The organism is Leuconostoc sp. DB-1 (assembly GCF_013414845.1).
GTDB classification, from domain to species: Bacteria; Bacillota; Bacilli; order Lactobacillales; family Lactobacillaceae; genus Leuconostoc; species Leuconostoc mesenteroides.
Genome location: NZ_JABFNJ010000001.1, coordinates 57,672 through 115,342, shown reverse-complemented (window position 1 = coordinate 115,342; position 57,671 = coordinate 57,672). Strand labels below are relative to the sequence as shown.

The following is a 57,671-nucleotide window of genomic DNA, read 5'->3' as shown; positions in this document are numbered from 1 at the left end:
CTTTCATCAATAACAATCAAAAAATCATCTGGAAAAAAGTCAATCAATGTAAATGGTGGTTCACCCGCTTGACGACCATCCATCCAACGTGAGTAGTTTTCAATGCCGCCAACAAATCCCATTTCTTCGAGCATCGCCAAATCATACTCTGTACGTTGTTTAATACGCTGCGCCTCTAATAACTTACCTTCTTTTTTGAATAGCTCAACCTGAGTGTTCATTTCTTGACGGATACCGTCCAATGCCACTTGCATTTGGTCGTCATCGGTCATAAAATGTTTTGCTGGAAAAATAGCTACATGGTCACGTTCTGCTATTGTTTCTCCTGTCAAAGAATTAATTTCTCGGATACGATCAATTTCATCACCAAAAAATTCAATTCGCAAAGCCATTTCATCTTGGGAGGCAGGAAAAATTTCGATCACGTCACCACGAACACGAAACGTTCCACGATGAAAATCAATGTCATTACGAGTAAACTGCACATCAATCAAATCACGCATTAATTGATCACGCTCATATTCATATCCAACACGCAAACTGATAACATGATCCTTATATTGGTGCGGATCTCCTAAACCAAAAATAGAACTGACGGAAGCAACTACAATGACATCATTACGTTCAAGTAACGAACTAGTCGCGGAGTTTCGTAGTTTATCGATTTCATCATTCACAGCTGAATCTTTTTCAATAAACGTATCAGAACTTGGGACATAAGCTTCAGGCTGATAATAATCATAGTAAGAGACAAAATATTCTACTGCATTGTTAGGAAAAAATTCTTTTAGCTCACCATATAACTGCCCAGCTAAAGTCTTATTGTGACTTAAAACCAACGTTGGCTTTTTTACTTCCTTAATAACATTTGAAATGGTAAATGTTTTACCTGTTCCCGTAGCTCCGAGTAATATCTGTTCTTTAACATGATTGTTAATTCCACCAACTATTTTTTCAATGGCTTGTGGCTGGTCACCGGTTGGTTCATATTTAGACTTAATTTCAAATTCATGTTCTATCTGTCGCTCTATCATTGACGTTCTCTTTTCATAAATCTGCTCAGTATTATTTCACAATTAATACACTATCATCCCATTATAACAAAAAACGAACAAACGTTCTACATGAGCGTTTTGTTCGTTTTTTGTGACTACTTGTCATCGTCATCAGAATCTGTTTTTAATTCCGGTGCATCTGTGACATAGTCGCTAAGTGTTGATTTGCCTTTGTTCTTGGCTAATACACTCGAAGGATTAGACTTGAGTGCTTTTTTAAGCGAAGCCAGTCCCTCTGTTTTTTTATAATTATAATTCTTTTTGTTAATAAGATTAAAATCAGAATTTGAAGTATCAAAGCGCAATAAGTCGCCTGTAATAACTGCATCGGAGTAACCCAAAACTTTGGTTGCATAAGCGGACATTTGTTTTGCCACTTTTTGCAACTTTTTATCTGATTTGAGCGTAACTTGATCACCAGTTTTAGTATTAAAATACTGGTTATTGTATTTCGTATACGTTGGCGTTATCCAATCACCATCACGGAAAACTACTTTACCATCGTACTTCGAGGATAGCATATCTTGTCCAAACATTGTCATATTATTATCTGGGATGCCAAGCACATCCATTAAAGTTGGCAACATATCAATTTCACCACCATATGTATGGTCAATACCACCTTTTAGCCCTGTCGCATGAATCATGAATGGCACTTTTTGGAAAGTAGCTAAATCATTGTTAGTAATTTTATCTTTACCAAGTAGCTGTGCAATAGCATCCTGATGATTTTCAGAAATTCCATAGTGATCACCATACAGCACAAATACAGAATTGTCATACAACCCAGCTTTTTTGAGATAACTCATCAGCTCAGCGAATGCCTGATCCAAATAGTGAGCAGTTTGAACATAACCATCAACAGTTTTGTCTCCAGTTTTTGTTGCTGGGAAACTGATATTTTGTTTATCCAAATCATATGGATAATGATTTGTTACGGTTATTAACTTCGCATAAAATGGTTGTGGGAGCTGTTCAATATACTTCGCACTATCTCGCAGAAAAATTTTATCTTTCATCCCATAACCAATGTTATAGTTTGCTTTGTTTGCATTAGCATAATAAGCTTTAGAGAAAAAGTAATTATAGCCAAATGATTTATAGGTATTATCACGATTCCAAAAACTTGCAACATCCCCGTGAAAGGCAGCAGTTGTATAGCCTCTTTGTCCTAAGATAGCTGGTAATGACTCAAACGTATTACTCGTACCATACTTGACCATAGCAGAACCTGTAGCCAAACCATATAGTGAGTTTTCTTGCATCATCTCCGCATCAGATGTCTTCCCTTGACCAACTTGGTTATAGAAGTTATCGAAACTTAGTGTGTTTTGGTCATGATAGAACTGGTTCAGGTTGGGTGTGACTTCCTGCCCATCAACTTTATAATCTATTAAGAACTGCTGAAATGATTCCAAATGAATCATAAAGACATTCTTACCTTTTTGCGTACCATAATACTGAATATTGGCAGGCAGTTTTTGCGTAGCAACAAACTTTTTTACTTTAGCTAAATCGGATGGCTTTGCTCGCTTCCGGCTTTCAGTTTGATTATAAGTTTGTACAGCGTTAAATACAGCATATTCATTCAATCCTAAATATTTAACAATGTAATTATTATCAAACGAACGGGTCAACAAACCTGAACGATCCGTTGATGCGATGCCGTAATCTACTAACATCAAGATGACACCAAAAAGCGTCGTTAAAATAGCAAACTTTTTTTGAACGCCTTTATGATCAATCGTTAATTGCTTGAAAACCACTAGCAAGATTAAGATCACAATATCGATAAAGACAAGATAATCCGTCCAATGAATAATTGCCGCAATTGATTTACCAAGATTTGTTCCAGTTGAACTACCCGAACCCAAAATACCCATGGATAAGAAATCTGAAAATTCTCTGTAGTATAGCATATTCGCAAATAACCATATTGACTGAATCAAATTAAAAATAATTGCCAACCAATAACTGGTTACGCCACGAAAATACAAGGAAATACTTAAAAATATAATAGCCGTCGGGATGGGATTCAAAAATAGCAAAAATTGCTGCGTTGATCCTTCCACACCCAAATTAAAGTTCATGTGGTATTCAGCATACGTCTTCAACCACACAAGAACGACGTTTAATATGAAAAACCAAACTATTGGCGCCGATGTATCCATAGTTCGTTTAACTTGGTGCCAGAGGTTTCTGGGATTTGAGATTCGTTTTAATAAACTTATCATTTGTTATAAACGTGCCCGATAACATCCTAATAGCATGTGTTGGGCACCCTCCTAATAAATTAGTTTGAAATCATGTAAAACATCATAAATTTCAATTGCAACTAAATCAATATCATCAAACTGAAACTGTCGAATTTCACGATGTTCCTGAACTGTCCAGATCCTTGTCAATTGATCATACGTAACCTGTAAAGCTTCAATGCCAAAAGCATCAAATCGACGCGTTTGCACGCTGCCATCTGTTGAATCAATCATAGCACGTAACCGACTTAAAATTTGTTTCAAATCACTCGTATTGTATTTGTTGTCAAGCATTGTCACTCCTCCTATCATGGTGAGCAGGAATAAGGTAAGCAATTATCCCTGCAAAGATACCAAAATAATAAGTAATAAATCGCCAAAGTAAGATAACGAGAATCAATGTTGCTGGATTTTTAACAAAAGGTGAGAACAATAATTGAAAGCTAAGCTCTGCACCACCAACACCACCTGGGATTGGGAACAAGGAAATCACCATAACAATCATAATATTCATCGTTACAATCAGCCATGGATTGACAGACTGATAGCCGAAAGCACGTATGACAAAATAAGGTATCATATAGAACGTAATCAGTTGTAATGACGTAAAAAAAGTGGCGCCAACCAATGATTGCCAACTGCTAATTACGCGACGTGATTCGGTATGAAAATTATCAATCTTTTGCTTAACATTCGCAATTAATCGCTCAAAACGCTCGCGACGCATCATTTTTTTTACAACTATTGCCACTAAATCGACCAAGCGTAATGTTAACGATGGCCAAAACATAACCAATATAATACCAATAATTACTACAGCATGAATCGCTATTGCAAAGGGGATGAATGTTGCGAAAGTGGGATTAACCTGTTGATAAATAAAGTGTTCGGCAGAGACATAGCCTATTATAAAGAATACCACAACAACAATTTGATAGACTAAAAACTTCATGAGAATAACAGACATCGCCCGCCCAGTTTCTACTCCAGATCGCGATAAACCATATAGTTGTGCCGGCTGGCCTCCAGTAGCAAATGGCGTGACTCCTGTTCCCAATAAGTTTAGTAGCGGAACTCTTAATAAGGACAAAACCGAGGTATGGCGCCGATCTTCTTTGCTCAATAAGGCCCTTGTAGCAGCCGCCTCAAGGAAAATTGATATAATCATCGTGAACAGGCCAAACAGTAACCAATGCCAATCCAGATTTTCCAACGCCACGGACAGTTGGTGTCCTTTACCACTTAATTCTTTTGTTAAAAAATAAACGACAATAGCCGTCAGAACAACAACGATAATCATTGATACTCTATCACGTTTGAACATCGCGATTACTCACCCTTCTAACACCATTTTATATACCGCCTGTAATTGTTTTCCAATTTCAGGTAGGTCACGTGTTTGGGCTAATTTATAGCCTGATTCACTTAAATTTGGTGATTCCCCAGTTAAAATTTTTTGCATTTTGATTTCAAACTCATCTAAATCACGGGCTTTATAGCTATTTACCCCATCCTGTAACCATTTTTTATATACTGGAATGTCACGAACCAAAACCTTTTGCTTGGAAGCTAAAGCTTCTAGTACCACAATGCCTTCCGTTTCTTCGTAAGAAGGATACAAAAACAAATCTGCACCTTGAAAAGCACCACGAATGACATCCCCAGTAATATATCCAGGAAAAATTAAATTTCGTGGATGATTACCTTTTATCAAACGACTTATCTTATTAGGTACTAATCGTAAATCAGTGTAGCCAAACCAAATAAAAACATGCTCAGGATGCCTTTTTGCTAGTTCAACGAAGTCTAAAATACCTTTTCGCTCAAAGAAAAGCCCCACGCTCATAATCACTTTTTGATCATCTGCCAAGTCAAAGTATTCACGAAACTTTTTTATTTTATCATCATCATGCTGATATTTTTCTAGGGGAATACCATTAGAAATAGGAATAATCGGTTGATTTAAACGGTATCCACGTAGTAACTGCTTCGAATAAGGTGTTGGCGTAATAATCGCATCAGACTTACTATAAAGCGATACTAAGTATCGTTTAAATAACGGGGCAATGGTATTAGAACCAGTAAAGGAATTCCGAAAATCTTCATAAGTTGAATGACCGTGGTAAACAACTTTTTTACCCAATTTATGTGCCTTATTGACCATATGATGGCTATTCACACCGTATGTATTAATATGCAGTACATCGTAATCAAGGGACTTGGTATCAGTAGTTACTTCAACATCTGTGTAAGATAAGGCTTCTTTTTGTAACTTTAACGCACGTCCAATACCAGACTTAGCTATTAAATTTTGATTTTCAAAATAAAGTAAAACTTTCAATTAATTTCTCCTGAATGGATTACGTAAGATACGTTTCATATATCCCACCTCTTCATCATTGGGATACTCATCTTCCACGTCGCTAGCATGATAACTGGCCAAAATATCATCATAAAATGCTAAAACACGTGTTGCAAAGGTGTTTGCATCCACGTCTTTCATTTTTTTATGCCGATAGGCAATATCTTCTTCTGTATTTGGTCGTTTAAGATATTTTGTGATACCTGCTAGTAGTTCATCATAATCGCTCACCAACGTACCAATAGCTTCATTATCAACTAAATTATCTAAGTAAGGTGAATGTATAGCCACAAATGGTCTATCTGCTGCCATCGCCTCAATAAATGTTAATCCTTGAGTTTCAGTATCTGAAGAACTTACAAACACATTCGACATCTTATAATAATCAAAGATGTCATCATGATTGACCATCCCTGTGAATATTATTTTGTCTTCAAGCGCTAGTTCTTCGACCTGCTCTTCTAAAGATTTACGTGCTGGACCATCACCAGCAATTACTAAACGTGCTTCGGGTATTGTCTGTAATACTTCAGAAAATACGGAAATTGTCACACTAATATTCTTTTCAAACGCTAAGCGTCCCAGCGACAGAACAATAGGCTGCAATTCAGAAAAGTGATACTTTTCTCGTAAGTTAGTTTGTTTCGTACCATGCTCTGGTAAACAAACACCTGTCGGAATAACTCTCATAGGCACGGTCACACCGTAACGACGAAGCGTATCTTGAACGAGATTTGACGGCGCAATAACACCTGCCATACTAACCATATATCCCTTCATAATACGCCCCACACCATGCGGTCCAATCAACATCCCCTTAGCAAAATAATGGGTGTAGTCTTCATACATCGTATGATAGGTGTGGACAGCAGGAATTTTTAACTGTCGCGCCACAAATTTACCCATTAAACCTAAAGAGAATTCTGTTTGGGTATGTACAATGTCGAGTTGTACAGATTTGGCAATTTCAACAGCTTGAATCAAGCCACGAAATGCTAGTCGACGATCTTTAAATCCAAGATATGGGAGGCTTGAAAAACGATAAATATGCGATTCAAATTTATTTTTAGGTACCTTGGGGTCAGTAGATGTAAAAATATAAACTTCGTGCCCCTGACTTTCAAGTGCTTCTTTAAGTGTCTTAATCGAAGTCGCAACTCCACTGACTTGTGGAAAGTACGTGTCCGTAAACAAACCAATGTTCATTGTTTTCTCCAATGTTCAAAAATATACAAATTTTCTATAAAAGCAATACTGCTATTATAACATTTTACATAAAAATGGTCGAATACTGATGCAATTGTTCTTCACGAAAAAAAAACAACAAATCATTTTCCATCCTTTATAACACAGGACTTCAAACTATTTGTTGATTTTTACTATGTTAATCAAATACCATTTGATTATGGTACAATTCTGAATAAAATCCGCCTTCAGCAACTAATTCTTGATGCGAGCCCTTTTCAATAACTCGACCATCTTTAAGAACAACAATTTTATCAGCACCCAGTATTGTTTTCAATCGGTGCGCAATAACAAAACTCGTACGTCCAGCAATAACATTATCCATCGCCGCTTGGATTTTTGCCTCTGTCACCGTATCTACATTAGATGTTGCTTCATCTAATATTAAGAAATCCGGATTAGTCAAAATTGTGCGGGCGATTGATAATAATTGTTTTTGACCTGTTGAAAAGACCGAATTTTCGTCATCTACTTTGGTCTGATAACCTTCTGGAAGTGTCATAATAAAGTCATGGATGTTCGCCTGCTTGGCAGCATCAATCATTTCTTCTTCGGTAGCATCTGGCTCACCAAATTTAATATTATCTGCGACAGTACCACTAAATAATACTGATTCCTGTAACACAATGCCAACATGATCACGTAAAGACTTCAAGTCTAACTGACGAACGTCGGTGCCATCAAACTTTACGGATCCTTCAGTCACATCATAAAATCGATTCAATAAGTTCATGACCGTTGTCTTTCCTGAGCCGGTCGGACCAACAAGGGCTATCATTTCCCCTTTTTTAACGTCAATTGAAACGCCGTGAAGAATTTCTTTGTCATCATTGTATCCAAAGTGAATATTTTCTAGGGTAACACCCGACTTTAAATTAGTTAATTTCTGACCACTTTCGGGGTTAACTTCTTCAGCTTGTTCATGGACATCGCTCAAGCGTCTTGCACCAGTAACAGCTAACTGCAACATATTATAAATAGATGTAATTTGTGTGATTGGTTGGTAATACTGTTGTGAATAGTTAACAAACACCACGATTAATCCCAAACCAACCGACTTATCCATACCGTCATGAACAATTAACCATGACCCAAAGAAAATCACAATAGCTAAGTTCAACAATGACAAGCCTTGCATTAGAGGAAACAGCATACCAGAATACATCTGTCCTTTAAAAGTAGCTTGCTTCACTCGTTCATTATACGGACCAAAATTAGCGATTGATTCTTGTTGCAATCCTTGCGTAATAATAATCTTCTCACCATTGATTTGCTCATTAATATAACCATTCATGCGGCCAGTTTCATCTTGCTGCGTGTCAATATATTTTCTAGCACGACTGATCACAAACCAGGCGACAATAATAGCAACTGGTGTTGAAGCCATAGTTACCCATGCTAATTTGACGTTCTGCTGAAACATCATAATAATGATACCAACAAACAAAGCGAATTGTGATAAAAGTTGGAAAATGGCCTGGTTCATCGCGTTAAAAATATTATCTAAATCAGACGTAAACAAAGATAAAATTTCGCCATCTTGATGCGTGTCAAAATATTTAATCGTCATCCGTTGCAATTTAGCAAATAGACCAATTCTCATCCGGCCCGATGCCTCTGAACTAATACGACTAGATATAAAACTAGAAATGAACATTGTTACTGCAGTTAAAGTAAAGAAAATCATCATTGCTTCCAGCGCATGATAGAAAGGTGTTTTGCTAGCAACAGCATGCGTTTGAGGATTCAAGTATTGACCTAAATAAGTCGATAATTCTGTAATTGCCTTTCCCATATACACTGGTGCTTTAACTTGGAAATAAGTTGAGGCTATTGTCACAACAACTACGAAAGACAATGCTAACCAATAACGCTTAAGATACTTTGCAAAATATTTAATTGCGTGTTTAATATCTGTCATTATTCTGCCCCTTTCGCTTTTTGTGTTTGATAAATTTCAGCATAGACCGGTGAAGTTTCAAGCAACTCGTGATGTGCACCGATGCCTACTACCTTACCCTCATCCATTACTAAAATGCGGTTGGCGTGAATAACTGAACTGATTTTTTCAGCAATTACAATTGTTGTCGTTCCTTTTAATTCCTGGTCAAGTGCTTCTTGAACCAGCTTTTCGGATCGAGCATCTAAAGCCGATGTTGAATCATCTAAAATCAATATTTTAGGACTACCAACAACACCTCTTGCTATAGAAAGACGTTGTTTTTGACCACCGGAAAAATTGGCAGAACGCTCTTCAACAATGTGGTCAAAATTATCTTCATAACGATTAACAAACTCCGCAGCCTGTGCAATTTCAACAGCTTTTTGGAAATCCTTTTCATTAGCGTCTTTTTTACCTTGACGCAAATTTGCTGCAATCGTACCACTAAACAATATGGCCTTTTGTAGAACAAACGAAACCGCAGCTCGCAACGACTTTTCGTTTACTGCTTTGAGATCCACACCACCAACAGCTACCACACCTTCAGTAGGATCATACAATCTTGGGATTAATTGGGCAAGTGTTGTTTTACCTGATCCAGTTGCACCAACGATACCGATCATCTCACCTGCTTCGATATCAAACGATACGTTTTTCAAAGCTGGTTTAGTATCTCCAGGATAGGTGAAAGAAACATTTTTGAATGAAATATTTCCATTCAAATCACGATCAGGCGCATCTTGAGCGTACGTTAAGTCTGGAGTCGTATCTAAAATTTCTTTAATACGTCTTAGCGAGACAAAACCACGAGATGCAAAGGTAGCCATCATACCACCAATCATAATGGCAAAGAATATTTGCATTAAGTAAGAAGTAAAAGAAGCAATCGCAACTAAATCATTGGGATGTTTGACAACATCGCGACCTACGAACAAAATAGCTGTACCGATGGCAACATAAGATATTAACATGAACATCGGCATCATAGTCGAAAATAAGTAGCCAACAGTCGTGTTGACATGCGTCAACTCATTAGAATTATCCGTAAAACGGTTTGTTTCATTTTTTTCTTGGTTAAAAGACTTGACAACACGAACACCCTGAAGATTTTCCTTGGCCAACGTATTCGTCTTATCAATTAGTGTTTGAATTTTGGAGAAAAACTTCCCCATTTGTTTAAAAATCACTTGCGAAGATACAAAAATCAGTACAACCATTAAAATTACAATCCACCATAAACGTGGCAATGTAATCAATGCCAAAATAAAGGCTCCAACAAACAATATTGGAATGCGTGTCAAAGACTGTAAAATCATCATGATTAATTGCTGCACTTGATTGACATCATTTGTCATACGGACAACCAAGTTACCCGCTGAAAATTTTTCAATATTACCAAATGAAAATGATTGTATTTTTTTATACTCGTGTGCACGAATATCTGCAGCAATCGCCTGTGAAACTTTGGAGGCAAAAATTGTATTAATTACACCAGCAACCAATCCGATTAAAGCTAAAAATAACAGTTGAAATCCGTAAGCAACAACCTTATTTTGATCATCAGCGATAATTGCTTTCATAACTTGCTGAAGCAATCGTGGTTGCCACAATGATGCAACAGCCATGATCACCACCGCAATAATTGAAAACATAATATCACGAGCATAAGGCTTTGCATGTTCTTTTAAAATTTGCATTTCATTTCCTCTTTCAAGACATTAAAAACTAATATTACGCTATCGAATACTATTTTTCAACTATTTAACACGCAACTAGTATAGGAAAGATTACTTTGCCTGTCAATGTAAAATATACCAATTATTCACTATTTTTAAGTACATAAAAAACCAGTACTCTTCGTACTGATTTTTTAATCATTCATATATTTAAAATTACAATTGTTGCTTATCAGCTTCTGTGTTGGCTAATATTTCTTCACCATTTGCAGTGATTGTGAATGTCTTATCGGCAGCGTTGGCAACCAAGACTGCAACATTTTCACCAGACTTATCCTTACGAGTAATCTTGATAGTTGTATCAGATGGTGTTTCAACGTCAATTGATCCATCCAAATCAAATGCAGCAAAGTTGTTACGCCATGACAAAAGCTTCAACAACTTAGCAACAACTGGGCGCTTAACTTCTTCCTTAACTTCATCAACTGAGTAGTAATGACGGTTGATGTTACGACCTTCTTTTGAAGATTCAAGTAATTCAATATCATTTTCGCCGGCCAACAAACCAACATAGTAGATTTGTGGAATACCAGGAGCGAACACTTGGAAGATACGGCTTAGCAAGTACGCAGCATCATCATTTCCCAAAGCTGAGTAATATGTTGAGTTGATTTGGTAGATATCCAAGTTGTTGTATGAAGCAGAAGAGTAAGTCTTCTTCACGTTAGCACCAACTTTGTATAACTCTTCAGATGCATAATCAATTTCTTCATCAGTCAAGACGTCACGCGCATCAACAACACCTATACCGTCGTGCGTATCCAAAGTAGTAAATTGCTTCATTGGTGACATCTTCAACCATTTAGCCAATTGATTTGTTTTACCTGAATACAATGTATAAAGTGTCGTCATTGGCAAAGCAAAATCATATGTGAAGTAACCATGATCATTGATCTTCTTAGGAATTGAATAGTGTTCATGGATTTCTGGCAAAATTTCGGCCTTCAAAGGTGTCAAAATTTCACGAACCTCGTTCAATGTGTCCCAGATTTCAGGTTCAACGAAGAAGTCATTTGTATCAACTTTTTTAACAGCGTATGCAAAGGCATCCAAACGAATCAAGTTAGCTCCATGCTTCACCATGTCTTCAAGCGTTGTCTTGATAAATTCTTTAGCGATAGCTGAGTTTACATCGATATCAATTTGTTCATCACCAAATGTGTTCCACAAGTTTTCAGTTGTACCATCATCAAAAGTAATTTCTTGAGTTGGTGCCTTATCCTTACGCTTGTAAATCAAGTCAACATCGGCTTGTGTTGGACGGTTTTCACCAGCCTTGGCCCAGAACTTTTCCCAGCGAATGAAGAAATCCTTATATTTTGATTCATCATGATTCTTCTTGAAATCTTGATACATAACAGATTCACGTGAAATATGGTTAATCATGAAATCAAACATCAAGTAATATTCTTCACCTAATGCTTCTACATCACTCCAATCACCAAATGCTGAATCAACACGTGTGTAATCAGAAGGTGCAAAACCGCGGTCTCCCGTTGATGGGAAAAATGGCAACAAGTGAACACCACCAATTGCATCACCAATATCTTCTTTCAAGACTTTGCGAACATCCTTCAAGTTTTTACCCAATGAATCAGCGTATGTGATGAGCATTGCTTTATTTTGAATTTCCATAGTTATTTCTCCTGTTTTCTATTAGTTATAACTGTAATAATTGCGATAATAAGAAGTACCGAACCCAGATATGGAATAGTAGCATATGCTGAAGAAGCAGCGCTACCACCGCCATGACCAATCATCTTTGCAAAAGCTGCAACTACAATCGGTTCAATGAATACACCAACGTTAAATCCGATTAATATGATTGACGTTACCAATGACTGACGTGCAAGTGGTGCCAACTTTGGTAATTGATTAAAAATAAATGGTGAAATTAATTGTAGGGGGAATCCTATTAATAAAACCCCTAAAATCAACATACCAAAGTTACCATTTGAAAATGCGACCAAGAAATTTGAAATCGCCATTAATACTAATCCAATTTGTAGTGTGAAACGACCAAACTTTGCCATAAACCAACCATATGTTACACCACCAATTGTTGCTGCAATAAGCATAGCTGACAATATTGGTGAGGTATTGTATCCGTCGCCCTTCAAGTCAGCCGCCATAAATGGAAAGCTAAGTTGAATGGCCATATAATCAATAACAAGGAAAGCAGCAAAGAGTGTCAGTACCAATACCAATGGACTAATACGAGTTACCTCTTCTACCTGTGTACTGTCCGTCGTTTCTGTCTTAAGCGGTGTCATTTCTGATGTATCAGGAACCCGCTTAATGAACAAGAACAAAATCGGAAATGCAATTAGGTATACCAAAAATGTTGCGTGCCAACCAAACGCTAACAACAATCCTGCTAACAATGTTAATACAGCTTGTCCAACTTGTTCAGCAGCTGCACGGTATCCAAGCATCGAAGAACGTGTTTTTCCGTTGTACATCACAGCAATCATGGACACTGCCAGTGAGTTGAAAATACCAAATCCAGCACCTAACACCGTTCGTGATGCTAAAATGATCACATATGAATCGGTAAAAAATGGTATCATTCCAGCAATTCCGACCAATGTTACACCTAAAATGATTGTATTTTTATCACCTAATTTAGCAGCTATAAAGCTACTCAAAAGAACAAAAATAGTCACAGTAATAGAAGGTGTGGTGGCCAGCACTTGCGCTTCGGTGGATGAAATATGCAACGCCTCTGTCATTTGTGGCAATGCGCCGTTAATAGCGTATGCACTTGTCAAGACAAATGAAATGCCCAAAAAAGCAATTTTAGTGAGCAGGCTATCTTGTTTAACCATATTATCTCCTTCAATTATGATAATCGCTTACCATAATATTGTAACCGGTTCCACCATAAAATGTCAATCGTTTAATACAATTTTTGTGAAGAAAATAACGAGTATGTTTTCTGAAACAACAATGAAAACATTATCATTAAACGATTTGTTTGGCTAAATTTAATCCTTAAAAAAATATAAAATATTAACCATATTTTATCAAAATACGGTGTTAACATCATTAAAAAGTTCCACTTGCAAACCGTCGTCATCAAGATTGAAAACTGCCACAGCACCATTTTTTGGTCTTTCGGCCCCGAGAAAATGGCCATAGTGCTGTGCCAAATTACCAATGAGCTGACCGTGCGTAACTAACAAGACATTAGCATTGGCTTTTTGTGTCATCAGGAGTTTTTCCAATGCAGCGTCTATTCTTTGCCAAAAACGTGTGGCGTTCTCACCTAGATGCTCTGGATCCACTTCGTAAATTTTATTCATAATCGCTGTCATGTCTTGAACTTCTGCAGCAATAGCATCTGGTGTGCCTTTATTTACGCCAAATTCTTTAGCCACAGCACCCCACATCACATCATTACTACCACCCTCAAAGCTACCGAAAAAGTATTCACGCCACTCTGGTGTAATTTGTAGCTTAGTATGCTCGTGGATATTTTCAGCTAGGATATATTCTGCCGTATGCATAGCACGTGAAGTATCAGAAGAAAAAGCTACGTCAAAAGCTACGTTTTTTAATCTTTTCCCAGCTTCCTGGCCATCTTTTTCACCTTTCTTGGTTAGCGGTGTATCAGCCCATCCCTGCACTTTGTTTAATGTATTAAATATGGTCTGACCATGACGTACAACATAAAGTTTCATTCGTTTTTCTCCCTCATCCAAGGTTGTTCACTAATCTCGTTTTGCGTCAATATAAGATGCATTGTTTTTTGTGCTTGTGGGACGAACATTTTAGGTTCTGGATGAACAGGCACAAATTGTAAATCAAGCGTTTCAGTACCATCTTTCAACATCTCACCACCAACATGCTCAACTTCAAAACCAATTCCAATGGTTTCTTGCGCATCACCCCAAGAATTTTTTTTAACCTCATTTGTGGCGATCCCTAACATACGATTAACTTTAACATCAAGGTTAGTTTCTTCTTTAAATTCTCGTGTAACAGCCTGCATTGGTGAGTCGCCATACTCAAGATAACCACCAGGGAAGCCCCAGCCTTCATCGGAGTCCCAACGTTTTTCTAGTAATATTGCGTCATGTGCGTCGTTCCACAATACGCCAAATGCAGAGACAAATATCATGCCTTCGTGCCCAACTTTTTCACGCATGCGCGCAATGTAATTTTTTTCCATATTAATTATTAACCACCTCGGCAAAATCAGGTAACAAACTTTTAGCTAGGTCAAACAATAAATCCTTATGAATGAAATCTTCTTTAAAAACTTCTGGTAATATTTCTTTTGCCAAATACTTCACACTGGCCATATCTTTAAATTCGGCGAGCGCTTCCAAGCTGCTTTGAAAAATATTCACAAAAACGGGTTCAGGGTTAAACTTTTCTAATTCACCGTATGCTTCATAGAGAAGATCAATTTTATCAGAAATAGATAAAATTTTGCCCTCAATCGTGTCATCTTTCCCTTCGCCTAGGCGTCGTGTGTATGCGGCTTGAAATTGTTCAGGAATTTCTGTTTTAATAAAGTTTTCAGTCATTGATTCTTCAACATCAGCTAACATGGAACGCAATGTTGACGTCGCATATTTCACTGGCGTTTTAATGTCGCCGATAAATCTTTCTGTATAATCGTGATTTAAAGCTTTTTCATAAACTGATTTCCAATTAATTTGAGCGCCATTTTGTTCCTCGACATCGGCTAAAAATTGAGCAATTTGAGTTACTTTCCATGAATGTGCCGCTACACTATGGGGCTGGTATTTAAAAAAACCTGGAGCTCGGTTAATGAGTTCAAGCTGACTCATTCCCATGAAATATTGATGCATTGCCATTAACTATCAGAACATTTAGCAAATTATAACGCTATCCTAAATGTTTTTCCTCCTATTTTAATTGCTTCTAGTATATCTCATATCGCTTTTTGGTGCATGTTTCACTCCTTTGTTGTCTATTTTCAGCAATCCAAACATAACGGCAATAATGCTACTTTTTCTTGAGTAGCCAATGTACATAGGTTGCCAAACTTTGGTAAATTTATTTTTATAATGATGCAATCCTTCAAAGGAATAAACCTTTGAACCAAATTGATAGACCAAATTAGCCAAGCGCTCACGTCCAAAACTTTGACGATGCTGGCCAACATTAGCCAAAGGTGACATACCTAAATTAAATATTTTAAAATGTCGCTGTTTAGCATAATCAAATACGTTGACGAATAAAACATCCATGGCACCATTCGGAGCAGCATGCGTAAATCTCATTAAGTCAACTGTCATTTGTTGTTCTGTATATGAAGTCACTAACGTTGCAAACGCTTCGATTTGTCCTTCTTTTTCAAGTACAGCTATTGGACCACGCTGCAAATAATTTTCATCAAAGAATCCGAGTGAATATCCTTTTTCTTCACGTCCAGCAAGCCATTCATCACTAATTAGTTGCATTTGCTGCAACACGTCATGCTTAAATGGTGGTTCTAATACCTTGAATTTGAAACCAGCACGCGTTGCTTGATTCATTTCTGAACGAATATTCTGCATTTTTTTACCAGCAGTCGAAAAATCATCAAGAATAACTAATGCTTCCTCACCAAGTTTAAAAAAATCATAACCAAATTCATGAGCCATCATGGCAATGTTTTCGCTAATTTCATAAAAAACTGGCATATAACCAAGTACGTCCGCTTCGTTTACAAATTGCTCCATCGCAGCAGCAAAGTACTTTTCGTTCCCAAAAGGGTCCCCCATAACCATCGCCTTGTTGTTAATAATTCGAAACTGAATACCCACAACATCTTCATCATCAATTCGATAAAAATATAGTCTTTTATCCCCCAAAAAAACGAGATTAGTGTAGTGATTATCACCAATAGTCAGAACTTTGTTCACTCTTGCTTCATCTAACCCCACACCAAGCGGGATCTGCTGTGAATGCAAAAATTTAGACAAAGCTAAACCAGAAACAGAGACAACACTGATAATAATAAGACCTACGTACCACCAATGCATGGATGGCATGTTGCCAACATGACGAAAATGGCGATGAATTGGAGGTAGATTAACCACGCCCAAAGCCAAATAACTAATAATTAGCGTCGCCCAAATCAGAAAATCCACAGCCTGCTCTTCCCAAGAGTGAATAAATTGCTTTCTATACAGAGACTTTTTACTAAATAACACCGCTATCAAAATAACGGCTATAAAAAACAACGGTGCCACATACTGATAAAAGAAAAATACGTATGTAGCTACTAGCAATAAGACAACAATAGTCGCCCCATAAGCGCGTTGTACACGATTAGCAATGCCACGTGCACTAATTAGGATCAAAAAACCAAATAAAATATTGGGTAATTGGTTGATTAAAGTATATGTGACCGGCCAAGAACGTAGGTGATTAAAAACAAATATTTGTTCTGCAACTTTGGGCATCGTCCCTGCTAAGACAAGCAACATACCAGATAAATAGAGTATAATAATCAAAAATTGGTGAACAACTGATTGGGCAACATAATGCGGTACACCTCGAAAACTAGCATTGATTCGTTTAGAAATACGTAAAAACAAAAGAGCCACAGCGCTCAATAAAGGAAACAAATTATAACTAACACGATATAATATGAGCCAAATAAAACTATCCACACGAGCTACATCAAAAAACGACAACATAATAATAATCGCAACGTCAAACGAACCCCAAGTTCCGGGTGTCATGGTAATCAGAGCAATTGCACTAGAAATAATAAAACTAAGTATGATTTCTGAAGGACCAATATCAATGTCAATAATACGACCTATTAATATAAACAACCCCACTTGAGCGGACAGCGTAATAACTGAGTTAATTATGAAACGTGCAACAACTGTGCTGTTCAAACTTTGCCAAATATTTATCCGCTTACTAAAGGAAACAATTATCCCTATGATAGCCACTAAAATAAACAGGGCTAACCACACTAATTGTTCAGTTAATTGTTTATTGGCATCTAATATTAAAATGACAAAAGCAACGACAGTTGCGAAGAGTAGACCACTTTGACCGAGTATGTACATTTGTATATACGGCTTAATCGGCTTTTGTTTTGGTTGATCATTATAAAAAATACGTCGTAAAAATACACTTAAAATACCAATAAAACCAGCATTTAAGTTAAAAACATTAACTAACCACGCACGCTGTAACACTTCACTCGTAGTTAGTTCGTAGCCTTGCCATTCGCGCAAAATAAGATCATTGAATAACGTTGGCATGATCACCAAAAATCCAGCTAGAAGTAGCAATACCATTTGCCACCAAGCAATATCATTCATTGTCGACAATATTGCATGCCACGTGATTTCTCGTGTCATAATGAACAGCTGAGTAATCAGCACCAACGTAATAACTAATATAATTAACTTTGATAAAACGTGATTAATGCCCTTCATGCTTTCCCCCAAGTAAAAATGGTGTAATCAACTGTGCAAACTTCCGCGGATTTGTGTAGGTTACGAAATGCCCATGCCCACGCAGAATCATAACTTTGGCAACCGGCATAATTTTGGAAATACTTTCAATATGTTGCCGTTTAACGATATCAAATTGCCCAATAACAAATAATATCGGTATTGTTAACACCTTTAATTGTGCCCGTGTAATATTCAATGGTTCACTCATGACATGTAGTTGCATATGACGGCGACGAGCTTTCTGACTAATTGGTGAAAATAATTCAGTTCCAAATCGTGCAATAGCATCCCCCCACCATAAAATACGATAAACACCATCTGCTGTTACATTAGGTGCGTTCAAAACCATTCTAGAAACATGATTCTGATTTTCAACGGCATATTTCAATGCAATATTAGCGCCATCACTATAACCAACTATGATTATTTTATCGATAGACAGCTCTCGTCTCAATTCATCGATATCACGAATCACATCTGTCATATCAATAGATTTTTTAGTATTGGTGGAACGACCGTGTCCTCGAGAATCTATTGCAATAACGTGAAAGTACGCTGTATAACTGGGTAATTGACGTTTAAAATAGTGGGCTGAGCTACCATTACCATGTAATAAAAAAACAGTCTTCAACTGATCATTACCGTATTCATCATATACAATTTTTGTACCATCCGACATAACTTTTGTGACTGTTTTCATATTTTCTCCATAATAAAAGGAAGCTTGCGCTTCCTTTTATTATACTGCCACTATATATTACTTGTCATCTGCTGGCTTTTCAGCATCGTCAGTAATTTTTTCACTTGTTTCTTCGACCTTATCAGCAGGTGTAATATCAGCCACAGTTGGCTTTTCAGTATCTACTGGATTGCTGATAGAACGAATAGCTGATAATTCATATGTTAAAATAACACCTTCAGCATCTAAATCAACAGTCTTTGCAGCATTATCCACGCTATCAACAACTGCGTGCAAACCACCAATGGTAACAACTTTGCTACCTTTTTGCAAACTTTTTTGCATATTTTGTTGTTGTTCACGTTGCTTCTTTTGCTGACGTGACATAAACCAGAACATTGCCACAATAATTACTAATGGCAAAATCAAATTCAACGACATTCTAACTCCTACTTTCCTAAGCGAGTTTAGCTACGCGTTCCATTTCACGGTAACTTTTACTCATTTTGCTAATACTATTATTATACCAAACTTAGAATAATCGTGCATTAGGCTTATTATATCCATATTCTTCCATAACAGTTTCACGGAAAGCCAATAGTTCATCGTTTTCAATAGCAGTACGCATATCTTCCATGAATTGTAACAAGAACCGCAAATTATGTTCCGAAGCTAATTGCGCACCTAATAATTCATTTGCATTAAATAGGTGATGCAAATAAGAACGAGTTAATGTTTTAAAAGGATTATAGCCTGGTATATCGTATTGTGCTAAATTGCCAAATTGTTCCTTACGAATAGGATTTGGTGAGTAATAACTCAAATCAGGATCTAATGGCGTGAAATCATTCTTATATTTTGAATTTCGGATGACAACACGACCGTAACGTGTCATCAACGTTCCCTTGCGTCCTATTCTAGTTGGTAAGACACAATCAAACATATCAACACCGCGCATCACACCGTCTATCAATGAATCTGGTGCTGCCACGCCCATCAAGTAACGTGGCTTATCTTCTGGTAACAGGGGCATAGTGAAGTCCAGAACCCGATTCATTTCAGCTTTAGACTCACCTACTGATAGACCGCCAACTGCGTATCCGGGTAAATCCATATCCACCAAGTTATTGGCCGATTCAGTTCGTAAAGCTTTAAAACCTGCTCCTTGAACAATACCAAATAAAGCTTGCGTATCTGTCTTCTTATGCGCTACTTTGGCTCGCTCAGCCCACCGCAGCGAGCGTTGCATTGAATTCTTGATATAATCATATGTTTCAAAATAAGGAATGGCTTCGTCTAGCTGCATCATAACATCAGATCCAAGGTTGTTTTGAATCCGCATGGCTACTTCAGGTGATAGGAACATTCTGTCACCATTAACATGATTCTGGAAAGTTACGCCTTCTTCTTTTAATTTACGTGCATCGGACAATGAAAAAACTTGAAAGCCACCAGAATCAGTCAAGATAGCCTGATCCCATCCCATATATTTATGTAAACCGCCTGCTTCAGCAATTAATTCATCTCCTGGACGTACCCATAAATGATATGTATTGCTTAAAATGAATTGTGAACCAATGTCTTTTAATTCACGCGTGCCCACGCCTTTCACAGCACCTTGTGTGCCAACAGGCATAAACATCGGTGTTTCAAACGTACCATGTGGCGTGTGAATACGACCTCGTCGAGCACCTGTATACTTTTCAGTATGAAGGTGTTCATACCATACTGCAGGATGTTTTTCATTTGCCATGTTTCTTCTCCATTTCTAGCAACGTATCGACCATGTCATGTTGAAATTACCACGAAAATGGTAATTTGATACTTTACTATTGTACGTGAAAAATCCGAACACTGTCAACTTAATCAACACCTCGGGCATGGTACCGCCCTCTTCTCTTTTTTATTCATTTAACAAACGATTATGGGCGATTACTAACAACAAAGTTGCAATGACCATTGTAGCCGTGAGACAATACATTCCAAAGAAACCGATAAAATTGGCAACTACACCCCACATAAACGCCCCTAAGCCATAGGCGACATCCGTACCAGAGGAAAAAATTGCCGTTGCCCGACCACGTTGTGCTGAGGAAACATTCTTCAAAACCACTGCATTCATCAACGGAATAAGCAATGCAAATCCAAATCCATTCAAAGCACCGGCTAAAACTAACCATTCCACCGTTGCACCAAAAGCAATCATAAAATAGGCTGAGGCAATCATTAATATACCGGCTATTACTAACACATAAGACCTAAAGTATAGATATAACTTCGCAAACCAAACACGAACTAAAGCACCAATAATCGCCTGCATAGTAAAGCTAAACCCAACAATCGTCGCTGATAAATTTTTTTGCTCACCAAATTGGACTAAAAACGCTGTAACAGCAGCATTTGCGAAACAAACCACAAAAACAATTAGACTTGGCACCCACACACTTTTTAGACGAATTAAATCAAGAAAGCCTGTATTCTCATCTGCTACATGCTTAGATTTTTCAACATGAGTATAATTATCTTTAACGAAAAATGATAAAACAAACGCTAGACAAATCAGTGACAAACTAAAATAGAAAAGTGATTGAAATCCAAAATTTTCAACAACAACTAACCCTATTGCAGGACCAATGGCGGCTGGTAAAGTTTGCGATATACTAAAATACCCCAAACCAATTGATAACTTTTGCTTCGGTAACTTATCAGCTACCATAGTTGCAACCGACGTAGATTGGGTACCATTACCAATCCCTTGTAGCGCTCTTAAAACAATTAAACTAGCAATTGTACTATAAAAAATCAACATAGAAAAATCAGCCATCAAAATTGCTAAACCAATAAAAATTAATTTTTTTCGACCGTATGTGTCCAGTAACTTGCCAACTGGAATTCGCGCACAAAGAGCAGCCAATCCCCAGATGCCGACAACTAATCCCGACATAATCGAATTACCACCTAAATGGGTTACATAAAGTGGCAGCGTACCCATTTGAGTAGTAACTGCTGTCATAACCAAGAAGTTAATCATCATTAGAATGATAAAATCCTTGGTAAAAAGACGCTGATCAGTATCTCTGCTTTGAGTACTGACTGCGCCTTTTACTTTGTCCAAACTTTGTTGATTATTCTGCATCATGAATTTACCAATTCTGGATCTCCAAAATTTTTACCCGATAGTCGTGCCAAAAATTGTTGAGTCCGCTTATCTTTTGGTGCATTAAATATTTCTTCTGGTGGACCTTGCTCTACCACAACGCCACCTTCCATGTATAATACCCGATCTGCCACTTCATAAGCAAATTGCATTTCATGTGTGACGACAATCATCGTGTGCCCTTCTTGTGCCAACTCTTTCATAGCGGATAAAACTTCACCTACTAATTCAGGATCCAAAGCACTCGTTGGTTCATCAAACAACAATAGTTCTGGCTGCATCGCCATTGCTCGAGCAATCCCTGCACGCTGCTGTTGCCCACCAGAGAGTTGAACAGGATAATAATTTGCTCGGTCAGATAGCCCAACTCTGTCTAAAGTTGACAACCCAATTTTTGTGGCCGCTTCGCGATCCATTTTTTTCACACGAATCAAACCTTCAATAACATTTTGCAATACCGTCATATTATCAAATAAAGCATGCCCTTGAAAAACCATCGCTGTCTTTAAAATTAGGTCTCGTGTATTTTGACGATCTTTTACTGTAAAATCTTTTGTCACATCATCGATCTTAATCTGTCCTTTGTCTGCTTTTTCAAGTGTATTCAAACAGCGTAAGAAAGTTGTTTTACCAGAACCTGATGGGCCCAAGATAACAATAACTTCACCTTTATGCAAGGTTAGATCAATACCCTTTAAAATTTCTTTTTGGTAAAAGGACTTGTGTACATCTTTAATTTCAATAAAACTCATTGCTTACCTCCTATTGTACAACAGTATTCTCTGATTTACCTTCAATAACAATATCACGTGCATTTTCTAATGCGGTTATTGCAATATCACGAACAGCTGCCTTCGTAAAATACGCAATATGCGGTGTCAGCAATACATTCTCAAATTTATGAAGTGACTGGTAATAGGGATTTGTTGCAAATCCTTTCGTATCCTCATCTTCCAATGCATCAAGTGCCAAACCTTGAAATTTTCCTTGCTGTAAGTGCGTTATCAGTGCTGATGTATCAACTATCTCACCTCGAGCTGTGTTAATTAATATGGCATTTTGTTTCATTAAACTAAGATTATCAAAGTCAAATTTATGGAAAGTTTGTTTATTTAGTGGCACGTGAATGCTCAACACATCGCTTTCAACTAATAACTGTTTAAAATCAACAAATTCTATGCCTGATCCAATTAACTCTGGCTTAAGACTACGAGAATTCATCATTACCCGTGCACCCATGAATTTCAGCGTCTTAGCCACAAGACTGCCCAATCGACCAGCACCATATATGCCCACGGTCACTTCTGTCAATTCTCTTCCCATAAACTCTTTTCGCTGTGTCGTTTCTGGGTTATCAAGATATCGCGGTAAATTACGTAACAACATGAGCACGCTCATCACTGTAAAATGCGATACAGATTCTGGCGAATAATCAGGAACATTAGTTATTGTCAGGTGATATTTTTCAGCAAATTCGAAATTAATATTATCATAACCTGTTGATTTGACAGAAATTTGTTTCATACCATTCTCTGCCAATCGAGCATATAACTTTTCATCAGTTTGAAAAGATTTTCCTGGATAAAAAATAACAGCATCAAAATCGCGAGTTAAGTCAATGTTATCGTAGTCAATCGAAACAGGTAACGTTTTAACAGAAATCAGTTGTGTGTCAGCCCACTCATCGATAATATTTTTCTCTACAGCTGAGACGTTAAAAAATAGTATTTTCATATGCCCGTCTCTCAAATTACTGGGGACTTAGTTTGTTTTGCCGCCGCTGCTGCCTCAGAAATTCTTTCAATGCCAATTTTGATTTCAGATAATGTGGGTAACGTAAAGTTCAATCTAAAGTATTGCTCATAACCGCTACCTGCTGCACTCATAATATTGCCTGGAATGACACCGATATGGCGCTGTTCCAATTCGTCATAAAATGCTTCGGTTTCTATATCGTCATTTAGTTTAACTGATATGAAATAACCACCATCTGGTACAACAAATGCCATATTATCATCAGACTTTTGGGCTAGCGATGAAATCATTGTGTCCATTTTTTCCTTATAAAGCTGGCGTAAGTAATCAATATGTTCATTAAAGTCGTAATCGTCTATCAACTGACTAGCCAAATATTGCCAATATAAATTGGCAAACGAATCGGCAACTTGTTTCATCAACACTAATTTATCGAATACGTCTTTTGGTGCTAATAAGTATCCCAAACGTGATCCTGGCGCTAATATTTTTGAAAAAGAACCTGCGTAAATGACATTACCCGTCTGATCAAATGATTTAATTTTTGGAATGGCTGTTTTTTCTGCATACAGCAAATCACCGTATGGATCATCCTCATAAATCATGACTTCATGTGCCTGACATATATCATATACTTCTTGACGTTTTTCAAGTGGCATTGATGTGCCAATCGGATTTTGAAAAGTTGGGATTAAGTACAACACTTTAATCCTATGCTCCGTGTCCGCTTCAAGTGTGGCTTTCAAGGCTGATGTATCAATACTTCCAGCCGAGAAATCAAATGGTAACCCTTGCACCGTGCCCCCGTAAGATTTAATCGCATTAACTGCGCCAACAAATGTTTGTTCTTCAGTTAGAACAATATCACCTTCATTCACAAATATTTTAAAAACCAAATCCATTCCTTGCGTCGAACCAGAAGTAATCAAAACATCATTATTTTCAACATCTAAAGACTGGTATTTTGCTAATCTTTCTTTAATTTGTGCTCTTAATCTCGGAATCCCTTCGGTTTCACCATACTGCATAAAGTCAAATGCGTGATCACGGTAAATTTTTTCAGAAATTTTGGCCAACTTTTCAACAGGAAAGGCCTGATTGCTAGGATAACCATAAGTTAGTTTAATATAATCATCAGCCTCTTGAACATGTTTGGCTTGTTCCCGCAAAGGATTTGGGAGCAATCCTGCTACCCGTGTTGCAAATTCATAACGCTTTTCTGACATATTACGCAGTCTCCTTTAAAATTATTAATCGCTTATTGTACTGTAAAACGGTTTAAGAATGCTTTTGTTCGTTCTTCTTTCGGTGTTTCAAATATCTGTTGCGGCGTTCCTTCCTCCACAATCACGCCATCGGCCATAAAAATAACCCGGTCACTCACTTCGTACGCAAATTGCATTTCATGTGTCACTACAATCATGGCTACACCGGCATCTTTAACCCCTTTCATGACTTTAAGCACTTCGCCCACAAGTTCTGGGTCTAATGCCGCTGTTGGTTCATCAAACAGTAATACCGCTGGGTGGACTGCCAATGCTCGTGCGATACCGATACGTTGTTTTTGTCCACCTGATAATTGTGCTGGGTAATAATCACCATGATCTGGTAAACCGACAGCTTCCAATAATTCAGCGGCACGCACTTCAGCCTCTTTAACACTAAATCCATGAACAATAACCATGGGTTCCATGATGTTTTGCTTTGCAGTTTTGTTTAAGAACAACGCATAGTTTTGAAATACCATCCCCATTTGTCGTCGCAACTGTAGAATATCATTCGCATTTGCCTGACCAAATGTAACTTGCTCATCATTTACCGTTATTGATCCTGAATCGGCTGTTTCCAAAAAATTTAAACAACGTAGGAAGGTTGTTTTTCCAGACCCAGATGGCCCTAGAATGGTCACTACCTCACCCTCATTTAAAGACAAGCTAACGCCCTTAATGACCTCATTATCATTGAAACTTTTATGGACATCCTTAACTTCAATCATTATTACGCCCTCCTTGTCTTTTTATCCATACGTCCTTCTAATAGAACAGCAGCTCGTTCAATAACAATTGTCATTAACCAGTAAATGATTGCCGCAGCAATGTAAGCTTCAAAATATTTATAGTTAGAACTAGCGGCTTGCGTTGCCGTTGAGAAAATTTCAACCACAGAAATTAATGATGCAATTGCTGTACCTTTGATTAAGTTAATCAACATATTAATAATCATTGGTAAAGCGACTGGAAATGCTTGGGGTATTAACACACGACGAATTGTCTGCAAGTTGGTCATACCAAGTGATCGTGCAGCGTCAAACTGTACAGTTTTCACTGACTCAAAAGCACCTCGGAATGCCTCACTCAGACCAACCATTGCCATCAAGGATAACCCAATGATTGCTAGAAGGCTCATTGGTAAATCACCATAGTGCATATGCCATCCTAGTGCTTTAGCCACACGATTAAAATTCTGGGAAGTAACCATGAAGATAAGCAAAAAAACTAAAATCAAGGGAACGCCTTTAAGAATGGTAATCATGATGGTAAACAACTGTGATAATACCGGCACTTTATAGTGTCGTACTAGTGCGATGACTAATCCTAATAATCCGCCAAGAATTAAGCTAACAAACGCCATGTAAATCGTGATGGGGATGTATGGAATTAATTTAACTACCACTTGAAATATAAATCCAATATCAAAGTTCATTGAAATCCTCCACTAATCCTTAGGTACATAATCGCCCTTTAACCACTTATTACTCAACTTCTTAATTGTGCCATCCTTCTTCAATTCTTCCATTGCCTTGTTAACAGCCTTAACCAATTTTGGATCAGCCTTTTTATTAAACATTGGATAAGCGTTAGAATGGTTAACAGCTTTTCCATAGACTAATTTCGTTTTGAATTGACGATTCAACAAATCAATTGAATACTTAGGAGCTGGGTAAACGTTAAACTGGTTAGAATTGATTCCTTGCGCAACTTGCTCCATTGTGTAGGTTCCACGTACAACTGAATATGCATTAGGATTTTTCTTTAGGTAAGCATCTGTTAGAGTTGCTTGGTTCGTTGAATTAGTAACATAAAGCTTCTTTCCTTTTGCATCCGCAAATGAGTTCAAAACGCCGGTTGATTTCTTTGTAGCCAACAAGGTATCCCAGACAGTATAGCCAACGCTTCCAAACTTAAAGTCTTGCTTTCGTTCTGTATTCTGTTCGATCTGTTCCATAGCCATCGTTGTCTTACCACTCTTCAAGTTTGTGATTAACGTAGGAAAATCAGATAGTGTTAGCTTGAATTTATATTGTGGTAACTTTTTATCGATGGCTTGGATCAAAGCAATATCCATACCAACTGGTTTTCCACTTTTATCTAAATAAGCAAAGGGTTGAGCATCGTTACCGGAACCAACTTTAATTGTCTGTACTTTAGAAGATGATCCACTGCTTTTTCCGTTATTGTGTAATAATGCGACCGCAATAACTGCTACCACGACTACAATAATACCAATCCATAGGCCCTTGCTACGACTTGCTTTGTTCTGCATAATATTACTCCTCTAGCTCTCTTCTCATTTATCAACATCTTGTGTATGTATTAAGTTGTTTTTGGTGTCTCAATCACTGGTATCACAGGATTATTAGCCAAAATTGGTGTTTTGCGTGACGTAAAGTTACTGCGCTTTTCAATCCAACGGAAGAATCTTTCTAAAATGAAACTTAAAATAATAAATATGATCATCGCACTAATGTAAGCCTCAACTGTGTGAAATGTCGCCGTACCCAATGCTTTGGCTTTACCAACAACATCTAATACACCGATTGTGAATGCCAATGATGTATCTTGCAGCAACGAAATGACCATTGTCGCAAAACTGGGCACCGCAATAATTACTGCCTGAGGGAAAATAATTTTAAAATACATCTGACGCTTTGTGTAACCTGAAGTTAAAGCCGCTTCACGTTGACTTGCTGGCACGCTTTCCAATGCGGCACGAATGATTTCTGAAAGAAAAGCCGCCATATTCAACCCATATGTAATAAATAAATAGATTAATGGGCTGACGTCATCTGTGTTAATGCCCACATATCCTAGAAACATAGGCAGTCCATAATAAACTAAAAACATTTGTATCAAAATTGGTGTCCCTCTAATAAAAGAAGTGAAGACTACTGCAATTTGTTTAAAGATTGGTGTATCTTCCATTTTGACAAACGCAATACCTGCGCCGACGATTACGCCAATGATTGTTGATACTAGAGTAAGCAACAGCGTTGTCGGTAATGCTGACAATACATCAGGCAAATATTCCCATATAAGGTGTGGTTGAAAAAAATTATTCATAAAACGCCTCCTACTTCATCGATGAAATTAAAATTATAAGAACCTAATAAAGAACAATATTTTATATATTAATTTATAAAGTTATTAACCGGTTAAATAACATTATTATAATCATAAAATTAACTAGGTGTTAAAATACATCATACACGTTATAAATCAATTAAACAATAATTATGTTAAATTTGTTCACATTGCACAACGTAAAACAATACTTCCTATCTACTAGTTCTAAAAATTATCACCATTTGTTCGTATATTCATCTCAACTTGATATAAAAAAGACCGATCAATAACAATATTGATTGGCCTTTTTTTGATAATATATAAGAAGAAAAATTTTATGACGTACCAGTGCTTGTACAAAATTAATGTCACTGGCACCGCAACTTATGTATTTAACAAACCTTTAAAATACGCAGCTACTTTATTCGTGCATCAACATACGTTTTTTTAATGTGTTAATATAACGTTGTAATTCAAATAGCTTATTTACGAAGATACTAATGTATTAGTTCATGGTAAGAGTAAGTGAAAGAAAACGAATAATATTGGACTATAATACGTCTTTCTATTCGTTTAGTGGCTCCCTAAATTTGAACACTTAACTTAAAAGAAGGAAAAATGATGTTACCAATATCAGACACACTACTAGTTATTGATTTTCAAAATGGCGTTTGTAAAGAGCCGCAGGACATTTTTAACATTCAAGAATGTGTGACTGGTATAAACAGTCGCATTACGGCTTATCGTCATGCACATAAACCGATTATTTTTATCCAACATAACGACGAAGAATTAATATTTGGAAGCTTTCTTTGGAAAATCATCCCCGAAATTGATAGTCAACCAAATGATTATTTCATTCAGAAAACACATGCCAATTCTTTCTATCACACTAAACTAAGAAAACTACTCAACGAAAACGATGTTCGTAGCATTGAAATTTGTGGTGCTCAAACAGAGTTTTGTGTTGACACCACAATCAAAATGGCACACGGTTTGGGCTATGAATTGCAAATGAAAAAAGGACTTAGCACCACATTAGACAATTACTACATGAGTGCAAAACAAACTGTGCAATTTTATGAGAACATATGGAATGATCGGTTTTTAAGACTGTTTTAGGTACCCCAAAATAAACAAGTTTTTGATGCTGAATCAGAATATGAACATTTTAGAAAGCAACATAATATGAACAGGATAGATACCAAAAGTAAAACATTTCAATTGAGAGCAGCAGTGGCGGTTATCGCCATTATTGTTTTCATAGTGAGCTTTAGATACATAGGGAACACCTATGTTATGTGAGGCATACATATAGTTAGCCCACTCATCATTCTATCTGTTGCTCAAAAACTATACCGCCATCTGTATATTTATCGATAATAAAAAACTTCTAAAATTAATCAGGGGCTTTTTTGTGTACAGGTTTTTAAGTGTAAATAAAAGTAATTAATTGACATTGGTTGATTAAATTAATAAATAACAGATATACGCTAAAACATAGACCAGCTTTCCAAGCTCGTAGATCATTTATTAAAAATTGATGCAACACTTACTTACTGTGTGCTTGTATATTATTTTTAATTTGAAATGCCCATATTACTACACGTTTACCAGAATAATAACAAAACCATGCTAACAATATTTCTATACCCATCACCGCAAGCCAAATAGTATTTAGGATTTTTAAAAACACAGCTGGAAATAAAATTATAAATACTGTAGCTACAACTATAAACCCACTAAGCATGATTAACCATACAAATATAGACAGCCAAAATTTAAAGCCAAATGGCTTATTATCGTCTACATCAAATAGTTCATCAGCTAAGCTAATAACTAATCCTAAAAATTCCATACTATTACTCACTTCCTTTTCTACAAATAAAAAACGGCTTATATGCCGTTATACTGCCTACTTGCGTATTTATAATGTTTCCAATTTATTACGAAATACAGTGCAACGTTTTTCATAAGAAAAGGCGCTACATCAAAGTTTTTGAAACCTGATGCAACGCCATGAAATATACTAATAGCGCTAGAGGGAGTCGAACCCTCGATTTCGGCCTGAGAAGCCGACGTCTTAACCACTTGACCATAGCGCCATAACAAATATTAAGTATACCGAAAAAACCAGCATGCGTCAATGGTTTTTGCAACAAAAAAAGATTGAAACAATATCAATCTCTTTTTATCCGATTATGCTTCTTGCAATACTTTTTCAGCTTCAAGCTTAACTTCATCAGAACTCATGCTTTCATAAGCCTTCAAGTGTTTCAAAGTTTCCAAAGTGTTTTTGTTGCTTGTGTCCATATAATGGTTCCACAATGCATCGCGTAGTGGGGTTTTGTCCTCGCTCCAACTAAAGACTTCACTCATTGGAAGATCCAATGTTTCAAATTTTTCATCAGCCATGTTTCGGCCCCCTTTTCTATACCTTAGTTATAGTTCTTATTTCCTATAAATGCAACCTTTTCAAAATGTAATCAAAACTTTACATTTAATGTAAAGTACGCTATACTATTTTTGTTGAATAGCCAAACTATAGGAGGCATACTTTGATAAATCGTATTCAAGAACTAAGAAAATCACGTAAATTAACTCAAGCAGAGCTTGCTGCTGAACTTGAGGTAACGCGTCAGACCGTGATATCACTCGAAAAAGGTAAATATAATGCCTCTTTGTTTTTGGCACATCGAATTGCCGAGTTCTTTGACTTACCGATTGAAGATGTCTTTATTTTTGAAGGGGGGAAAAATGATTAATAAACTATTCGCATCACCAAAACCAGGAATAACTGACGACGAATATCGTGCAAAAATCAAATATCAAGTTAATTTTTTGACAATCGTTATCATATTGACTGTGGCTATTACAATGCTTTTAGCAAGCTTGCAAAAGTCACCAGCTTCGCGAAGTTTTCTACGTGGATTTTCATCCGGTATACTTGGCGGGGGTATCGGTACCATAATTACATCTAGAATACTATTTCATAATCGCAAGTATCTACACAAAAGCAAAATAAAGGCAACAGACGAACGACTGCAAGAAATTACTCACCGCGCAAATACAATAACTTTTATTATGTTACTAATTGTAAGTTATATTGCTATTTGCTGGGCAACTTTTTATTGGGACCGAAGAGCTGCATATCTATATCTCTTAATTGTCTTAATTTATTTGTTCAATAGTGGTGTGCGATATATACTAAATAAAATATTATAAGGAATAAAAATATGATTCAACTGACTAATCTTAACAAGACGTTCGGACAAAACATTGCTGTCTCTAATATGAACATGACGCTTACCGAAGGAAAAGTAATGGGACTCATTGGGCAAAACGGTGCTGGTAAAACGACCACCTTCCGTATGCTTTTAAACTTCATTAAACCAACATCAGGAACAATCACTTGGAACGACCAGCCAATTACCCAAAATGATAAACAGCGTATAGGTTTCTTACCCGAAGAACGTGGTTTATACCAAAAACGGACCGTTGAAGAACAAATATTGTACTTTGCAGAATTACACGGTATGAAACGTTCAGATGCCCGCGTTGCATTGAAAGATTGGATGAAACGCCTTGATGTCGTTGGTAAAGTAAGTGATAAAGTGCAATCACTTTCCAAAGGAAACGCACAAAAAGTTCAAATGATCGCTTCATTAATCTTTGAACCCAGTCTACTCATACTCGACGAACCTTTTTCTGGTTTAGATCCTGTCAATACAAGCTTAATGATGGATGAAATCATACGCTTACGTGATAATGGTGCAATGATTATTTTTTCAAGTCACGACATGAACAACGTGACCAAAATTTCTGACGATCTAACTATGTTAAAACGTGGAAAAATCGTTCTCCAAGGTCCTGTGCAAAATATCCGTGAACAATTTGGTCGCACACGTGTCTATGTGGAATCCTCCACTTCAAGTGCAGCATTAAAAGCTATTGATGGTGTCGCCTCAGTTACGCCACATGGTGTTGGCTATGACTTAATTTTGTCAGAAGAGGAAGCTGGGCACCGTGTGTTTGACCTCGTTACAAAAAATGGCTATATCCCAGCCTTCAGCCAACAACCACCAACACTCGATGACATTTTCCGCCAGGAGGTCGCTATTCATGACTAATCAACTTTTTATTGTTATTAAAGACACTTTTCTCAGCCAATTTAAATCACGCGGTTATTGGATGCTTGTGATTTCTCCCTTGATTTTCGCTGCTTTAGCTGGTGCAGTTATATTTGGCATCACCAAAATGCAAGGCAATACAACACCCAATATTGCTGTTGTTGGCAACCAAGAAGTCCGCAGTATTTTAGTTCAATCGGAAAAGGAATTAGACATCCATGTTTCCAACATAACCAATGAGAAAAAAGCCAATACAGCACTGCAAAACGAAAAGTTAGATGGTGTGTTAACCGTCAACAAGAATGAAGCCACAATTACCACACAGCCTAAAAGTGAACAGATTCCAAAAGAAAAGATTACTGCTATATTAGGTAACTTATCACGTTCCCAAAAAGCTACTCAATATGGACTAACTGCTGAACAAACTGCTGATTTAGTGCAACCTTATAACTTGAAAAGCGTTGTCAAACAAGCAAAACAATCAACTAATAGTGGCAATACTGAAAGCGCCAACCAATTAATAGCCAGTGCAATTGGTATCATCACTATTATTATAGTCATGTGGTATACATCAATGATTGCAAATGCAATCGCCAATGAAAAATCATCTCGCATTATGGAAATTCTATTGGCAGCGACGTCTGCACGCGTACAATATTTTGGAAAGATCATCGGTATTTTTGCTCTGGTAACCACACATCTGCTAATCTACGTCATCGCCGGATTCACAACTTTCAATTTCTTTAAAGAAAACAGTTTTGTAAAAGGATTAGCATCTAACTTAAATGGTGTGACATTATCATTTATAATCTATGCAGTAATTTTTGTTCTTGTTTCTGTTGCGCTGTACTTAGTGCTAACGTCAATGATTGCCTCTCTAATTAATGATAATGCACAAGTTCAGCAGGCTATTCAACCCATTTCCATGATTGCTATGGTTGGCTATGTATTTAGCTTTATCATGACTCAAATGCCGAATAATCTCTTGATTCGCATTCTTAGTTATATACCATTTGCCTCTCAAAGTATGATGCCAATACGTCTTGTTACGCATACTGAGGGATGGCCTGCAGCCATAAGTGCATTACTCATTGCTGTTATCACATTATTCTTACTACTATGGTTTGGTCAAGGTATTTACGCCAGAAACGTTCTATCTTACTCTGATGAACCAATTATGAAACAACTAGCAGCAAGACTGCGCCACAAGTAAACGGAGGAGCACATTTGAACAATACACCATACTTTTTAACAAATCCCAAATGGTACAAATATGAAGAACGTCAGACTAGCACTGGCATTCCCTTTCAACGTTTTGAATTAACGAAACACGCAACACCAGAAGCAATAGCTAGTTTTAAACAAACAATGATTGCCATTGGACCTGACTCTTCTATTGATCCTAACAATTTAAATCGATTTCAACAAGCTTTGGGATATGCAGAACGTCAACATTTGTTTGTCGAAAAAAACGGACTAAGCGAAGAATCATGGCAACGAGAACATGAACTTATGACGTATGCGATTCGCAGTTATCAGTTACTGAGTGATGATTTAGTAGCACCCAATACATTGATTTTTAAACCACGTATTGCTTTCCTATACAAACGGTTTCTAAAAGAACATCCTACACGTATTGATGACGGAGACTTGTGCCATTTTATCGTTGAACAAGATAAGAGGATGACAATCCAGAATAACAAATAAAATAACGCTAGGCTGATTTTCAGCTTAGCGTTATTTTTTATTTATACCAACTATCAACTAACTTTTGATGTGACTTAATCCATTTAGCAGCAGCCTGCTTTGGTGTTTGACCATTTTGAATATCGAGCATGACTGATTCCATGTCATCTTTCGTCCAATTAAATTTATCAGCAACCTTATAGGCCTTGGGGTTAGAAGTTTTAAACTTCTTATTCACAATCGTATTAATGGTTTCTCCAGATCCAAACACGTTTTTTGGATCAGACAAGAACTTCAAGTGGTACTTACTAAACATCCAGTGTGGTGACCAACCGGTCACCACAACATCTTGCTTATTTTTGTAAGCTTTATCCAATGCTGATACCATAGCACCAGAAGATGAGGATGATAAGTTCCAACCCGATAAGTTTGAATACGACTTCAAAGCATTAGCAGCTGTGGCCATTTCACCGGCCCCCGGCTCAATACCTGTGATTGTCTTATTTGCTTGAGTTGTTAAATCACTAATGGAATTTACATCCATATAATCAGGAACAACTAATCCAGTTTTAACACCTTTCAAGTTAGGGCCAAGCAATGTTACATCATTTTTGTACTTATCATACAAAGCTTTGTGTGTATCTGGCAACCATGCTGAAACTGAAATATCAATTTGATTATTAGATAGCGACTGCCACAAAACAGCATTATCTAATGGCGTTAACGTGACATCGTATCCATGTTGACGTAATGATTCAGCCAGCACATTCGAAGAGGCAACTTCTGAATCCCACTCAACATAGCCAATAGTAACTTTTTGACCTGTTGTTTTATCGGAAGTCAAAGTGTTGACAACACCTCCACCAATCATAACCAACAAAGCCGCAAGTACTGTCCAACGACGCCATGGCTTTGTCACCGCTTTTTGTCCGGGTTGGGTGTTAAACTTTTGTGTAAAACGATCAATAACAATAGCTAAGATTACCAATCCAAGCCCGTTAACAAATCCAGAACCAACATCAGCGTGTTGAACCGCAGACAAGACGCCACGCCCAAGGCCTGGTGCACCAATCATAGAAGCTGTGACAACCATCGACAATGCCAACATGATTGTTTGGTTAGCGCCTGCTAAAATAGTATTTTTTGCACTAGGAAGTTCTAATTTAAACAACTTTTGCCAAGTAGTTGATCCAAATGAATCAGCTGCTTCAACCAAATCAACTGGAACTTGACGAATACCTAAACTAGTCATACGAACCATCGGTGGTAGGGCAAAGATTATCGAAGCAAACACACCAGGAACCACACCGATTCCAAAGAAGGCAACAGCAGGAATTAAATAAACAAATCCTGGCATAGTCTGCATAAAGTCTAAGATTGGTTGAACAACTACCGCAGTCTTTTGTGACTTTGCTGTTAAAATTCCAAGGGGGATACCAATAATCAACGAAACAATAGACGCCATGATTACCAATGTAACGGTATTCATTAAGTCAGACCAAAGTCCTTGATTGGCAATTAACAAAAGTCCCAAAAGTGTGAATAACGGAAAGCCAATCTTTTTCGGTGTCGTAACAATGGCAATCACTGTGATACCAATAATCATTAGTGGCATGGGTACAGCAGTTAAACCATTTGTTAAAGCATCCATTATGTATTGACCGCCAGATTGAATGGCATCAAAAAATCCGGATAAATTAGTAGTTAACCATGAAACCGCTGAACTGACCCAATCTTCAAGTGGAATTTTTGGAATACTTACTAAATTATTCATTGTCATCTTCCCCTTCTGTATCAGCAAGCGCCTTCAATACCGCGCCACGAATAACAACACCCTTCAAACGATTATCATCATCTACAACAGCCACAGGTGTCTGAGCATCATAAATAATAGGCATAATATCCATGATAAGCGTGTCAGGTTTAATCTTTGGCATTTCTGTTAGAACATCTGCAAGTGGCAACTTTTCACGACGTGCGCGAACCGCCTCTTCTGATGACAAATAGCCTTCAAGTTGACGGTGACGATTGACTGCAACGAGGCCTGAAACTTCTTCTGCTGTCATTTTTCTCAAAGCAACAGTTGGCCCATCAACATAAATGTTCGATGTTAAAGCTGGGATCATAATACTATCAGCCGTCAATACCTTAGAACGATCAACATCACCCACGAATGTTTTCACATAATCATTGGCTGGGTTCGTAAGAATCTCTTCTCCAGTACCAATTTGTTGTAAACGACCATCTTTCATAATGGCAATATGGTCACCAATACGAAGCGCTTCGTTCAAATCATGAGTAATAAAGATTATTGTTTTTTCAACGTTAGCTTGTAAATCTAGCAACTCATCCTGCATTTCACCACGTACTAATGGATCTAATGCTGAAAAAGCTTCATCCATCAATAATATATCAGGATCATTGGTTAGTGCACGAGCCAGACCAACTCGTTGTTGCATACCACCAGATAATTGGTGTGGATATTGGTCCTTAAACGATAGCAATTTGGCATTTTCTAAGGCTTGTTCTGCTCGTTTACGGCGTTCTTCTTTGCCTACACCTTGAATTTCTAAACCATACTCTGTATTTTCTAACAAAGTACGGTGTGGAAATAGAGCAAAGTTCTGGAAAACCATACTCATTTTTTTACGACGAATTTCTATCATCTGTTTTTTATTCAATTTAGTAATTTCTTGACCGTCAATAAACAATTGACCCGCAGTTGGTTCAATCAGACGGTTTAGCAAGCGAATTAAAGTTGATTTTCCTGAACCAGAAAGACCCATGATGACAAAAATCTCGCCTTCTTCAATGGACATGTTGATATCATAGACACCAACCGTGCTCCCTGTCTTCTCAACGATCTCGTTCTTACTTTTGTTTTGCTTCACCATTTTCATCGCAGCTTTTGGACGCTTACCGAATATTTTGGTGAGATGCTTAATTTCTACTTTTGGCATGTTCTAAAGTGGTGGTGCCGCGTAATATAAAAATACTACATCATGCACATCATTTCTAATGACACCACACACATCTCCTCCTTGCTTCTTTTCGAATTTCCGTATAAAATATAGTGACAACCTATACTTTATAACAAGTTGTCTCTTTAATTGACAACTTCAATTTTTACATAGATTGTCACTTGTGTCAAATTTTGAACTTGCAGGATATAAAAATGTCAAAAATCAGAGAACCGCGTTACCGAAAAATAGCCTTTCAAATAGCTGAAAAAATCGTTAATAATGAGTACAAGGTTGGTTCCAAGCTTCACGCTAGGTCAACCTTGTCAGTAACATTTGGTGTTTCAGCCGAAACTGCCCGAAAGGCTATTAATATTTTATCGGACCTCGATATTGTTAAACCAATACACGGTAGTGGTATTGAAGTATTATCACGTGAAAGAGCAAAATATTTTTTAAATCAGGCCCAAGAAACTACTAATATTCAAACAATTCATGATCAGATTAACGATTTAATTGAGACCCAAAGAACGTCTTTAAATAGTCTTTCTGATTCCCTAACGGCTTTATTTGACCAAACGCAACGTGTACAGCGTCATAACCCACTAACGCCTTATGAATTTAGCTTATCAGATTCTTCTAAGCAACTTGGTGAATCAATTGGCAATCTGAATATATGGCAAAATACTGGCGCAACAATAATCGCTATTTTACATAATGAAGAACTTGTAGTATCGCCTGGACCTTATGCTGTCATTGAAAGTGGTGACACGCTTTATTTTGTTGGCACCGAAATGGCCTTTCATGCTGTCCAAAATTTTTTTCAATAACTAATCAATTTTTCATCATATTATCATGGCCTGCTAGGCCTTTTTTATTTCTCATATAAAAAACTCTTACCTTAAACTTAAGATAAGAGCATATTGTTATAAAATATGATTAATTAACTTATTTTCCTAGACGAGCCCGGTAAACCTTCGTTTGTTCTTCATAACCAGGCTTACCCAATAAGGCAAACATTGCTGTTTTGTAAGCTTCAACACCTGGTTGGTTGAAGGGGTTAATACCGAATGTGTATCCTGATGCACCAACAGCGATTTCAAAGAAGTAAATCAAATATCCTAATGAATAGGCATCCTGTGCTGGCAAGTGGACAGCCAAGTTTGGTACCCCGCCATCAACGTGAGCCAATGTAACACCTTGCGAAGCTTTTGTGTTTACTTCATCAATTGTAACGCCCTCAAGGTATTGCAACCCGTCATTATTGCCATCTTCATGAGGAAGATCAATATTTGAAACTGGATTATCTAGTTTAACAACTGTTTCAAATAAATCACGACGTCCTTCTTGAATATATTGGCCCAAAGAATGCAAATCTGTTGAGAAGTTTGCAGATGATGGATAGATGCCCTTTTGATTCTTACCTTCTGACTCTCCCATCAACTGTTTCCACCACTCAGACAAGTATTGCATCGTTGGTTCCCAGTTGATCAATAGTTCAGTTGTATAACCCTTGTCGTACAATATACGACGAACAGCAGCATATTTGTAAGCTTCGTTATTTTTTATATCTGAATCAGAATACTCTTCTTGAGCATCTCTAGCACCTGTCATCAAGGCTTCGATGTCAGCGCCGGAAGCAGCAATTGGTAGAAGACCGACCGCCGTTAAGACAGAAAAGCGACCACCAACCCCATCAGGAATTGTAAATGTCTCGTATCCTGAAATTTTTGCTTCATCATGTAATGCACCGCGGTTCGCGTCAGTTGTAGCATAAATACGTTGCTTAGCGGCCTCAGCACCGTACTTCTTTTCCAATAATTGTTTGAACACGCGGAAAGCAATTGATGGTTCTGTTGTTGTCCCAGACTTTGAAATAACATTAACTGAAAAGTCTTGATCACCAATTACTCGTACCAAATCGTTGATATACGAAGCAGATGTTGAATTACCAGCAAAATAAATTTTAACACCTTGACGTTGATTGTCAGCCAATTCATTATTAAACATTGGATTCAAGAAATCAACAGCCATTTTTGCGCCAAGATATGAGCCACCAATACCAATAACAACCAAGACTTTCGAATCAGATTGGATCTTCTGAGCAGCAGTTTGAATGCGGGCAAATTCGTCTTTATCATAATCTGTTGGTAAGGTAATCCAATCAGAATATTCTGCCCCAGCACCGCTTCGATTACGAAGCTGCTCGTCCGCCATTTTGATTAGCGGTTGCATCTCATCAAGTTCATGATCTGCAACAAAATTCTCAATGTTCTTTGTGTCAAATGTAATGTGTGCCATTTTTTACTCCTATTAAAAATTATGAAATCGGTTACAAGTTTATTCTATCACAACTTTGATGCTGCTGCCTCATCAATAATGATCGTAACGTCTGAATGTTTTTGAAGAATAGATGCTGGTACATCTTCGGTTATTGGACCATTGATAGTAGCTGCCACTGCTTCTGCTTTGCTTTCTCCAGTGGCTATCAGCAAAATTTTCTTTGCAGACATTACTGAAGCAATTCCCATAGAAATTGCTTGCGTGGGCACATCCGACTCCTTCTCAAAGAAACGAGCGTTGGCGGCAACTGTAGATTGTGTAAGATTCACAATATGAGTAGTTGAATCAAACGATGTTCCTGGTTCATTAAAACCAATGTGTCCATTGCGTCCAATGCCCAATAATTGTAAATCGATTGGATGCTCAGCAATAATTCTGTCATAAGCTTTAATTGCTGCTTCATGATCCTCAGACTTACCGTCTGGAACATAGGAATGTTTAAATGGTTTATATTGAAATAAGTGTTTAGTCATAAAATAACGATAGCTCTGCTCGTCTTCGCCATCCAAGCCAAGATATTCATCCAAGTTTATCGACACTAATTCAGAAAAATTGATTTGGCTAGTTGCCAATTTTTGATATAAGGGTATTGGTGTTGATCCAGTTGCCAAACCCAGTACCTTCGCACCATGTTGCACAGCATTTTGATAAATTTCGAGTGCTTTTTCTGCACTTTGTTCAACATCTTTTACTCTAATAATGTTCATAATCCAACCTCTTTCAAATTGGTCTATACCGTTTTGGTCTATACCAATATAATAACACCTTTCTAGTCTTGTAGCAAGTTTTTCGAGAAGTATTTGATGACATAAAAAAAGACCAATTATGGTCAATTTAACAATTATTTTGTTCTATCACGCCAAAATTTAACAAACCAATTAACTGGTTTTGATGAGGAAGTTGATTTTAATGAAATCTTTTTTTCTGTTTTTTGAGCATAAGGCAGATATTGAGCATTCAACGCTGCTGTTGTATAGCCCACGGTTTGGTTCTTTTTTATATTGGCTAACTTTGAGTCAAAAGTAGGTTGTGTAAATGCCAATTTTACACCCTTGTTTGTCCAATAATGCCTTGTTTGTGCAGCCTTAACAATTATATGTTCTTGCTTCGTATTTGGAAACGTCAACGTTTTTAAATGGCCAACTGTTTGATTTTCTTTAATATAGTTTGGCTGTTTTTGTGCTAATACCTGATCAACAATACGCAGAGATTCTTGATAACGCTTTGTTTCATCCATGTAATTAGCAATACCATTGACTACAGTTATGAATTCGTGACCGTTTTTATCTTTAATTAAACCAGTGAATCCAGCACCAGATTCAGGCGAAGATCCCGTCTTAAGCCCCTCTATGGTTAACTGGTTGGGATTACTAAGGTTTGGCATTGTTTCAGTCATTAATTGCCAATAATCAGTTTTATCTGTCACAACAAAGTTAGGCGTCATATGATAAGAAATCGTTAATTTTTTTGATAATTGACGCAGGGAAGGATCCAATTCTAAGATAGCTCGTGCAATCATAGCTAGTTGCTGATTACTGGCTTTATTAGAAGCTGTTTTAGGGGCCGAAGAGATTTCATTTTCAAAAGCATTCTCATTAACCTGTCCAGCAGAATTGTACCATTGTGAACCGCTCAAATGAAGTTCTTTAGCCCATGATTCTAGTGCCTGTTGTGTTGTTTCCCCTTTAGGAGTCACAAACTCACCCAATGCAAAAGCCGCATCGTTAGCAGAATTAGCAAACATGACATCGTAAAGTTCACGAACTGATACTTTGTCTCCAGCTTTGATCGCGATATGAGAAAACATATGGCTATCTTCTTTCGATAAATCTGCCTTACTAGTAATTGGGACCATCGTAGACCATTTTATTTTTCCTGACTTAATACTTTTAAGCACGCCATACGCTGTCAACATTTTACTTTGCGAAGCAATGGCTACCTGTTTTGAAGAATTTTTTTGGCCCAGAATTTGCCCCGTAGTCAAATCAACCACTAATGCAGAGGTTGCACTGGTGTTTAATTGAACCGGCTGATCATCGACTGTTGCCACCTTGGTTGTTGATTGCGTTGATTGCTCATGACGAGGAACCATAAAAAATATAGCCAATAATACAACCACTAATGCAGTGATAATAAACCATATTCTTTTCACTTGATGCTTTTTATTTTGTAACATATTCCCCTCATGTCTGCTTCAACGGTAATGTAATAATGAATGAAGTCATATCATCATCAGACTCAACAGCTACACTACCATGATGCTGTACAACAATCCCCTTCACGATGGCAAGTCCCAATCCTGTGCCACCTGTTTTACTATTTCTCGAACTTTCAACACGATAAAATCGATCAAAAATATCCCCGATTGCCTCATCTGGTATCTTGACACCATCATTCGTTACACGAATAACAACATTTTTATCATCGATTTGTGCCGTAAGTTTTATGAAAGTAGCTCCATCACCGTATTTAAACGCATTAGAAACCAAATTCATTAAGACGCGTGCCAATTTATCAGAGTCAGCCTCAATAACAATCATCTCAGGATTTGTTAATTGATTCAATGCAATATTCTTCTCTTGTGCTTCTAATTCATAACCAGCAAGTAATTGGCCAAACAAATCATTTAGACTGAGTGACGTAATATTTAAGGCGGCGTCTTGTGCCTGTGTCTGTGAGTACTCAAACAAATCCTCAACTAGAACCTTCATTTGATTAGACTTACTATACGCTGTGTGAATATACTTTTTTCGATCCTTTTCACTCAATGCTTGTCCCATTTCAACCAAGCCAAGATAACCGATAATAGCGGTTAGTGGTGTTCGCAAGTCATGAGATATATTGGTAATCATCTCATCCTTAGAACGTTCACTCTGACGTTCTTCTTCTCTAATACGACGAGTATTTTCAGCAATTGTATTAGATACATCAATCAGCGCTTGAGTTGTTGGCGCATAAGGAGCACGCCACGAAATTGTCATGTCAGAATTTTCACGTGCGACCTGACGCATCTCTCTAATCAAACGATACAAACTTTCATCACGGCGCCACTTCAAGTACTGCCAAAACACAATACCAATATTTCCTGAAACAAAAGTCACAAACTCTAAAACATTCCAAATATTAAACGATATAAAGGAAAATCGGTGTCTTAGTGCATCAAAGCCAGTCATGATTGTCCAACTAAAAAGAAGTAGTAACAATATCGTCACTACCAAATAATATATTTTAGTACGATTGTGCTTTAATATCAATGCTACTTTTGTCATTGATTCACTTCAATTTTGTAACCAACGCCCCAAACTGTTTGAATAACTTGATCGCCATTTGTGGCTTCTTCAATTTTATCTCGCAAATGTGAAACGTGCACCATAACGGTTTTTGCAGAAACAACAGATTCTTGTTGCCAGACACGCTCGAAAATATCATCTGCCGAGAAAACACGATTAGGATGCGATGCTAATAAATACAAAATACCAAACTCTAAAGCCGTTAAGTTGACCAAATCACCTGTAGAAGTCTTGACTTCGTGACTGTCTTTATTAATTATTAGCGAGCCAATGTCCAAGACATCTGGTGTCTGATCTTGAACAGCATTCTCCGCGCGTCGCAATAATGAACGAACACGAGCCATGACCTCAAGCGGATTAAATGGCTTGGTAACGTAATCATCCGCACCTGTAATTAGTCCCTGAATTTTGTCCATATCACCAGATTTTGCTGACAACATTAAAATAGGAATGCGACTATCCTTACGAACAGTTTTTACAACATCTAAACCGTTCATGTTTGGCATCATAACATCCAAAATCATTAAAGCAATGTCTGGATTTGTATTCAACTTAGAAAGTGCTTCTTTACCATCGTCAGCCATAATTGGCTCATAGCCTTCATTTTTTAGGTAAATTTCAAGTAATTCTGCAATTTCGATGTCATCATCAACTACTAAAATTTTCATTTATATTATCCTCTTAAATGTCTGCAACAATAGTAACTATTTTTTAGATGCTTCTAAACGTGCTTGCTGTGATAATTGACTGATTGCGAAGAACCCACCTGTTAAACCGTATTTCTTACGGTTCCAACGGAAGACACCAAATGCTGCGGCACCAAGAATAATATATACAACTGGTGGTAAGGTTGGATTAATTACCTGTGGTAACATACCTAATATCAAAAATCCTCCAAGCCAAGCCACAACAGCCATTAACAGGTAAACCCATCGACGACTCGTTGGTTCTTGTTTGTCTTTTGCTTTAGGATTTGGTGTTAACTTTAAGACTACACCTGTATAGATTGAGCCACCCAATGCTGCGATAAGAAGCAAGGAAACGATTCCCGCACCTTGGTTACTAGCATTTTTGGAAAAGAACAATGTCAAACCAAATACCACAGCAAATAACATGAAGATGGCTAAAGATGTATCGAGTGCCAAAGTACTAAATTTATAATCAAAAAGTTTCTTGGCCGTTCGCTTAGGATCAAGATACTGCTGAACAGCCATTGTTGGCGTACCATAAATTTGCGCTGCTGTCTGCCCTTTCCCTTGGGTTTCAAGAAGATTATTTTCAACCTCAGTCACAATACCTTCAATTTGTTCACCAGTCAATTTACTGTTTTGAGCTAACAGCTTTTTAAATTGAAAGATAAAATCCTGATTTTTTTTCGTCAATTCTCTTTTTTGTTCTGACATAAAATGTCTCCCTAAAATATTATGTACAGCGCGATCAGCGCCATTTACACGTTGAAACGGAATTCAATAATATCGCCGTCCTGTACAACGTATTCCTTACCTTCTGAACGTAATTTTCCGGCTTCTTTGACTGCTTTAACAGACCCTAACTCATCAAGATCCGAGAATGCAATTGTTTCTGCACGGATAAATCCTCTTTCAAAGTCAGAGTGTATCACACCAGCAGCTTGGGGTGCCTTTGATCCCGCAGTGAATGTCCATGCTCGAGTTTCTTTACCACCTGCAGTGAAAAACGTTCGTAAGTCTAATAAGTGATAGGCTGCTCGAATTAACTTATTTAAACCAGCTTCCTCTACTCCAGCCATTTCTAAGAATTCAGCTTTTTCTTCTTCTGGCAATTGAGCAATTTCTTCTTCTGCGCTAGCAGACAAGCCAATTACGTCAGCTCCTTCAGTGGCAGCAAACTCTTTAATTTGATTGAAATACTTTGATCCCATTGGATCTGCCATATCATCTTCAGCCAAATTGGCAACGTATAAAATAGGTTTTGTTGTCAATAAGAACAAACCTTTAACTATTTTTTGCTCTTCTTCAGTAAATGTAATGGTGCGAGCAGACTTGCCCGCTTCAAGAACTGGTTTGATTTTTTCTAGTACAACAAACTCAGCTTTGGCATTTTTATCATTCCCTTTTGCCGCACGTGCAACTTTAGAATAACGCTTGTCAACAGCTTCTAAGTCAGCCAAAATTAATTCAGTATTGATTGTTTCAATGTCATCTAACGGGTCAACTACCCCATTCACGTGAATAATTTCATCCCCATCAAAAGCTCGTACAACATGCACAATAGCATTTACCTGACGAATGTTTTCTAAAAATTTATTCCCTAAACCTTCTCCCTGAGAAGCGCCTTTGACAATACCAGCAATATCGGTAAATTCAAACGTGGTTGGAATAATTTTATCAGCAGGTACAACTTCTTGGATACGCGCCAAGCGAGTATCTGGGACTTCTACCATGCCAACATTTGGTTCAATCGTAGCAAACGGATAGTTTGCCATTTCAGCACCAGCTTTAGTAATTGCATTAAATAGTGTTGATTTGCCGACGTTTGGTAAGCCGACGATTCCAGCAGTTAGTGCCATTTTATTCTTCTTTCTGATTTGCTACTTGTAAAATCTTTTTTATTCGTTTGTTAAAATCAAAACGCGACATCATAATGCCTCTACCGCAATTCGTACATGACAGCTTAATATCAGCACCAACACGTGTAATTTCCCAAGAATTGGCGCCACAAGCGTGCGGCTTTTTCATCTCAACGATATCATGAAGTTTATAGTCCGGTGCTATTGCCATTAGTCCACCTCAATATCTAACAATGCCAAAATGCGACTTAAGTCCTCATTGGAAACATAATTAATTTCAATTTTACCATTTCCCTTACGGCCCGCGTTGACTTTGACCTTGGTCCCAAACTTTTCTTCTAATTGGTTAGACAAAGAAACAGCAAAGGGTGAAATTTCTTTCGTATTGGGTTCGGGTACACCATCATTCATTTGCCTGACCAAGTTTTCCACTTGACGAACATTCAATCCACGGAAAACAACTGTTTCTGCTACTTTTTCGATTTGCGGCTTCTTTTTTAATCCTAGTAATGCTCGCGCCTGTCCCATTGATAACTCACCATCTTGAATCAGTACTTGTACTGATTCCGGCAATTTCAATAGGCGCAGTAAGTTAGCAACGGTAGCGCGATCTTTACCAACTTTTTCAGCTACTTCTGCCTGTGTCATTTGCAAGCGTGTCATAAGTGCGTCAAAAGCTTGTGCTTCTTCGATAGCGTCCAAATCATCACGTTGTAAATTTTCGATCAACGCCAGTGCTGCCATCGTGTCATCATCGACATGGCGTACAATAGCTGAAATTGATTTCAAACCAGATAATTTTGAAGCACGAACACGACGTTCACCAGCAATGATTTCAAATTTTTGACCAATTTGACGTACAATAATTGGTGTCAAAACACCATTTTCTGTAATAGATGCTGATAATTCCTTTAGCTTGCTTTCATCAAAATGATGCCGCGGTTGAAACGGATTAGGTTGGATATCTTTCAATGGTAACTTAACGACTTGTTCCGTTGCTTCTTGTTCTTTTGTAACCACCTTTGTATGTTCAACGGCTTCTTTTGACACATTATTTGCGCCAAAAAGTGAATTCATGCCTTTGCCAAGCCCGCCTTTTTTACTTACCATATTGTTTCAAAACCTCCTGTGCGAGATTGTTGTACATTTGTGCACCCACGCTCCGTGGATCAAAATCAATAATCGCTTGTCCATAAGATGGCGCTTCACTCAGGCGTACCGAACGTGGGATGATTGTATCATAAACCTTATCATCAAAATAACTACGCACTTCTTGGGCCACTTGCTTGGCGAGGTTCGTTCGTCCATCATACATTGTTAACAAAATACCAGCAACATCAAGATCTGGGTTAAACTGCTGCCGAACAAGTTCAATCGTATTTAGTAGTTGTCCTAGACCTTCTAAAGCATAAAATTCGGTCTGTACCGGGATAAGAATAGCATCAGCAGCTGTAAATGCATTGACAGTCATTAATCCTAAAGCTGGTGGATTATCAATTAAAATGAAGTCATAATCATCACGCACTGTTTCAAGTGCCGTTTTTAGACGATACTCACGTTGCGGTTGCTTAGCGAGTTCAATCTCAGCACCGGACAATTGAATGGTAGCTGGGACTAGGTCATAATTATCAGTCGCTACGATTACTTCGTGAAGTGGCGTTTGTTCAACGATTACATCATAACTATCGTGCTCTAACAAAGATTTATCAACACCCGACCCACTTGTAGCATTTCCTTGTGCATCAATATCAACCAGTAACACACGTTGTCCAGCTTGTGCTAATGCTGCGCCCAAGTTGATACTGGTCGTTGTCTTACCCACACCACCTTTTTGATTAGCTAATACAATTATTTGCGCCATTTTAGGTGCCTCCTTTATTTACGAGATTGGCTTTTTGCTTGGTGTTCCAGCTTGCCTAGGGTATTTTTTAGGTGTTTTTGTTTTTTTATCTACTATCTGTATATAACGCTGATCACCATTTGGTAGTGTAAATACAAACTCTTCGTTAACCTGACCGCCAAGCATAGCTAATGCTTTTTGACCATCGAGGAGCTCTTGATGGGCAGCTGATCCCTTCATGACTAAGAATCTGCCACCAATCTTAACAAAAGGTAATGTATACTCAGCCAAAACACTAGTACGGGCAACTGCTCGAGCCGTTGCATAATCGAAATTTTCCCGGTACTTTGGATTTTGTCCTATATCTTCTGCACGCCCGTGAACGATTTCTACGCCGGTTAAGTCGAGCGTATCAACCACTTCTTGCAAAAAATTAACTCGTTTTTTTAACGCATCAACCATTGTAATTTTTAAGTCTGGAAAGGCTATTTTCAAGGGTAATGACGGAAAACCTGCGCCTGTGCCAATATCAATTAAAGTGCTTTCAGAGCTTTTTAACTTTTGTTCATACATTGCTACAGTTAAAGAATCATAAAAATGTTTTAAGTACACGTCTTTTTTTTCAGTAATAGCCGTTAAGTTAACGTGTTCATTAGTTGCGACCAGCAACTCGTAATAACGTTCAAATTGCCGAACCTGCTGTGTTGTTAAAGTTATACCAGCACTACTTAATGCTTCGATGAAGTCTTCGTTTGTCAATATTCTGCTCCGATTTCAGTTAATTCAGCACGAAAAAGCGCCAGTTTCAGCTAATACCAGAATACCTAAAAAACGCTTAATTTTCAAGCCTTCCAGCATTAATATTTCCATCAGAAATACCAGAAATTTGTAGTAAATACCAAGCATTGAATGCAGGTACATCGATATCCTTAGCAACATGAACATTCGTTTGGCTATGCGTACTATGAAGAATGTCAGCTACCGTGGCACCAATCGCAGGTCCATCTGTCACGACATCAACCCATAAATCTTCTAATTTGTATTTTTCAGGGTGCAGTAAGTAATAAAGTGTATTGACATCGTGCATTGGTTTACCACCAGCATTAGAACCATCTTGATAGTGTCCAAACAGTCCCATCAGCATTTTTCCGGTCTCATTCATCTGAAGTAATTCAGACATAGATTTTTTGGTTAACAACGCTTTTTCAGTAACATCAAGCCCAATCATTGTGATATCCAAATCACTTTCAAAAACAATTTTCGCTGCGTCCGGATCTGTAAATACGTTAAACTCTGCCACCGATGTTAAATTCCCACCGGTAAGCGAACCACCCATTACGATTAATCGCTCTATTTTTTGTAAATCTTGTGGATACTTTTGAATTAAGTTTGCAATATTAGTGAATGCACCAACGGCTACTAATGTCGTTTGATCATCATAGCTATTCAGCGTTTCATGAATAGCATCTACAGCTTTTTTACTTATAGTTCTGGTAGAAAGCTCGCCAAATTCATAACCTGGCATTCCGCTCTTCCCATGAATATTTGATGCATCCTTAAATGGTTTGACTAGTGGTTTCTCAGCACCACGGGCCACCTTAACGTCTGGTCGATTAAAATAGTGTGTTAATTTCAAAACATTGTTTGTTGTCTTATCAACCGAAACATTACCGGAAACAGACGTAATCAGACGTACTTCAAAGTCATCATTAGTTAACAAAATTGCGATTGCTGCTGCATCATCAATGCCGGGATCAGTATCAAAAATAAGTGGAATCGTCATTATTTTACCTCTATATATTATTCAATTAATTATACCAGAACAAAAGGTTTGACTTTTCTGCTTAGTAGATTTATTATATAAGCAATCTAGGAAAGGGGGTCATAACTTTTGAGTAATTCTAACGGAAAACGCTCAATCGTTTTGGCCGCTTAATAGGAAAAGCGGTCGATTCGATTGCAGCAACCACGAAGCAAGTTTGATTTAGATTCTGCTTCGTGGTTTTTTATTTTCTTTTTTACCATATTGCCTAATAAAAAAACACGCTTTCTAGCGTGCTTTTTTATCTAATCATTATTTACGAGCAGCTAACTTAAAGTCCAGTGGTACACCGACCGCATGATGATAGAAACCAGTAATGTTGGGGTTAACCAATTCTGGCTGTGCCTGATAATATAGTGGGTTCAAAATTGCTTCTTGATGAATAATCTTCTCAAGTCCCTTTTCATCAGCAGCTCGCTTTGTATCATTCGTCGCATCAGCTCCCTTAGCCTTATTCCATAAAGCATCGTAATCGGCATTAGAATTATGATTATAATTGTTTGCATTGCCAGTTGAAGCCAGATCCAGGAATGTTGTCGGTTCGGCATAATCAGCTCCCCATTGTGTCAGCATAACTTGGAAATTTGCGTCAGTTCCATCTTGCAAACGCTGCTTAAATGGTACAAATTTTTCGGTAACCTTTAGACCTGGCAAGTTTTTACTCCATTGTCCTTGAAGATAGTTGACTACATCTTTGGCATTTGCTACTCGGTCTGTATCAGCTTCAATTTCAAGCGTAATCGACTTTTCACCTAGTTCACTTAGTCCTTCTTTGAATAGTTTCTGTGCCTCTGATTTATTATACGTATAATCTTGCTTAGCATATGTGGCAAAATCCGTACCATTCACAGTACTTAAGCCTTTAGGTGTAAATGATGTTGCTGGTGTTGAAGTGCCCGATAGAACTTGGGAATTCAACTCGGAACGATTCGTAACCATATTCAGTGCTTGTCTAATTTTTTTGTTATTTAGAGCTTTAACATTTCCTGATTGATTATATGCTAAGAATACCGTTGTGGCTTGTGGTGTTATTCGGTAGCCCTTATTTGTTTTATTGGCCTGTGACAATTGTGGCGTATTAACCAGTGCTGAATCTAACTTACCCGTCTTATACATTTGTACAGCCACTTCTGGCTTTTGAACAACTTGCAAATCAATTTCAGGTGTTTTAACATTTTTTGCATCCCAATAATACTTGTTTTTCACAAGTTTAAACTTGTTATTGGTTCCATTCCATCCTTTAAAAGTATACGGACCATTATATAATGTCTTGCTTGCTGTTGTGCCATATTTTTTGCCATATTTCTCAACAAAACTTTGCTTTTGTGGGAAAAGTGTTGGAAATGTTAGCAAGCTCTTAAATTGTGGCATTGGCTTTTCGAGTGAAACAGTTAATGTATTCCCACTCGCTTTAATTCCGAGGTCCTTCTTATCAACTTTACCTGCCTGAATAGCATCAGCATTTTTAATACCGCTATACAAATAGGCATACTCCGAAGCCGTTTTTTGATCATTGGCACGTTGCCAAGCATACACAACATCTTTAGCAGTTAACTTGCTACCATCGGACCACTTAAGCCCATTACGCAGCTTGATTGTCCAGGTCTTACCGTCACTAGATGACTTAACTGACTTAGCTAATGCTGGTTGTGGCTTGCCATTTTTATCGGCTCGCATTAAGCCTTCACCAGCGTTACCAACAACTATTATCGAATATTCATCAGTAATTGTCGCTGAATCTAACCCGTTTAGTGGTGTTGGTAATGAAAAGCGAAGTGTCTTATCATTGCTGTTCCCACTATTTCCCCACAATCCAGCAGCACGAGTGCCACCAACTACCGCTACAAGGGCTACTCCCACAAGTGTGAGTTTTTGCCAATTTTTCATTATATTTTCCTTGCTACATTCTCATCATAAATTTACTCTATTTTTTTATTCTAGCACAATGAAAAACATTTGCACACAAAATGTATTACATTTACGATACAAAACATCATTTTTAAAAATAACGATCAAAAAAAGCACTACACAATAATTGTGTAATGCTTTATGTTTACTACTTTTGTTGATGCCGCCGGTGGGAGTCGAACCCACACGGTGTTGCCACCACTGGATTTTGAGTCCAGCGCGTCTGCCAATTCCGCCACAGCGGCGTTAAATATTAAACAACTATATTAGAATACCAGTAAAATATTTGTTCGTCAACCTTTTTTTGGCTTTTCTTTTTTGACTTGATGTGTTGTATCATTAACATTTCCTGTGATGGTGTGGCTCACGTGTTTAAGCGCATTATCTAATAAAATTAAGATATGTGAATCACTTAACCCATATAATACTTCGCGGCCACGTTTTTCTGTTTCAACAAGTTGCGCCTCACGCAACAGTTTTAATTGGTGTGAAACAGCAGATTGCTCCATACCTAAAGAATTGATAATCTCTGAAACACTGTACGAGCGCTCTCTGAGCAATTCTAAAATGATCAGACGTTGCTTATTGCCTAATAGTTTAAATATTTTTTCAAGTTCTATGATGGCTTCTTTTTTCATATTTTAATTATAACAGCCTCCATATCGTAATGTATTAAATAAAACAAAAAAAGCCGCTATCTAGCGACTTTTCATTAATGATGTTTAATTCTCTTTACGTGCAACCATTGAAGATACTTTTGCATGGCGAGCAATGTAAGCTGCTTGAGATCCTAATGATCCCCAGAAGCCTTCACGAGAATGCGCACCCACAATAATTAAATCAGCACCTACTTGTGGCGCAATTTTCTGGACTAATACTTCTCCAGCTTTAGAACCATCTTCGAAAACTGTTTCAACGTTCGTAGCCCCTTTTGACAACGCATATTCCTTGTAACGAACGAGGTTAGCTTCAAATTCAGCACGCTTTTCCTTGATAAAGTCAAGGTGTAGCGCTTCGATTGCTGATAGGTCACCCATTTCAAGAATTGTTGCTATTGTCAATGTGGCACCATCTTCGCTAGCTTGATGAATCGCATTTGCCAAAGCAAAGTAACCTTGTTCTGATTCATCAACACCAACTAAGATGTTCTTAAATTGTGTTGGTTCGATGTTTAAGTTTAATTCACTCATTTTATCTCTCCTTTAGTATCGCTTAGTATCTATATTGATTAAGATCCCATTAATTGTTGTACGACAAGTTGAACATTTAAATAAGTCAGAACGGCAAATGCAATCCATCCTAAGGTTGCAATCCACTTTGGATTAGCAAATTCTTCTCCCATAATCTTCTTTGAAGACGTGAAATAGATTAATGGTGCCATAGTAAATGGCAAAGCAATTGAAAGGAAGACTTGTGATTGAACCATCAAATCATCTAACTTACCCTCAGATCCACCATAAATCAATGTGAAGGCAACAACTGGTATCAATGCCAAACCACGAGTAACAACACGACGTAGCCACATTGGAATGCGCAAGTGCAAGAAACCTTCCATGACAATTTCACCAGTAAGCGTTCCAGTGATTGTTGAGTTTTGTCCTGAAGCAAGCAAAGCAACAGCAAACAATGTTGATAAAATTGGTGATGCAATAGCACCAGCAATTGAATTATCCTTCAAAGCGTTATACATTGAACCAAATGTACCAACTTTATCAGCATGTCCAAAGAATAATGCTGCACCCAAAATCAACAATAATGAGTTAATAACGAATGCCAATGACAACTGAATATTTGAATCCCAAGTCATGAAGCGAACAGCTTCTTTAAGTTCTGACTTGTTACTTCTATCTACTTTACGTGTCTGAGATATTGATGAATGCAAGTACAGATTATGTGGCATAACAGTGGCACCGATAATTCCCAATGTTAATGTTAACTGAGAATCACCACCACCAATTGGCGTATGTGAGCTTAAAGTCTGTAATTGAGGCAAATAACCGCCAAACAGTGCTGATAATTGTGGTGTTGATAAAATAACTAGATAAGCAAAAATAACCAAAATAGTAATGATCAATGTCATGACAATAGCTTCGATTTTACGGAAACCAAATTTCATCAACAATAGCAACAAAATAACATCAAAAGCTGTGGTCAGAACAGATGCAATCATTGACCAACCGAACAATAAGTGAAGTGCTATAGCCCCTCCAATAACTTCGGCAATATCTGTAGCAATCAATGCTAATTCAGTCATGATCCATAGTACGAATCCACCAACTTTATTTGTACGATCACGTGTTGCTTGCGCTAAGTCTTCTTGCTTAACAATTCCTAACTTACCGGCCATGTACTGTAGCATCATGGCAATCAAACTAGAAATTAAAACAACAGACAACAATGTATAACGGTATTGCGCACCACCGGCTACCGAAGTAACCCAGTTACCCGGATCCATATAGCCAACAGCCACCAAGGCTCCGGGACCAGAAAAGGCCAATAATTTACGCCAAAATGACCCATTTTCTGGTACTTCTATGGAACCATTAACATCCGATAAACTTAAATCATCCTCAGTTTTTTGAACAAGGTGATGTTTCGGATTAACACTTGTAGAATCTTGCATTCTATCTCTCCTTTAGATTTCTCCTCAGAGCTAAATAAACGAATTTCGACTTGACTGAAATATCGTGAAATATTCACTTTTTGACAATTGATAAACACCAAAATAAAACATCAAGTGCTAAATAAATTTCATAAAGAATTTCATTCAACTTGGCTGTTGAAAGCTTATGAAAATTACCTAACTCGGCTATAATCGCTCTAATACATACTTTATAATACACCCAATTCTAAATTCGTCAACAAAAATTTTTTACTTACAAAAAATAAAGTTGTGTATTATCAATTTTATGATAGAAAAACATTGTATTAAAGGGGCAAAGCGCTATTTTATTAAAATATTACAAATTAGTTACGTGACATAATTTTATCTTTATATCAAATAACATTACAAGACTGATCAAATTCGTTTGTTTCAATTTGAATGGTGACATGGCTAATATCATATTTTTCTCGTAGGTCACTAGAGATATTTGCTAATAATTCTTGTTCATCTACATTCTTTTTAACAGATAGATGAACAGTCATGGCAGCTTCAGTCGTAGAAAGAGGCCAAATGTGTAAGTCGTGAAGTTGTTCCACACCTTCATGTGTTGATAAGTATCGCAAAACGTCTGACTCATTCACATTATCAGGTACCCCATTTAATGCTAAGTTAAATGTTGATTTCATAACTGGCCATGAAGTCACGGCAATAATAACACCGATAATCATTGATACGATAGGATCAATGACGTGCCAACCAGTAACTTGGATTAAAAGTCCAGCAATAATCACGCCAACCGACACACCAGCATCAGCTAAAAGATGAATGTAAGCTGTTTTGGCATTCAAATCTTGTTCATGGTGATGCCCATGTTCATCAGGAACACCTGATGCTTTAAAAAGCATAGCAGTGGCAAAGTTAATCACGATACCAACCGCTGCAACAACCATCACTAACCAGCCTGTAGTAACAGTATTTTCTGGCAAAATCAAATTACGAATACTCTCGTAAAAAATCGTTATCACCGCAAATATTAACAAAATTGTATTAAATACACTAGCTAGAATGGACATATTATGCCATCCATAAGTATGTCGTTTAGTGGCTTGTAGACCAAATACTACAACTGCAAGCCAAGCGATCATTAATGCTAATACATCACTTAAATTGTGGAAAGCATCAGCAAATAGTGCGGTTGAATGTGCTAATTTAGCAAATACTAACTCAGATAAAACAAAAATCATATTTAAAGAAATACCTATTAAATAAGGCATTTGTTTCATTTTTAACTGCTCCATTGGTTTCTTCATATTTTCACCTCGATTCTATTTTAACACTTTATCTGAAAAATAATTCATATATTTAAAAAAGTAGCAGATTAATCTGCTACTTTTTAGGGATTCATATTTATTTAAAGTTTTAACTCTGAAAAGAATTCGCCTGCATCCCCAACAATCTGATCCACATCAAATGGCGTAGCAATACGTTCAAAATTGATTGACATCACCGGAACTGCCGGACTAGCATACTGCAATAATCCAGCAAAAGGATAAACTTTAAAGCTAGTGCCTACAATAACAATTAAATCAGCATTTCGTACCCATAGGGCTGATTTTTTAACGTCAAAAGGCATTTCTTCGTAAAATGTAATTCGCGGACGTAATAGGGCATTGTCTGCACGTCTCATTGCATGCAAGTAATCCTGATAGGGAGATTTCTGGCCATCAACAGGCGCATACACATCATATAATGAGCCATGAAAACGGATCAATTTTTCTGGATCCGATGCCGCTTTGACATGCAAATCATCAACATTTTGCGTGATAATTTTGGCCTTACCTTGTCGAGTTAAAGCTGCCATTTTTTTGTGAATAACATTTGGAACAGCCTCGGGAAAGTACATATTATCAATCATAAATTGATACTGTTTTTCGGGCTCATTATGAAAAGCTGTTGCACTCAATAGGTATTCAGGTTGCAAACTAATGCCATCATAAATACCACCTTTAGAACGGTAATCCGGTATTCCTGATAAAGTTGAAACACCCGCTCCGGTCATGAATACAATATTTTTGGCGTTGTCAAAGCGCTTTTGAATTTCTGCTGTGACTAACATGAATATCCTTTCTTTATGAATGTTAACTGATAATAATTAATTTAGTCTCTTTCAATGTAAGGTAGCGCTAACTTTTGGAATAGTTCCGACACTTTTAGAGCATATAGTTCTTTGAAAAAGGTTGGTTTATCAGCTTCATTATCCGGTGGCGATACTACAAAACTATTTTGATTATCATTTTTACTTAGCCCAACGTAAGCTGTCTTCTGCGTCTGAAAATCGGTCATTTCCGAATGATATATTGTAAATACTTGATTAACTGGTAAATCCAATTGACGTTTTGACAAGACACTTGTTAATGTGACATATTCTTTAGCGTTTACAGTAGGTTTGCCCCATCTTGTCAATACTTCGTCAATGCCTTCAAACAAAGAAACCATTTGATGACGAATATTACGTGCCTGCTTCAGATCAGCTGCCATTACAGGTTTAATAAGCGAACTCGCGGCCGTGTAAGCTAGCGGATATTTTTGTTGCAACTCGGCAACAAAACTGCTGTCAGAAATCGTATTAGCAAATACTAATGCATCCAAGATCATGAGTAAACGCCATAAACTTTCATCATCCACTTCACCATTTTCAGGCGTTAACTCAGCGTTAAGCCCAGAAAAATAAGCCTTTACCGTCGCAGAAGTTGTAATGCCTTGCTTAGCTAATTCACGATAGGTGATTGCATGAACAACTGTACGATGCATGCGCGTTGCAATTTGTATCAGCTGATCGTCTAATTTTCCATCATTGAATGTTAGCGCAAAAAATACTTGTGGGGCAATGCCATTTAATGTTAATAGCATTTTTAATAACTCATTACCAAGCAAGAAATCACTCTCAGTTTTGTTAGCAATTTCTATTAGCAAACGTTGTCCTAAAATTTCTTGTGAAACTTGGTCGATATGTAATTCCCCAGTCTCTCCTCCATTAACACGTGTCATCACAGTTCCTGGATAGACACCATTAACGTTATCCAACAAATCTTTAATTTTTGGGTTCATTTCTTATCTCCATTAATATTTTTTTGGCAACACTTGCATCCACATGACTGAGGGATATTAGCCGTGATACTACTGCGGAAATTTCATCGGTTTTTGCGCCTACTTGCATCGCTAACGCGCGATACTGCATTCGCATGTGTCCCCGTTGAATACCGCCTGAGGCAATTGATTTTAAGGCGGCTAAATTTTGCGCCAACCCAACAGATAAAATCACACCACGAAGTGTGTCAGCATTCACATCACCTATGATTGACAAGGCCTGCTTAGCATCTGGCATAGCCGAAATTGCACCGCCAACCGTGCCAACAGATATAGGCAATGTCAGCTCACCATGAAGTTTACCGTTTAAAATTGTCCAAGTTACTAAACCACGGTATTGACCATCACGACTTGCATAGGCATGACCACTAGCTTCTACAGCTCGCCAATCATTCCCCGTCGCCAAAACCACAGCACTAATGCCGTTAAAAAGACCTTTATTCTCCGTAGTTGCACGGTAAGGATCGTTTTTGGAAAAATGGTTTAATGCGACTATTTTCTGAGCTACTTCACGACCACCTATGCGCTCAAAATCGACATCACCAGTCACTGTGACCAATTGATTTGTGGCATAATTAGATAAAATCACACCTAAAGGTATGAACTTTTCGAACAATGGTAATTCTGCTTCTAAAATTGTATTAACAATATTAGCGCCCATTGCGTCTTTTGTGTCGATAATAAAGTCAACACTCGTTTCCGTTTTCGAGATGTTTCTTACTCGAACATCACGCAAACCACCACCGCGTTTATAAATCGATGGTTTGGCTTGCTTTGCCTTAGCAAAAATCTCATCGCGATGTAAGTTAATGAATTCATCCACACCAGCAGCATCAACCAGCAGCATTTGGCCGATCATAGCAGTATCCGCCATGATGACATGAACCCCATTAGATAACATTTTGGCACCATTATTAGCTGCTGCAATCACACTTGGCTCTTCAATAGCCATCGGCACACTAAAATGTTGTTCATCAATCAGAATATCATGAACAACGCCCATTGGCATGCGAAAATCACTAATATAATTCTCAACCATTTGAGCGTTAACTGGGCTTTGACGACTTGAAAATGATAATCGTATATCTTCTTTTAAATTTAATGCGAGTAAACGCTCATCGGGTGTTAATTCATAAAATTTTTTACTCATCCTGCTGTGCTAAAGTCTCAGCAATTAGACCTTCGCGAACCCCGCTTTCTGAAAATATAACTTTAGGTGAATTAATTTTTCTCATAAGATTCAATAATGGTAGTAAGCCACTGACAATAATATCAGCGCGAGAAGTTTCTAATCCGGCAATTTTCTCACGTTCTTTTCGTGTCATCTGTCGGATTTCTTCAAAAATCTGCTCAACTAAGTCAACTGGCATCTCAAATCCATGAATCATACTTACTTCGGTTTCACCAAGTCGTGTACGTGC

General features: G+C 37.5%; 57 protein-coding genes and 2 tRNA genes (2 of these 59 cut by a window edge). 7 read left to right on the top strand and 52 right to left on the bottom strand.

From position 1 onward, the window contains the following. From uvrB to HFP47_RS00465, 25 genes are all read right to left on the bottom strand, one after another. On the bottom strand, window positions 1–1,034 hold the 5' portion of the coding sequence (uvrB, locus tag HFP47_RS00585; protein ID WP_218925547.1) for an excinuclease ABC subunit UvrB. The gene continues 976 nt to the left of window position 1, outside the view; the window shows 1,034 of its 2,010 coding nt (coding positions 1–1,034); the start codon lies at window positions 1,032–1,034; its stop codon lies beyond the left edge, outside the window. A 116-nt stretch (window positions 1,035–1,150) separates the two neighbouring features. Beyond that, window positions 1,151–3,289 carry an LTA synthase family protein gene (locus HFP47_RS00580; RefSeq protein ID WP_025267766.1) on the bottom strand — a complete coding sequence of 713 codons (2,139 nt, stop codon included), beginning with the start codon at window positions 3,287–3,289 and terminating at the stop codon, window positions 1,151–1,153. A 51-nt stretch (window positions 3,290–3,340) separates the two neighbouring features. Next, window positions 3,341–3,604, bottom strand: a complete 264-nt coding sequence (locus tag HFP47_RS00575; RefSeq protein ID WP_004164725.1) for a YkuJ family protein — start codon at window positions 3,602–3,604, stop codon at window positions 3,341–3,343. Continuing rightward, window positions 3,597–4,634, bottom strand: coding sequence for a lysylphosphatidylglycerol synthase transmembrane domain-containing protein (locus HFP47_RS00570; RefSeq protein WP_011679251.1), 1,038 nt, complete (start codon window positions 4,632–4,634; stop codon window positions 3,597–3,599). Before HFP47_RS00570 ends, HFP47_RS00575 begins: the two co-directional genes overlap by 8 nt. Before the next feature lie 9 nt (window positions 4,635–4,643). Further along, window positions 4,644–5,651: a glycosyltransferase family 4 protein gene (locus HFP47_RS00565; protein ID WP_014324292.1), complete on the bottom strand. Its 1,008-nt coding sequence runs from the start codon at window positions 5,649–5,651 to the stop codon at window positions 4,644–4,646. Beyond that, complete coding sequence (locus HFP47_RS00560) at window positions 5,652–6,878, bottom strand: glycosyltransferase family 4 protein (protein WP_011679249.1); 1,227 nt, start codon at window positions 6,876–6,878, stop codon at window positions 5,652–5,654. A 178-nt stretch (window positions 6,879–7,056) separates the two neighbouring features. Further along, window positions 7,057–8,838 (bottom strand): ABC transporter ATP-binding protein, encoded by a 1,782-nt coding sequence (locus HFP47_RS00555; RefSeq protein ID WP_025267765.1) that lies wholly within the window; start codon window positions 8,836–8,838, stop codon window positions 7,057–7,059. Further along, window positions 8,838–10,556 (bottom strand): ABC transporter ATP-binding protein, encoded by a 1,719-nt coding sequence (locus tag HFP47_RS00550; protein ID WP_061399363.1) that lies wholly within the window; start codon window positions 10,554–10,556, stop codon window positions 8,838–8,840. Before HFP47_RS00550 ends, HFP47_RS00555 begins: the two co-directional genes overlap by 1 nt. A 195-nt stretch (window positions 10,557–10,751) precedes the next feature. Next, window positions 10,752–12,230 (bottom strand): sucrose phosphorylase, encoded by a 1,479-nt coding sequence (gene gtfA, locus HFP47_RS00545; protein ID WP_011679246.1) that lies wholly within the window; start codon window positions 12,228–12,230, stop codon window positions 10,752–10,754. A gap of 2 nt (window positions 12,231–12,232) precedes the next feature. Beyond that, on the bottom strand, window positions 12,233–13,423 hold the full coding sequence (locus HFP47_RS00540; RefSeq protein ID WP_050894811.1) for an MFS transporter: 1,191 nt from the start codon (window positions 13,421–13,423) through the stop codon (window positions 12,233–12,235). A gap of 198 nt (window positions 13,424–13,621) precedes the next feature. Then, window positions 13,622–14,278, bottom strand: coding sequence for a histidine phosphatase family protein (locus HFP47_RS00535; RefSeq protein ID WP_011679244.1), 657 nt, complete (start codon window positions 14,276–14,278; stop codon window positions 13,622–13,624). Then, window positions 14,275–14,769, bottom strand: coding sequence for an NUDIX domain-containing protein (locus HFP47_RS00530; RefSeq protein ID WP_179875904.1), 495 nt, complete (start codon window positions 14,767–14,769; stop codon window positions 14,275–14,277). Before HFP47_RS00530 ends, HFP47_RS00535 begins: the two co-directional genes overlap by 4 nt. Window position 14,770: 1 nt before the next feature. Further along, on the bottom strand, window positions 14,771–15,424 hold the full coding sequence (locus tag HFP47_RS00525; protein ID WP_004164739.1) for a YfbR-like 5'-deoxynucleotidase: 654 nt from the start codon (window positions 15,422–15,424) through the stop codon (window positions 14,771–14,773). 57 nt (window positions 15,425–15,481) lie between these two features. Further along, complete coding sequence (gene mprF, locus HFP47_RS00520) at window positions 15,482–18,016, bottom strand: bifunctional lysylphosphatidylglycerol flippase/synthetase MprF (RefSeq protein WP_179875903.1); 2,535 nt, start codon at window positions 18,014–18,016, stop codon at window positions 15,482–15,484. Continuing rightward, the gene (locus HFP47_RS00515; RefSeq protein ID WP_042250987.1) at window positions 18,003–18,737 is read right to left on the bottom strand and encodes an alpha/beta fold hydrolase; all 735 of its coding nucleotides are present in this window, start codon (window positions 18,735–18,737) and stop codon (window positions 18,003–18,005) included. Before HFP47_RS00515 ends, mprF begins: the two co-directional genes overlap by 14 nt. A gap of 57 nt (window positions 18,738–18,794) precedes the next feature. After that, window positions 18,795–19,157: a preprotein translocase subunit YajC gene (gene yajC, locus HFP47_RS00510; RefSeq protein WP_011679240.1), complete on the bottom strand. Its 363-nt coding sequence runs from the start codon at window positions 19,155–19,157 to the stop codon at window positions 18,795–18,797. 91 nt (window positions 19,158–19,248) lie between these two features. Continuing rightward, the gene (gene tgt, locus HFP47_RS00505) at window positions 19,249–20,469 is read right to left on the bottom strand and encodes a tRNA guanosine(34) transglycosylase Tgt (protein ID WP_011679239.1); all 1,221 of its coding nucleotides are present in this window, start codon (window positions 20,467–20,469) and stop codon (window positions 19,249–19,251) included. 150 nt (window positions 20,470–20,619) lie between these two features. Beyond that, a complete protein-coding gene (locus HFP47_RS00500) occupies window positions 20,620–21,855 on the bottom strand; it encodes an MFS transporter (RefSeq protein WP_042250992.1) in 1,236 nt (411 codons plus the stop codon). Beyond that, window positions 21,852–22,625 carry an amino acid ABC transporter ATP-binding protein gene (locus HFP47_RS00495; RefSeq protein WP_014324282.1) on the bottom strand — a complete coding sequence of 258 codons (774 nt, stop codon included), beginning with the start codon at window positions 22,623–22,625 and terminating at the stop codon, window positions 21,852–21,854. The genes HFP47_RS00500 and HFP47_RS00495 overlap by 4 nt, the downstream gene beginning before the upstream one ends. A 10-nt stretch (window positions 22,626–22,635) precedes the next feature. Beyond that, the gene (locus HFP47_RS00490; protein ID WP_115230933.1) at window positions 22,636–23,607 is read right to left on the bottom strand and encodes an NAD(P)-dependent oxidoreductase; all 972 of its coding nucleotides are present in this window, start codon (window positions 23,605–23,607) and stop codon (window positions 22,636–22,638) included. A gap of 11 nt (window positions 23,608–23,618) precedes the next feature. Then, a complete protein-coding gene (locus tag HFP47_RS00485) occupies window positions 23,619–24,854 on the bottom strand; it encodes a PLP-dependent aminotransferase family protein (protein ID WP_102753246.1) in 1,236 nt (411 codons plus the stop codon). A gap of 32 nt (window positions 24,855–24,886) precedes the next feature. Then, window positions 24,887–25,624 carry an amino acid ABC transporter ATP-binding protein gene (locus HFP47_RS00480; protein WP_011679234.1) on the bottom strand — a complete coding sequence of 246 codons (738 nt, stop codon included), beginning with the start codon at window positions 25,622–25,624 and terminating at the stop codon, window positions 24,887–24,889. A gap of 2 nt (window positions 25,625–25,626) precedes the next feature. After that, window positions 25,627–26,331, bottom strand: a complete 705-nt coding sequence (locus HFP47_RS00475) for an amino acid ABC transporter permease (RefSeq protein WP_011679233.1) — start codon at window positions 26,329–26,331, stop codon at window positions 25,627–25,629. A gap of 12 nt (window positions 26,332–26,343) precedes the next feature. Then, complete coding sequence (locus HFP47_RS00470) at window positions 26,344–27,171, bottom strand: amino acid ABC transporter substrate-binding protein (RefSeq protein WP_011679232.1); 828 nt, start codon at window positions 27,169–27,171, stop codon at window positions 26,344–26,346. A 50-nt stretch (window positions 27,172–27,221) separates the two neighbouring features. Further along, complete coding sequence (locus tag HFP47_RS00465; protein ID WP_011679231.1) at window positions 27,222–27,968, bottom strand: amino acid ABC transporter permease; 747 nt, start codon at window positions 27,966–27,968, stop codon at window positions 27,222–27,224. Window positions 27,969–28,592: 624 nt separating this feature from the next. Between HFP47_RS00465 and HFP47_RS00460 the strand changes: the two genes are divergently transcribed. Beyond that, on the top strand, window positions 28,593–29,093 hold the full coding sequence (locus tag HFP47_RS00460) for a cysteine hydrolase family protein (protein WP_014324279.1): 501 nt from the start codon (window positions 28,593–28,595) through the stop codon (window positions 29,091–29,093). Window positions 29,094–29,523: 430 nt separating this feature from the next. Here the strand turns inward: HFP47_RS00460 and HFP47_RS00455 are convergent, their stop codons facing one another. From HFP47_RS00455 to HFP47_RS00445, 3 genes are all read right to left on the bottom strand, one after another. Beyond that, window positions 29,524–29,829, bottom strand: a complete 306-nt coding sequence (locus HFP47_RS00455) for a hypothetical protein (RefSeq protein ID WP_010280212.1) — start codon at window positions 29,827–29,829, stop codon at window positions 29,524–29,526. A 175-nt stretch (window positions 29,830–30,004) separates the two neighbouring features. Next, window positions 30,005–30,076 (bottom strand) — tRNA-Glu (locus HFP47_RS00450). Between the two features lie 94 nt (window positions 30,077–30,170). Continuing rightward, window positions 30,171–30,386, bottom strand: coding sequence for a hypothetical protein (locus HFP47_RS00445; protein WP_011679229.1), 216 nt, complete (start codon window positions 30,384–30,386; stop codon window positions 30,171–30,173). A gap of 143 nt (window positions 30,387–30,529) precedes the next feature. Here HFP47_RS00445 and HFP47_RS00440 point away from each other — a divergent pair, with 143 nt between their 5' ends. Genes HFP47_RS00440 through HFP47_RS00420 form a run of 5 tightly spaced genes read left to right on the top strand, consistent with a single transcriptional unit; the run spans window position 30,530 to window position 33,808 of the window. Beyond that, window positions 30,530–30,736, top strand: a complete 207-nt coding sequence (locus HFP47_RS00440; RefSeq protein WP_011679228.1) for a helix-turn-helix transcriptional regulator — start codon at window positions 30,530–30,532, stop codon at window positions 30,734–30,736. Further along, entirely contained in the window at window positions 30,729–31,196 is a 468-nt protein-coding gene (locus HFP47_RS00435; protein WP_004164748.1) for a hypothetical protein, read from the top strand. Before HFP47_RS00440 ends, HFP47_RS00435 begins: the two co-directional genes overlap by 8 nt. Before the next feature lie 11 nt (window positions 31,197–31,207). After that, on the top strand, window positions 31,208–32,101 hold the full coding sequence (locus HFP47_RS00430) for an ABC transporter ATP-binding protein (protein WP_042251175.1): 894 nt from the start codon (window positions 31,208–31,210) through the stop codon (window positions 32,099–32,101). Continuing rightward, complete coding sequence (locus HFP47_RS00425) at window positions 32,094–33,314, top strand: ABC transporter permease (protein ID WP_011679225.1); 1,221 nt, start codon at window positions 32,094–32,096, stop codon at window positions 33,312–33,314. Before HFP47_RS00430 ends, HFP47_RS00425 begins: the two co-directional genes overlap by 8 nt. 14 nt (window positions 33,315–33,328) lie before the next feature. Beyond that, window positions 33,329–33,808 carry a hypothetical protein gene (locus HFP47_RS00420; protein ID WP_004164751.1) on the top strand — a complete coding sequence of 160 codons (480 nt, stop codon included), beginning with the start codon at window positions 33,329–33,331 and terminating at the stop codon, window positions 33,806–33,808. A gap of 37 nt (window positions 33,809–33,845) precedes the next feature. Here HFP47_RS00420 and HFP47_RS00415 read toward each other — a convergent pair whose 3' ends face one another. Together HFP47_RS00415 and HFP47_RS00410 are read right to left on the bottom strand one after the other, a co-directional pair. Then, a complete protein-coding gene (locus HFP47_RS00415; RefSeq protein ID WP_370367753.1) occupies window positions 33,846–35,561 on the bottom strand; it encodes an ABC transporter permease/substrate binding protein in 1,716 nt (571 codons plus the stop codon). Further along, the gene (locus tag HFP47_RS00410) at window positions 35,554–36,747 is read right to left on the bottom strand and encodes a glycine betaine/L-proline ABC transporter ATP-binding protein (RefSeq protein WP_011679223.1); all 1,194 of its coding nucleotides are present in this window, start codon (window positions 36,745–36,747) and stop codon (window positions 35,554–35,556) included. The genes HFP47_RS00415 and HFP47_RS00410 overlap by 8 nt, the downstream gene beginning before the upstream one ends. Before the next feature lie 215 nt (window positions 36,748–36,962). Here HFP47_RS00410 and HFP47_RS00405 point away from each other — a divergent pair, with 215 nt between their 5' ends. Further along, a complete protein-coding gene (locus tag HFP47_RS00405) occupies window positions 36,963–37,577 on the top strand; it encodes a TrkA C-terminal domain-containing protein (RefSeq protein WP_011679222.1) in 615 nt (204 codons plus the stop codon). 118 nt (window positions 37,578–37,695) lie between these two features. Here HFP47_RS00405 and HFP47_RS00400 read toward each other — a convergent pair whose 3' ends face one another. The 22 genes from HFP47_RS00400 to HFP47_RS00295 all read right to left on the bottom strand — a co-directional run. Further along, the gene (locus HFP47_RS00400) at window positions 37,696–39,048 is read right to left on the bottom strand and encodes a glucose-6-phosphate isomerase (RefSeq protein ID WP_011679221.1); all 1,353 of its coding nucleotides are present in this window, start codon (window positions 39,046–39,048) and stop codon (window positions 37,696–37,698) included. A gap of 47 nt (window positions 39,049–39,095) precedes the next feature. Beyond that, window positions 39,096–39,797, bottom strand: coding sequence for a glucosamine-6-phosphate deaminase (gene nagB / locus HFP47_RS00395; RefSeq protein WP_014324272.1), 702 nt, complete (start codon window positions 39,795–39,797; stop codon window positions 39,096–39,098). A 134-nt stretch (window positions 39,798–39,931) separates the two neighbouring features. Further along, window positions 39,932–41,266 (bottom strand): D-alanyl-D-alanine carboxypeptidase family protein, encoded by a 1,335-nt coding sequence (locus HFP47_RS00390; protein WP_096638912.1) that lies wholly within the window; start codon window positions 41,264–41,266, stop codon window positions 39,932–39,934. Between the two features lie 7 nt (window positions 41,267–41,273). Beyond that, window positions 41,274–42,359 (bottom strand): cell wall metabolism sensor histidine kinase WalK, encoded by a 1,086-nt coding sequence (locus tag HFP47_RS00385; protein WP_011679219.1) that lies wholly within the window; start codon window positions 42,357–42,359, stop codon window positions 41,274–41,276. Further along, entirely contained in the window at window positions 42,356–43,048 is a 693-nt protein-coding gene (locus HFP47_RS00380) for a response regulator transcription factor (RefSeq protein ID WP_004164761.1), read from the bottom strand. Before HFP47_RS00380 ends, HFP47_RS00385 begins: the two co-directional genes overlap by 4 nt. A gap of 36 nt (window positions 43,049–43,084) precedes the next feature. Further along, complete coding sequence (locus HFP47_RS00375; RefSeq protein WP_004164763.1) at window positions 43,085–43,783, bottom strand: DUF1129 domain-containing protein; 699 nt, start codon at window positions 43,781–43,783, stop codon at window positions 43,085–43,087. A gap of 44 nt (window positions 43,784–43,827) precedes the next feature. Then, a complete protein-coding gene (ychF, locus tag HFP47_RS00370) occupies window positions 43,828–44,928 on the bottom strand; it encodes a redox-regulated ATPase YchF (protein WP_011679218.1) in 1,101 nt (366 codons plus the stop codon). Between the two features lies 1 nt (window position 44,929). After that, window positions 44,930–45,139, bottom strand: a complete 210-nt coding sequence (locus tag HFP47_RS00365) for a DUF951 domain-containing protein (protein ID WP_011679217.1) — start codon at window positions 45,137–45,139, stop codon at window positions 44,930–44,932. Beyond that, window positions 45,139–46,038, bottom strand: coding sequence for a ParB/RepB/Spo0J family partition protein (locus tag HFP47_RS00360; RefSeq protein WP_025267746.1), 900 nt, complete (start codon window positions 46,036–46,038; stop codon window positions 45,139–45,141). Before HFP47_RS00360 ends, HFP47_RS00365 begins: the two co-directional genes overlap by 1 nt. Further along, complete coding sequence (locus HFP47_RS00355) at window positions 46,028–46,789, bottom strand: ParA family protein (RefSeq protein ID WP_004164768.1); 762 nt, start codon at window positions 46,787–46,789, stop codon at window positions 46,028–46,030. The genes HFP47_RS00360 and HFP47_RS00355 overlap by 11 nt, the downstream gene beginning before the upstream one ends. A gap of 18 nt (window positions 46,790–46,807) precedes the next feature. After that, window positions 46,808–47,527 carry a 16S rRNA (guanine(527)-N(7))-methyltransferase RsmG gene (gene rsmG / locus HFP47_RS00350; protein WP_011679216.1) on the bottom strand — a complete coding sequence of 240 codons (720 nt, stop codon included), beginning with the start codon at window positions 47,525–47,527 and terminating at the stop codon, window positions 46,808–46,810. A gap of 76 nt (window positions 47,528–47,603) precedes the next feature. Continuing rightward, window positions 47,604–48,551, bottom strand: coding sequence for a ribonucleoside hydrolase RihC (rihC, locus tag HFP47_RS00345; protein ID WP_011679215.1), 948 nt, complete (start codon window positions 48,549–48,551; stop codon window positions 47,604–47,606). Window positions 48,552–48,842: 291 nt separating this feature from the next. After that, a complete protein-coding gene (locus HFP47_RS00340) occupies window positions 48,843–50,477 on the bottom strand; it encodes a peptide ABC transporter substrate-binding protein (RefSeq protein ID WP_179875902.1) in 1,635 nt (544 codons plus the stop codon). A 182-nt stretch (window positions 50,478–50,659) separates the two neighbouring features. Further along, window positions 50,660–50,743: transfer RNA gene (locus HFP47_RS00335), tRNA-Leu, on the bottom strand. 48 nt (window positions 50,744–50,791) lie between these two features. After that, window positions 50,792–51,136, bottom strand: coding sequence for a helix-turn-helix transcriptional regulator (locus HFP47_RS00330; RefSeq protein WP_179875901.1), 345 nt, complete (start codon window positions 51,134–51,136; stop codon window positions 50,792–50,794). A gap of 84 nt (window positions 51,137–51,220) precedes the next feature. Beyond that, complete coding sequence (locus tag HFP47_RS00325; RefSeq protein WP_010290864.1) at window positions 51,221–51,688, bottom strand: universal stress protein; 468 nt, start codon at window positions 51,686–51,688, stop codon at window positions 51,221–51,223. A 38-nt stretch (window positions 51,689–51,726) separates the two neighbouring features. Continuing rightward, entirely contained in the window at window positions 51,727–53,121 is a 1,395-nt protein-coding gene (locus HFP47_RS00320; RefSeq protein WP_011679212.1) for an Nramp family divalent metal transporter, read from the bottom strand. A 374-nt stretch (window positions 53,122–53,495) separates the two neighbouring features. Further along, the gene (locus HFP47_RS00315; protein WP_011679211.1) at window positions 53,496–54,413 is read right to left on the bottom strand and encodes a cation diffusion facilitator family transporter; all 918 of its coding nucleotides are present in this window, start codon (window positions 54,411–54,413) and stop codon (window positions 53,496–53,498) included. A gap of 101 nt (window positions 54,414–54,514) precedes the next feature. Beyond that, window positions 54,515–55,219 (bottom strand): NAD-dependent protein deacylase, encoded by a 705-nt coding sequence (locus HFP47_RS00310; protein WP_179875900.1) that lies wholly within the window; start codon window positions 55,217–55,219, stop codon window positions 54,515–54,517. A 41-nt stretch (window positions 55,220–55,260) separates the two neighbouring features. Further along, on the bottom strand, window positions 55,261–56,211 hold the full coding sequence (locus HFP47_RS00305) for a hypothetical protein (protein WP_011679210.1): 951 nt from the start codon (window positions 56,209–56,211) through the stop codon (window positions 55,261–55,263). After that, window positions 56,195–57,400, bottom strand: coding sequence for a hydroxymethylglutaryl-CoA reductase, degradative (locus tag HFP47_RS00300; RefSeq protein WP_179875899.1), 1,206 nt, complete (start codon window positions 57,398–57,400; stop codon window positions 56,195–56,197). The genes HFP47_RS00305 and HFP47_RS00300 overlap by 17 nt, the downstream gene beginning before the upstream one ends. Further along, window positions 57,393–57,671, bottom strand: the 3' portion of a protein-coding gene (locus HFP47_RS00295) for an exopolyphosphatase (protein WP_011679208.1). It continues 645 nt past the right edge of the window; 279 of the gene's 924 nt are visible here — the last part of the coding sequence; its start codon lies beyond the right edge, outside the window; its stop codon occupies window positions 57,393–57,395. The genes HFP47_RS00300 and HFP47_RS00295 overlap by 8 nt, the downstream gene beginning before the upstream one ends.

Coding starts and splice junctions, on each gene's coding strand:
- tgt (WP_011679239.1), bottom strand. CDS start 20,469: ATGGCAAATGAAAAACATCCTGCAGTATGGTATGAACACCTTCATACT.
- HFP47_RS00425 (WP_011679225.1), top strand. CDS start 32,094: ATGACTAATCAACTTTTTATTGTTATTAAAGACACTTTTCTCAGCCAA.
- HFP47_RS00530 (WP_179875904.1), bottom strand. CDS start 14,769: ATGGAAAAAAATTACATTGCGCGCATGCGTGAAAAAGTTGGGCACGAA.
- nagB (WP_014324272.1), bottom strand. CDS start 39,797: ATGAACATTATTAGAGTAAAAGATGTTGAACAAAGTGCAGAAAAAGCA.
- HFP47_RS00355 (WP_004164768.1), bottom strand. CDS start 46,789: ATGGCGCAAATAATTGTATTAGCTAATCAAAAAGGTGGTGTGGGTAAG.
- yajC (WP_011679240.1), bottom strand. CDS start 19,157: ATGTCGTTGAATTTGATTTTGCCATTAGTAATTATTGTGGCAATGTTC.
- HFP47_RS00445 (WP_011679229.1), bottom strand. CDS start 30,386: ATGGCTGATGAAAAATTTGAAACATTGGATCTTCCAATGAGTGAAGTC.
- HFP47_RS00410 (WP_011679223.1), bottom strand. CDS start 36,747: ATGCCAAAAGTAGAAATTAAGCATCTCACCAAAATATTCGGTAAGCGT.
- HFP47_RS00485 (WP_102753246.1), bottom strand. CDS start 24,854: ATGTCAGAAAAGCGTTATGAATTTGCAACACGGGTAGCAGGATTGCTC.
- HFP47_RS00480 (WP_011679234.1), bottom strand. CDS start 25,624: ATGATTGAAGTTAAGGATGTCCATAAAAGTTTCAATGATAATGAGGTC.
- HFP47_RS00325 (WP_010290864.1), bottom strand. CDS start 51,688: ATGAGTGAATTAAACTTAAACATCGAACCAACACAATTTAAGAACATC.
- HFP47_RS00385 (WP_011679219.1), bottom strand. CDS start 42,359: ATGACAAAAGTAGCATTGATATTAAAGCACAATCGTACTAAAATATAT.
- HFP47_RS00555 (WP_025267765.1), bottom strand. CDS start 8,838: ATGACAGATATTAAACACGCAATTAAATATTTTGCAAAGTATCTTAAG.
- HFP47_RS00570 (WP_011679251.1), bottom strand. CDS start 4,634: ATGTTCAAACGTGATAGAGTATCAATGATTATCGTTGTTGTTCTGACG.
- HFP47_RS00390 (WP_096638912.1), bottom strand. CDS start 41,266: ATGTTACAAAATAAAAAGCATCAAGTGAAAAGAATATGGTTTATTATC.
- HFP47_RS00405 (WP_011679222.1), top strand. CDS start 36,963: ATGTCAAAAATCAGAGAACCGCGTTACCGAAAAATAGCCTTTCAAATA.
- HFP47_RS00575 (WP_004164725.1), bottom strand. CDS start 3,604: ATGCTTGACAACAAATACAATACGAGTGATTTGAAACAAATTTTAAGT.
- HFP47_RS00540 (WP_050894811.1), bottom strand. CDS start 13,423: ATGGTTAAACAAGATAGCCTGCTCACTAAAATTGCTTTTTTGGGCATT.
- HFP47_RS00455 (WP_010280212.1), bottom strand. CDS start 29,829: ATGGAATTTTTAGGATTAGTTATTAGCTTAGCTGATGAACTATTTGAT.
- HFP47_RS00525 (WP_004164739.1), bottom strand. CDS start 15,424: ATGGCAATGCATCAATATTTCATGGGAATGAGTCAGCTTGAACTCATT.
- HFP47_RS00315 (WP_011679211.1), bottom strand. CDS start 54,413: ATGAAGAAACCAATGGAGCAGTTAAAAATGAAACAAATGCCTTATTTA.
- gtfA (WP_011679246.1), bottom strand. CDS start 12,230: ATGGAAATTCAAAATAAAGCAATGCTCATCACATACGCTGATTCATTG.
- HFP47_RS00560 (WP_011679249.1), bottom strand. CDS start 6,878: ATGAACATTGGTTTGTTTACGGACACGTACTTTCCACAAGTCAGTGGA.
- HFP47_RS00300 (WP_179875899.1), bottom strand. CDS start 57,400: ATGAGTAAAAAATTTTATGAATTAACACCCGATGAGCGTTTACTCGCA.
- HFP47_RS00360 (WP_025267746.1), bottom strand. CDS start 46,038: ATGGTAAGTAAAAAAGGCGGGCTTGGCAAAGGCATGAATTCACTTTTT.
- HFP47_RS00580 (WP_025267766.1), bottom strand. CDS start 3,289: ATGATAAGTTTATTAAAACGAATCTCAAATCCCAGAAACCTCTGGCAC.
- HFP47_RS00310 (WP_179875900.1), bottom strand. CDS start 55,219: ATGTTAGTCACAGCAGAAATTCAAAAGCGCTTTGACAACGCCAAAAAT.
- HFP47_RS00500 (WP_042250992.1), bottom strand. CDS start 21,855: ATGATGCAGAATAATCAACAAAGTTTGGACAAAGTAAAAGGCGCAGTC.
- HFP47_RS00550 (WP_061399363.1), bottom strand. CDS start 10,556: ATGCAAATTTTAAAAGAACATGCAAAGCCTTATGCTCGTGATATTATG.
- rihC (WP_011679215.1), bottom strand. CDS start 48,551: ATGACGATTCCACTTATTTTTGATACTGATCCCGGCATTGATGATGCA.
- HFP47_RS00365 (WP_011679217.1), bottom strand. CDS start 45,139: ATGGCAATAGCACCGGACTATAAACTTCATGATATCGTTGAGATGAAA.
- mprF (WP_179875903.1), bottom strand. CDS start 18,016: ATGAAGGGCATTAATCACGTTTTATCAAAGTTAATTATATTAGTTATT.
- HFP47_RS00435 (WP_004164748.1), top strand. CDS start 30,729: ATGATTAATAAACTATTCGCATCACCAAAACCAGGAATAACTGACGAC.
- HFP47_RS00535 (WP_011679244.1), bottom strand. CDS start 14,278: ATGAAACTTTATGTTGTACGTCATGGTCAGACCATATTTAATACATTA.
- HFP47_RS00465 (WP_011679231.1), bottom strand. CDS start 27,968: ATGAATAATTTTTTTCAACCACACCTTATATGGGAATATTTGCCTGAT.
- HFP47_RS00415 (WP_370367753.1), bottom strand. CDS start 35,561: ATGAATAATTTAGTAAGTATTCCAAAAATTCCACTTGAAGATTGGGTC.
- HFP47_RS00305 (WP_011679210.1), bottom strand. CDS start 56,211: ATGAACCCAAAAATTAAAGATTTGTTGGATAACGTTAATGGTGTCTAT.
- HFP47_RS00375 (WP_004164763.1), bottom strand. CDS start 43,783: ATGTCAGAACAAAAAAGAGAATTGACGAAAAAAAATCAGGATTTTATC.
- HFP47_RS00470 (WP_011679232.1), bottom strand. CDS start 27,171: ATGCAGAACAAAGCAAGTCGTAGCAAGGGCCTATGGATTGGTATTATT.
- HFP47_RS00490 (WP_115230933.1), bottom strand. CDS start 23,607: ATGAAAATACTATTTTTTAACGTCTCAGCTGTAGAGAAAAATATTATC.
- ychF (WP_011679218.1), bottom strand. CDS start 44,928: ATGGCACTAACTGCTGGAATCGTCGGCTTACCAAACGTCGGCAAATCA.
- HFP47_RS00515 (WP_042250987.1), bottom strand. CDS start 18,737: ATGAAAACAGTCACAAAAGTTATGTCGGATGGTACAAAAATTGTATAT.
- HFP47_RS00460 (WP_014324279.1), top strand. CDS start 28,593: ATGTTACCAATATCAGACACACTACTAGTTATTGATTTTCAAAATGGC.
- HFP47_RS00475 (WP_011679233.1), bottom strand. CDS start 26,331: ATGAACTTTGATATTGGATTTATATTTCAAGTGGTAGTTAAATTAATT.
- HFP47_RS00400 (WP_011679221.1), bottom strand. CDS start 39,048: ATGGCACACATTACATTTGACACAAAGAACATTGAGAATTTTGTTGCA.
- HFP47_RS00430 (WP_042251175.1), top strand. CDS start 31,208: ATGATTCAACTGACTAATCTTAACAAGACGTTCGGACAAAACATTGCT.
- HFP47_RS00495 (WP_014324282.1), bottom strand. CDS start 22,625: ATGAGTTTTATTGAAATTAAAGATGTACACAAGTCCTTTTACCAAAAA.
- HFP47_RS00340 (WP_179875902.1), bottom strand. CDS start 50,477: ATGAAAAATTGGCAAAAACTCACACTTGTGGGAGTAGCCCTTGTAGCG.
- HFP47_RS00380 (WP_004164761.1), bottom strand. CDS start 43,048: ATGAAAATTTTAGTAGTTGATGATGACATCGAAATTGCAGAATTACTT.
- HFP47_RS00320 (WP_011679212.1), bottom strand. CDS start 53,121: ATGCAAGATTCTACAAGTGTTAATCCGAAACATCACCTTGTTCAAAAA.
- HFP47_RS00330 (WP_179875901.1), bottom strand. CDS start 51,136: ATGAAAAAAGAAGCCATCATAGAACTTGAAAAAATATTTAAACTATTA.